Here is a 57671-nt window from a genome sequence, read left to right as displayed (position 1 = left end):
CGTGTGGCCAATGCGGAGGCGCCGATTCATGTCAGTGACTTGACCAAGCGATTGATGGAGGCGTTTGGCGTGGTGCGAGCTGGGAATCGCATCACGGCCAAGGTCCAAGAGGCGCTTGAGCACTGCGCGCGAGGCGGCAAACTCGATTGGCGAGGTGACTTTGTTTACTTGCCTGGCGATGCACAGATCGTTGCTCGCGATAGGTCCTCGTTCAACGCGACCGACAAGAAGATCGAATGGGTTGCCCCGGAGGAGATTGACGCCGCGCTGCAAGAGAGCGTGCGGCTCGGCTACTCGCTGAGCTTGGATGACGCCGTGGCAGAGGCGATTCGGCTGCTGGGCTTTGGCAGGGCCACGCAAAAGATTGCTGCCACGGTGGAGGTGCGCTTGGAGGCGTTGGTCATGGCGGGAGTGCTGGAGCGAGTGGGCAAGGTCGTGACTCTGGCGACCAGCACGATTTCAGCCTAATGTGAAAGCTTGCTTTGAGTTGGTATCCTGACTTTGTTCAAGACCGCTTCAATTTGGCCAACGCTGAATAGAGGACGAGCATCTGTCTATGCAATCGACGGACGCGCTAAACATGTCGAAAAATTCATTAAATTTCGACACATCAAGGCTTCGTGTCGATCGCTTCGACAAGTGAACTCAAACAACAGCCATCGCCTGGGGAGGCGTGCATGACCGAAGACCAATTAGAAAAAGAAACGCTGTCTTGGCTGGTAGAGGAGGGCTGGCGCCATCGCCACGGTGCCGACATTGCGCCTGAGAGCGATGCAACTGAACGTAGCGACTACCGCCAGGTCATTCTGCGCGGGCGCTTGGCTCAGGCCATTCAAAGACTCAATCCTGGCATCCCCGCAGCTGCCCAGGAGGATGCACTGCAGCAGGTTCTGAATCTGGGCATCCCGGTTCTGTTGTCCGCCAACCGAGCTTTTCACAAGTTGTTGATCGGCGGCGTGCAGGTAGCCTATCAAAAGGACGGCGAGACTCGGGGCGACTATGTGCGCCTGCTGGATTGGGCCCAGCCTGCCAACAACGAATGGTGGGCCGTCAACCAGTTCACCATCAAGGGGGCGCACCACACCCGTCGGCCGGACATCATTTTGTTCGTCAACGGCTTGCCCTTGGTGCTGATCGAGTTGAAGAATCCGGCCGATACCCAGGCAGATATCTGGAAGGCGTTTGATCAGATCCAAACCTACAAGGAACAGATCCCGGATGTGTTCCAGACCAATGAGATTTTGGTGATCTCGGACGGCAGCGAGGCCCGTATGGGCTCGCTGTCTGCCGATGCGGAGCGCTTCCAGCAATGGCGCACCATCAACGGTGTAGACCTGGACCCCTTGGGCCAATTCAACGAGTTGGAGACCTTGGTGCGAGGCGCTTTGGCGCCGGCGTTGTTGCTGGACTTCCTGCGCTACTTTGTGCTGTTTGAGGATGACGGGCGGCTGGTCAAGAAGATCGCGGGCTATCACCAGTTCCATGCGGTGCGCGCCGCCATCGAGCATGTGGTGCAGGCCTCTAGGGCCGACAGCGCTGACAACATCCGCGGCAAGGGCGGCGTGGTCTGGCATACCCAGGGCAGCGGCAAGAGCATCACCATGACCTGCTTTGCAGCGCGGGTGATGCAAGAGCCGCTGATGCAGAACCCGACCCTGGTGGTGATTACCGATCGCAACGATTTGGATGGCCAGCTGTTCGGCGTGTTCAGCCTGGCCCAGGACTTGTTGCGTGAGCAACCGGCTCAGGCCACCACCCGGCAAGAGTTGCGGGCTCTGCTGAACAACCGGCCCTCGGGTGGCATTGTGTTCGCCACCATTCAGAAGTTCATGCCAGGCGAGGATGAGGACTTCTTCCCTGAGCTTTCCGGCCGGCGCAATATCGTGGTGATCGCTGACGAAGCGCATCGCACGCAGTATGGTTTCGAGGCCAAGCTGAAGACGGTCAAGTTGAAGGGCAAGTCGGGAGACTCTGCGGCAGCGAGTGGCACTCTCACGCATGCCGAAGGCGATGCCGTTGCACCAGCCTTGATGGCGGCCGATAGCGAGGCGGCCTACCGGACCAAATACCAAGTGGGCTATGCCCAGCACCTGCGTGACGCGTTGCCGCATGCCACTTTTGTGGCCTTCACGGGCACGCCGGTGTCAGCGACGGACCGGGACACCCGCGCGGTGTTTGGCGACTACATCCATGTCTACGACATGCAGCAGGCCAAGGAAGATGGCGCCACCGTGGCCATTTACTACGAGAGCCGGCTGGCCAAGCTGCGCCTCAAGGAATCGGAGCTGCCCAGCATTGACGACGAGGTCGATGAACTGGCGGAGGACGAGGAAGAGAGCACGCAGTCCAAGCTCAAAAGTCGTTGGGCAGCGCTGGAGCGCATCGTCGGCGCGGAGCCCCGTGTGGCGAGTGTGGCCGCCGATTTGGTGACGCACTTCGAGGCGAGGGACGCCGCGCAAAGCGGCAAGGCCATGATCGTCACCATGAGCCGTGATATCTGCGTGCATCTCTATAACGAGATCATCCGGCTGCGACCCGACTGGCATAACGATGACCCCGAGCAGGGGGCGATCAAAATCGTGATGACGGGATCAGCCAGCGACAAAGCCTTGTTGCGCCCACACATCTACAGCAGCCAGGTCAAGAAGCGTTTGGAAAAACGGTTCAAGGACCCGGCCGACCCCTTGAAGTTGGTGATCGTGCGCGATATGTGGCTGACCGGCTTCGACGCGCCCTGTGTGCACACCATGTATGTGGACAAGCCCATGAAGGGCCACAACCTGATGCAGGCCATCGCCCGGGTGAACCGGGTCTTCAAAGATAAACAGGGCGGCCTGGTGGTGGACTACATCGGTATCGGCAATGAGCTGAAGGTGGCGATGAAGGAGTACACCGCCAGCCATGGCCGCGGCCGGCCCACTGTGGACGCGCACGAAGCCTTTGCCGTGCTGGCAGAGAAACTGGACGTGCTGCGCGCCATGCTGCATGGCTATGACTGGAGCGGTTTCTTGACGGGCGGGCACAAGACGCTTGCAGGGGCGGCCAACCATGTCTTGGGCTTGAAGGCTGAAGGCAACCGGGACGGCAAGAAGCGCTTTGCTGACCATGCGCTGGCCATGAGCAAGGCCTTCACCTTGTGCTGCACGCTGGATGAAGCCAAGGCCGTGCGAGAGGAGGTGGCCTTCTTGCAAGCCGTGAAGGTCATCCTGACCAAGCGCGAGATCTCGCAGCAGAAGAAGACCGACGAGCAGCGCGAGCTGGCCATCCGTCAGATCATCAGCAACGCTGTGGTGTCTGATCAGGTGGTCGACATCTTCGACGCAGTGGGACTTGAGAAGCCCAATATCGGCTTGTTGGATGATGAGTTCTTGGCGCAGGTGAAGAGCCTGCCGGAGCGCAATCTGGCCGTCGAGTTGTTGGAGCGCTTGCTGGAGGGCGAGATCAAGGCCAAGTTCGCCAGCAATGTGGTGCAGCAGAAGAAGTTCTCGGAACTGCTGGGTGGCGTGATCAGCCGTTATCAAAACCGGTCTATCGAAACGGCTCAGGTGATGGAAGAGCTGATCGAGATGGCCAAGAAGTTCCGCGAAGCCGCGGGGCGCGGCGAGCGCCTGGGGTTGACGGAAGACGAAGTACGTTTCTACGACGCCTTGGCCAATAACGAATCGGCAGTGCGGGAGCTCAGCGACGAGATCCTGAAGAAGATCGCACATGAGCTCACCGAGAACTTGCGCAAGAACCTGGGCGTGGATTGGTCGCAGCGCGAGAGCGTGCGGGCCAGCTTAAGGCTCATGGTCAAGCGCATCTTGCGCAAGTACAAGTACCCGCCGGACCTGCAAGAAGATGCCGTGGACTTGGTCTTGAAGCAGGCGGAGGCGTTGGGGGAAAGTTGGAGCTGATTTCGGATACCAGCCATCCATGAGGTGGTCAGTGCGTTCTCCCGGCCTGCCTGGACTGCAAGTCAGCTCGCAGTTGTGGTGCTCGATTCAGACTTAAGTACTTGTTTGTCTAAGTTCTGAGCTTGCTTCTGCCGCCCAATGTGCTTTGCGCTGTTTCGGCCAGGATCTGAGAGCTTCTCCTCTTCTTGTTCGCCCAAATACTTGGCTAGCCTTTGGGCTGCGGCCACGTAGCTATATTCGATCGACAACCAGCGACCAAAGGCCAGTAGCGAAATTGCGAGAATCCCGAAGCAAATTCGTTGTGAATTGACGTTGTTTGATACTTGTACGCTCGCGTCCTCGCTGATGAAGAACTGGCACAGCGAGTGCGCTTCATGGCTCGTGAACCCTGTTTTTTCAGAGAGATTGCTCTTCTCGTTGGAGCAATCTTCGCGGGTCAGGATGTTGGATTTGGTTGCACCCAAAGGACTTGCTTTAGTTGTGCTCAACCAGAACCATTGTGATGATTGTTTTGATTGCATCAGCGCGGAACTGGGCAACATCGCTGCGCCCGCAAGTCCTCCAGCAGCAAGTATCGGCGCGGCTAGTCCAGCTAGGGTGAGCCAGGCTTTTCCAGGAGCCTTCCCGTGACGCAGGCTAGGTCTGTCAATATCAAACCAAAAACCACACGCACGGACTTCGGAAAGGGCAACGTTGTTTGCTGAGCACCAGGAGATGAGGGCCTTCGCGTTCTTGGTCGTGCGGGGATAGATGGCAGTCATGAATTGAAACCATGAAAGCTTGTCCAAATCATCCATCAGGGATTGAATTTCAGGGTCCTGTACGTTCTGGCTTCCGCGGACCTTGACCCACAATCTGGCCAAGATTGGATGTGCTGACTTTGCACGCGCGCATACCCAGATTAAAAGCGCCGCAGTTGCAATGGCCCCCATTGATAGTCCGAGTAAGGACATGGTGGACAAAATATCTCGGACCGAGCTGGTAACTGTTGTGATCTCCATTCAATCTCCTTATGCAATGTGGAGAGAGAATTTTTGTGCGCTGCTAGCTCAAGGGGTGAGCCAGTACAGGTGAAAGTGACCTTTCTGCCAATGAACTAGGCGGCAAGCGTTGAGTTGCAGTGGTTACATCGACCGAAAAAACTTTTGGAGGGGACAGGTCAGGCTAGGCAAATGCTTGTCGGGCTTGATAGAGGTTCGTGCGTCAGCGGAGCAAATCAGCCAGTCGCGGCAGCTCTGTTTATGAGGGGGCGGGCGATGTCAATGGCGATGGCGGGCAACCTGTTTGATTGATCGCGGGCTCGCGTGTCACGAACGACTGCGTTGGCGCGTAGATCTGTGTAGTGGGAGATTGCCCGTTGCCCTCTGAGCATTCCCTGGTTGCGGAGCTGCCGCAGTTGCCGTTTTTGGATTGAAATTTGTCTTTTATAAAAGACAAATTTAGAAAAATGTCATAGGATGTCTTTTATGAAAGACGTAATTCGATTGCCGAGTGACTTGGGGCGCGCCATCATGCTGGAGCGAAAAGCTCGCAAGATGAAGGCAACCGACATTGCCCTGCGCGCGGGTCGAGCGCGCGATGTGCTCTATCGGCTGGAGCAAGGCGAGGATGTCACCGTCAGTTCGCTAATGGCCATTCTGGGGGCCATGGGACTGAGCATTCGTCTTGAGCGAGCGGGCATGCCCACGCTCGAGGAAGTTCAGCGGCGATTTGGTTCAGTCGATGAGGACGACGATGATGCAGCCCCTCCCTGAAAAAATTAAGCAATTGGAGGTCGAGATTGCCGGTGCCGTGCGCGGTCAACTTCTCAAGCATTCGATCTACGAGTTCCGCTATCTCGACAGCGCCTTGGAAGGACAGCCGGCCCTTGGGCTGTTGATGCCACCCAGCACACCGACTTACCGGGACGGTGACCTGTTTGCCGTGATGGATCAGCATCTGCCGGAGGGAGATTTGTTCATGCGCCTGCGTGCGCTGTTTCCCAAGCAGCCGCTGACGCCTATGCATTTGTTGGCGCTGGTGGGATCCAACGGCATTGGTCGACTTGGCTACCGATTGCCAGATAGACAACCAGCGGCTCAGGCAACGGTGATGGACCGCAAGGCTTTGCTGAATACAACTTACACCCCTGAGGTGTTTGATGAGCTTGTGCGGGCCTACCTCAGCACGGGAGCCGGTATTGCCGGAATGCAGCCCAAGATCATGGTGCCGGATCGACCGACGATTCCAATCCCTACGCTGATTGTCAAGACGGCATCGAACTCTTACCCTGGCTTGGCTGCTAACGAGTTTTTGTGCCTGACAGCGGCTTCGAAGGCGGGCATCCTGACGCCGGGATTCGACTTGTCGTATGACGGGCAGATGCTGGTACTGGATCGCTTTGATGTTGAGCCCGACGGCTCGCGCCTAGGCTTTGAGGACGTGGCAGCTTTAATGGGTCTGCGCGTCCGTGACGTTCTATCTGATCGGAAGTACCGGGGTAGCTATGAAACGGTCGCAGAACTACTCAAGTACCTTCAACTGAGCAGCGACAACCTTCGGCGCTTCTTCGAGCAAGTCGCGTTCACGGTGATGGTGCGCAATGGTGATGGGCATCTGAAGAACTTTGGCTTGCTCTACCGCTCTTCAGGTGAGGCTTGGCTGGCGCCCATGTTCGATGTGGTCACCACTTCAATCTATCGCTATCAACAGTACATGGGTGGACCGGATCTGGAAGATCGCACGCTTGCCCTCAAGCTCTTTGCGGGACGGGGGCAAACCAAGGCCTATCCGACCACGCAGGATTTGCAGAAGTTTGGAAGAGATGTCTGCGGGGTCACTCGCCCTGAGCAGGTGCTTCAGCGAATCGCTGAGGCGATGTCGCAAACGCTGCACGAGGCGGAGTCTGACGAACGTATACCGAAGGCTGTGTTAGCCGAAATGCGAAGTGCTTGGGAGGGCGGGTTGGCGTATGGCAGTCAGTCAAGGGTTTAGCTCTTCCACAAGGTGACCAATTTGGTTCTTCGGGTCTCCTTCTAGCTTTGGCCAAGGCAGCGCAAGGCTCCAGATGCTGCTTGCGCTATCGAAGGGACCAGCGCGCAGAGCGCCGCTCGGCCAAGGGCGAAGTGCGTCGTTGCCTTGCGGTGTTGGCGGCGCGGGCTGGGCGGGTCAGCTCGCGTGCCAGCAGTTCGAGTGCCTCGCGTTTTTCTGGCATGTAGTCGTGCCCGTCGTAGTGCCGAGCCTGGATCCCGGTTAGCCCGTGTGATTGAACATGTCCGCGAATCTCGCGACTGACGCGATTCGCTGCAAGCAGCGTCTCAACGCCAGAACGTACACGCTTGAGTTGGAACCGTGCGATCTCGTTGCCGACAACCTGCATCGCCCAACCTGACAGGGTCGTGCCGGAGATGGGCTTGACGCCCTCCGTCGTTGAAAAAGCGTGTTCACCAACGCGTTCGAGCGCATTCATGTCACGCGCCGCCAATTTGGTGAGTGGGACGGTATGCCTGCGCGGGCCTTGGCCTGGGCGTCCCTTGATGTCGAAAAGGGTGAAGGAGTTGTCGTGAACATCGGCCCAGCGCAGGCGTGCTAGTTGTTCAATGCGTTGTCCGCCGGTCAGCAGGTGGAGTCGTAGGCAATGGCCTGATAGGCCAGGTAGCGACTCGATCAAGCGCCAGTAGATGCGGAGCTCTTCGGTGGTCAGAGGTCTCTTGTCTGCGGAATCGAAGCGAGCGTCGCGCCGCGTGTGGGCAACCGGATTACTCAGGACCTCATAGGCTTTGAAGGCGGCTGGAATTGATGCTGTCACCCGCACGTCCAAAGCGCATTGATAGGCAGCACGTAGGTAGGTGCGCACCTTGTTGGAGGTGCGGCCCTTTTCCATTTCGACGAGCCGGCGCAAGATATCGACCACTTGGTCTTGGGTTAGCTCGTTCGCGGGTGCTCGCGCAAGTTCCGGCCACGGCGTGACAACATGGAGATTAAATATGCCCTTCGCCTCGCGAGCGCTGATGCGGCCTTTGCTCTGCTGCAGCTTCACGTAGTCGTCCAGAAGTGCGCTCAGGGAATGACGCTCACGTTCGCGCACTGCCTCGGCGGCTTTTGTCTCCGCGAGTTCCCGTTCCATGATGACGCGTGCCTTGGCCTCACGCTCCGCGATTTGAGCGCCGCGTAGGCCGCCGTCTTCTCGATTCTGTGCATGCCTGATCGCCAGCTCTCGGCAACGCTCGCGTGCCGCCGCGACACTGAAGCCTCGTGCTGAGGGTTCGAGCTTCTTCGGAGGAGAAGTCGAGTCGTAGACACCGATGGCCTCGCGGAAGGTGCGCCCACCATGCGAGTAGCGCCAGTAGAACTGCACCGCCTTGTTCGAAAGCATTCGCGCCTGCAGCGATCCGCCTCCCGGCAACTGTTCCAAGGTGACGTAGGTTCCGGGCGGTGCGTACTTGAGAAGTGGGGGGATTTCTGCTGATCTAGCTTGCCTCATGGCATGTACCTCGATGCTCAACGGAGGGGGCGAAAATGCTTTCGATTCCCTCTGGTGCCAGTGTGGACACTTTTGTTCCAAATCGAGCTGGTGCCAGTCTGGTGCCAGTCTTGGGCGGAATGCTATGAGATTTCGTGGAATGCCTCAAGACCTAAGTCTTTGATTTATATGGACCTCGCTGTCCCGCAAAGTTGCAGAAAATCCCGAAAAAAAGTCTCATAATCCTTTGGTCGCAGGTTCAAGTCCTGCACGGCCTACCAAATTTCCCAATCCAATCGGTGGCACACAGCAATGTGATGACTCGTTTGACGTAGGAACTACTTGCTCCCAATTGAACGTGGACAAGCTTTTGGCGGGATTGCCGTGATATGGCTGTCCTCGTTTTGAGAACACTTTCTTGTGAATCTTTGTGCTCACTGGGTCCTGGGCCAAGGTCTCAAGTGGACTGAGCCCAATTCCTTGATCGTCGCCAAGGGCGCTGTCTTCCAGCGATCAGACTAGGGCCGGCCACGCGCCGAGGCTTAGTCATCCAAGCTGCTAGTGCTTTTGTTTCTGCGTGGCCAGAGGCAGCGCATGGCAAGGGTCGTACAGCATTTTGGCGCTCGCCTCGACCCATAACTTCAGGCCTACAGTGGGCAGATGCAGGCGAGGTTTGGGCGTGTTCCTTGAGGCGGGCGAATTGCAAGCTACGGAGGGTAGGACACAAGTATCGTGAAGAGTGCTGTGGTTTTGCCCCATAAAACCTCCAAGGCAAGGACTGGGCTTGCCACAATGGCCTTGCGACTCATGATTTCTCGAATGGCTTGACGAGCATGAAAAAAGGACGTGCGATGGCAGTTTGGCGCGGGCATTTCCTTCTACTCCTCGGTGGCTGGCTGCTTTGTGGCGCCTTTTCGTATGCCGAGGTCACCACGCCAAGGTTCAAAGACGTGTTCAAGGTGGGAGGGCAGCCTACCATCAGTTCCATCCAGGACCGGGACGGTTTTATCTGGATGGGTTCTCTGTCCAATGGTGCCGTTAGGTTTGACGGGCAGAGTGTTCGCATGTTTCGCGAGGGGCCGGGCGGGCTGAGTAGCAATTACGTGGCCCAGGTGTTCGAGGATTCCCAGGGGCTGATCTGGCTTGGCACGGATGCTGGGCTCAATTTGTATGACAAACGCAGCGGCAAGTTTCAGGTCTTTTTGCATGACCCGGCCCGCCCGGACAGTTTGGTCAACAACCAGTTTTCCTTTGGAGGGCCGCAGATTGTTGAAGACAAGAATGGTGATGTCTGGTTCGGCACTGCAGGCGGCTTGAGCCGCTTTAACCGGGCCACTCAGCGCTTCACCAACTACCGGCACGATGCCGAGGATTCTGGGAGTTTGGCTGGCCCAGCGGTTTGGGGTTTGGCGGTAGATGCCGATGGGCGCAGCCTTTGGCTTGCCTACAAGGACAAGGGCTTGGATAAGCTAGACATCGCCAGCGGCCGTGTTCAGCATTTTGTGCACGACAGGCGAGATCCGAATTCCCTGCCGGTGGACGATATTTTGGCCATCACAAGCACCGGCCCCGATGTTTTGTGGTTGAGCTCGGAGTCCAACGGTCTGGTTCGTTTCGACCTTCGCACTCAGCGATTCAAACACTTCCCGATTCAAGAAAAGGTGGCCGGCGGCATTCCAAAGCTCAAGGTCTACTACTGGAAAGCTTTGAAGGACGGCCGCTTGGTGGCCCTGCAGTCGACCGAGAGCGCGGGGCTGGTGATCTTCGATCCGAAGACAGAGCAAGTAGATATCTTGCCCCCACGTCCGGGGCTGCCCTATGCCTTGGGTGATGGGGCGGTGTCCATTGCGCAAGAGGACAGGGATGGCAGGCTCTGGCTGTCCAGCAGCGGCGGGGTGGTGAAGGTGAGTGACCCGCGTGCGCTCGCGCTGGAGCTCTTCAAACATGACCCGAACGACCGTCACAGCATGGTCAGCGATACGGTGATTCCGATTTTTGAAGACAGCCTAGGGCAGCTATGGGTGGGGAGCTTCGGCAGCGGTTTGGACTTGTTGGATCGATCAAGCGGCAAGTTTCAGCATTTTGTGCATTCATCCGCTGACCCCAACAGCTTGCCGCACGACTACCCCTGTGGTTTTTTTGAGGATAGCGCCGGCAACTTTTATGTATCGACCTTCAGTGGTTTGACCCTGTTTGACAAGAAAAGACATCGGGTCATCCAACACCTGACAAGCAACACCAGCTTTTACGCCCTTAGACAAGATCCTCAAGACCCTGAGCTTTTGTGGGGGAGTGGTTGGACCCAGGGTTTTTGCAGCTTCAACAAGAAGACGCTCGCCCTTGCTTGCCACCGGCACGACGACAAAGATCCGGATTCTTTGGCCAATGACACGAGCTTGCGTTTCATCATCGACCGGGATGACCCACAGTTGTTCTGGATCCCAACCTGGGGCGGTGGCTTGGACCGTTTTGACAAACGAACAGGCAAGTTCAAGCACTATCGCTCGGATCGCGGCAACTCCGACACCATCAGCTCCAACACGGTGCACGATGTTCTGGAGGACAGCCAAGGTCGCTTCTGGGTGGCAACGGGCAATGGTTTCAATCTGTTTGACAAGCACACAGGCAAGTTCAAGCGCTTGATGCGGGCCGACGGCTTCCCTGCAACGGTGGTCCACAACGTGCAAGAGGACCGGCTGGGTTTTCTGTGGCTTGCAAGCGATGAAGGGCTGATCCGTTTCGACCCGAATCGGCAGACCGTGATCAAGGTGTATACGAGCGAAGACGGTTTGCACAGCAACGAGCTGTTCAACAGCAGCGCAGCGCAGACACGGGACGGCAAGCTTTGGTACGGTGGTTTCAAGGGATTGAATGTGCTGGATCCTAGTCATCTGCCCAGCAACAGCTCGCCGCTAAAGGTCTTGCTGACCGGCTTGCGGCAAGAAGGCAAGGAGCTTGAGCAGGGCGTGGCCCTGGAGCATTTGCAAAGCCTGCATTTGCCTTTCGACAAAAGCAGTTTTGAGTTCGAATTTGCGGCGCCGAACTCGACCAATGCCAATCAGAACCGCTATGCCTATCGGCTCCTGGGTTTCGAGGATCAGTGGCAAGAGCTGGGGAATCTGCGTCAGGGCCGCTATAGCCAGCTGCCTGCGGGCGACTACGAGCTGCAGATCAAGGCCGCCAACAACGATGGCCTGTGGAATGAGTCTGCGCTGAAACTCAAGGTCACGGTCAGCACGCCTTTTTGGCAAACCTGGCCCTTCAGAGGCCTGATCTTGATGCTTGCCTTTGCCCTCGCCTATGCCTTTTTGCGTTGGCGGGTGGCGGCGGTGCGGGCGGCCAATTTGCGTCTGGAAGGTTTGGTCAAAGAACGCACCGCTCAGCTGGAAGTGGAGAAGCAGCGTGCCGATGCGGCCGCCGAGGCCAAGGGCATGTTCTTGGCCAATATGAGCCATGAGATTCGCACGCCAATGAACGCCATCATCGGCATGTCCCATCTGGCCAGCCGCACTGCATTGAGCCCGGCGCAGCGCGACTACATCCGCAAGATCCAACTCTCCAGCCAGCATTTGCTGGGAATCTTGAACGACATCTTGGACTTCTCCAAGGCCGAGTCCGGCAAGCTGGAGGTCGAACACATCCCCTTCGAGCTCGACAGCGTGATGCAGAACCTGGGCACGGTGCTGGCCGACAAGGCGGGTGAGAAAGGTCTGGAGTTTTATTGCCGTATCGCGCCGGACGTGCCTCAGCATCTGGTGGGCGACGCCCTGCGCTTGGGCCAGATCCTCATCAACTACACCAATAACGCGATCAAGTTCACCCAGTCGGGCAAGGTGGCCGTGAGCGTCAGCCGCGAACTGGGCGCAGCAGTAGAGCCTAAAAAGGTAATGCTGCGCTTCGAGGTTTCGGACACCGGTGTTGGCCTTAGCCCCGAGCAGCAGGCGCGCCTGTTCCAGAGTTTCGCGCAAGCGGATAGCTCCACCACCCGCCAGTTCGGCGGCACCGGCTTGGGCCTGGCTATCAGCAAGAGCCTGGCCGAGTTGATGGGCGGTCAGGTGGGCGTGCGCAGCAGCTTGGGTCAGGGATCGGTGTTCTGGTTCACCGCCTTGCTGGGGTTGGGCCAAGACCAGGTCTTGCGGGCGCCAAAAAGCAGCCTGTTGCGAGGCAAAGCGGTGCTGGTGGTGGATGATCACGCAGAGGCTTGCGAGATCATGCGCGAGATGCTGGAGGCCATGGGCATGACGGTCCGCTGTGCCAACTCAGGCCAGCAAGCGGTGGAGATGGTCAAGCAAGCCGCCGAGCAGGCACCGTTCGCTCTGGTGTTCATGGACTGGCAGATGCCGCAGATGAGCGGGCTGGACGCCGTGCAGGCCATACGCGATCTGCGCCTGCCGAACTGCCCTCAGTTCGTGATGGTGACGGCCTTCGGCCGCGAGGATTTGATGCGTAGCGCCGAGAGCGCCGGCCTGCCACATATTCTGCTCAAGCCGGTCAATGGCTCCCTATTGCACGATGCCATGCAGCGCGCGCTGCAGCCCGCGCATGCCGGGCCGAGTGTGGACGACAAGCCTGGCCTGCCGGTGAGCCAAGCGCTGGCATCCTTGCAGCCCTTGCGTGGCACCCGCATCTTGCTGGCTGAAGACAACGAGATGAATCAGCAAGTGGCGCAGGAACTGCTGGCGGATGCCGGTTTGGTGGTCGACATCGCCAACAACGGCGCTGAGGCCTTGCAGCGCCTGTCCCAGCAAAGCTATGCCCTGGTCCTGATGGATATGCAGATGCCGGTGATGGATGGCTTGACCGCCTCGCGTCAAATCCGCGCCCAAGCGCAGTTCGCCCAGCTCCCCATCATTGCGATGACGGCCAATGCCATGCAGGTGGATCGGGACCGCTGTGCCGAGGCCGGCATGAATGACTTCGTCAGCAAGCCTTTTGATCCCGACGAGTTGTTCCGGGTGCTGGCGCGTTGGGCGCCCCAAGTCCCTGGGCCAACAGAGCCCGTGCCGGCCGTCTTGCCCAACGCAGCCGGGGCGGACACCTTGCCGGCTGCCATCGAAGGCCTGAATCTGGCGCTGGGCCTGCAGCGCATGGGGGGAAAACCGGCGCTCTATCTGCGTCAGCTGCGTCAGTTCCAGCGCAGCCAGGCAGGTGTGGTGGATGACTTGCTCAGCGCTCGTCAAGCGGGTGACGCGGGCCTTGCCGAAAGGCTGGCCCACACGCTCAAAGGCCTGGCCGGCAATCTGGCGGCAGGCGATTTGCAGGAGGCGGCCGGTGAGCTGGAAGCGGCCTTGTCGGCGGGGCAGCCAGATGCCCTGGTGCTGCCGCTGGTGCAGAACACTCAGGCCCAGCTGGGTAAGCTTTTGCAGGCACTGGCGCAGAGCTTGCCGGAGCCTGCCGCCCAGGGAGCTGAAAAAGCCGTCGCGGAAACCATGAGCCGCCCAGAACTGCAGGCCCTGTTGACCGAGGTTCTGCAGCTTTTGGCGGCGGGAGATTCGGATGCCCTGGACTTGATGGAACGGGTCGAGCCCAACTTGCTGGCCCTGGATGGCCCAGGCTTCAAGTCCGCCATGGATGCAGCCCAGGCCTATGAGTTCGACCGCGCTGCCGAAATCGTTCGCAGCCTGCAGGCGCAGCTGATTTAATGTGACGCTTGTTTCGTGAGTTATGTAAATTCTCTATCGCGCATTTGAAAGTATTACCCAAGCCTTCAAGAAGAACTGGCGCGCGGTCTTGTCCTGGTGTAGAAGGGCCTGCTGACGCTGGCATTTTTGGTGCGGAGTCAGCTGATTTGCTTTTTCAGGCACCCTGCGGTGCAGCCTGGAGCGCGAAGATGTGCGGAAACCTATCGATGAACGAGCCGGATGTGGGCGCCACAGGCAATAGCCCTGCATCGGCAGGTGCACGCAGCGAGGGCCACGGTGTTTGGCGCGGCGGTCAAGGTGAGTCTGGCCCCGCGGCGGCCGCCCAAAACGGCGTCAGCCTGCGCGAAGAGTTGGGGCAAGCCTGCCTGATCCGCGACCAAGCCCTGGCCGCCGCGCGCCAAGTGCTGGACGGCTTCAGGCAAGGGCATGTGACCGAACTCCCGCTTGTTCGCAGCGTGATCGACACCATGCTGGGCTCGGTGCGGCGCCAACCTGCGGCCCTTGTCAATCTGGCGCGCATCAAGGTTGCGGGGGACTGCGCCTACGCCCATGCGGTTTCGGTCGGCGTGTTGATGCTGGCCCTGGCTTGTCAGCTGGGCCTGGATGATGAAACTTGCCGCGACTACGGCCTGGCGGGCATGCTGCAAGACCTGGGCATGAGCCAGATGCCGCAGGCGCTGCTCCAGCAGCCCGGCGTGCTTAGCCCGGCGCAATTTCAGCACTTGCGCGCCCATGCGACCCTGGGCCACCAGATGCTGCTGCGCTCAGGCATGGGCGAGGGACCTTGGCTGGACGCCGCTTTGCAGCATCACGAGCGCTGTGACGGTGGCGGCTATCCCCAGGGCCTGCAGGCCGAACAGATTGCCCCGGTGGCGCGCATGGGTGCCATCTGTGACGTCTACGACGCGCTCACCTCCGAACGTTCCCATCGCCCCGCCTGGACCCCTGTGCAAGCCCTGGCCGCCATGGCCGCTGCCCGTGGGCAGTTCGACCGCAGCATCTTGGCCGCCTTCATCAAGTTGGTGGGCGTTTACCCGGTCGGCACTTTGGTGCGGCTGGCTTCTCAGCGTCTGGCCTTGGTGATTGAGTCTCGGCCCGAGGCACCTCGCCAGCCTTTGCTGCAACCCTTCTTTTCCCTGCGCACAGGCAGCCGCTTGCAGGCGCAGGCTTTGGATACCTTGCTGGAACCCGAGGCCGATCGCATCCTGCATGTTGAAAGCCCCAAGACCTGGGGCTTCTCCGATCTCGACGATATGTGGCTGGCCCGGGCGGCTTGAGCCTTCAACCCATCTGCCCATCATCAGCCTGCTCGCCTGCACAATGGGGTCATGAACGCAAACCAACTGCCAGCGGGGGCGCAAGAAGGCCGCCTCAAAATCCTGGGCAAGGCCTCCTCCATCAATGTGCGCAAAGTCTTATGGCTGTGCGCCGAGCTGGGTCTGGACTATCAACACGAGGCCTGGGGTTCGGGCGAGCGGGACACCCAGGTGCCGGAGTTCATCGCGCTGAACCCGAATGCCATGGTGCCGGTGCTGCTGGACGGAGACTTTGTGCTGTGGGAGTCCAATAGCATCTGTCGCTATCTGGCCGCTCGCCAAGGCCGCAGCGATCTGCTGCCCACCGAGCCCCAGGCGCGCGCCCGGGTGGAGCAGTGGATGGACTGGCAGGCCGGTGAGCTGAACAATTCCTGGCGTTACGCCTTCATGAGCCTGGTGCGCAAGAGCCCGGCGCACACCGACCCGCAGGCCCTGGCTGCCGGCATCCAAAACTGGAATCGTCATATGCAGATGCTGGAGCAGCAACTGGCTCGCAGCACCGGCGCCTTCGTCACGGGCGATCAGTTCAACTTGGCCGATATCGTCTTGGGCCTCTCCACCCACCGCTGGTTGATGGCTCCCATCGACGCGGCTCTGCGGCCGCAGCTGCCCCGGGTGCAGGCCTACTACGAAGAGCTGAGCAAGCGGCCGGGCTTTATGGCCCATGGCCGCAACGGCCTGCCCTGAAACACCTCAAAACAAACTGTCCTGCCTCGGGCCGGGCTTCTCGTCCTTGCTCGGGCCACCCTGGCGCAGCCGCGCCAGCAAGGCGTCGGTCTCGGCGGCAATGCTTGGGTCGAAGCATTCCACCGGCGGCAGCTTGACCACCCGTTCAAATGCCTCGTCCAGCGGCGCGTTCAGCCACAGATCCCACAGCTCCGGCTCCACCGGGATGGTGCTGCGCTTGTCTTGCGCCGAGGGTGGCAGCTTGGGGTCGGGTTTGTGCAGGCGATTCAGCAGGGGGTGCTCGTCGCAGTTCATGGTCAGCATGGAGTAGCTGGGGACGATCTCACCCGTTTGTGGGTCCTGCCATTCAGACCAAAGGCCCGCCAGGGCCCAGGGCGCGCCGTCGGCGCGCTTGAGCGTCCACCAAATATTGCGGCCGGTTTCCCAGTTAGGCTCTTGAAAGCTCTGGGCCGGGATCAGGCAGCGCTGGCCGCGCGCCCAGGCCGCCCGGTAGGTGGAGCGCTGGGCCACGCCTTCGATGCGGGCATTGTTGGTGAGGATGCTGCGCGATTCTGGCCGTCGGCTGGCGGCACCCGGGGCGATCATGCCCCACTGGCCGGTCAAGGCCTCGCGTTCAAAATGCGTCTGGCTGCTTTGGCCTGCGCGTATGAAGACGCCCGTGCCAAATGGCCCCACCGGTGCCGTGGGGTAGGCCGAGGCCAGCAGGCTCGGCTTGATACTGGCGCGGAAGTAACGCTCTACCTCCTCTTTGGGTGAGGCGTTGTATAGATTGCACATGGGCGGTTTTTAGGCTCGGCTGCGGCTACGCTTCATTCTGCGCCTTCGCCCAAGTCTTTGCCCGATTGTTGCCTGCCAGGCCTGCCGTGTAGACCCGATCAAGGAATCCCATGCCGACCACTGCCCTCCCTCCCAATGCCGCTGTATCCCTGGCTGCACCCACTGCGGCCGATGCGCAGGAGTTGCTGGCCTTTGAGTTGGCCAACCGGGACTTCTTTGAGTCCATGATCAATGCGCGCCCCGCCAGCTACTACTCCCTGGAGGGTGTCAGTGCCGCCATTGCCCAGGCCGAGCACGAGGCGCGTGAGGACCAGGGCTATCAATTCCTTTTGCGCGACGGTGAGAACCGCCTGGCCGGCCGCATCAACCTCAGCCATGTGCGGCGCGCGAACTTCCATGCCGCTTCGCTGGGCTATCGCATCGGCCTGGATTTTCAGGGCCGTGGCCTGGCCAAGGCGGCGATGCGCCTGGTCTTGGTGGAGGCATTCACCCGCCTGGGCCTGGAGCGCTTGGACGCGACGGCCCGGCCCGAGAACATCGGCTCCCTGCGCGTGCTGCTCTCCGGCGGCTTCCGTCAGTTCGGTCATTCGCGCCGCAGCTTTGAGCTCAAGGGCGAGTGGTTTGATCTCTTGCACTTTGAGCGTCACGCGGTTGATTGGCGCATCGCACAAGGCAAGCTCAGCTGAGTTGAAGCAGGGCGGCCGCCTGTGCCGCCGCCACGCTGCCCTCGTCGGTGGGCACGACCCAAACCTCCACACTGCTGCCCGCCGCGTGAATCGGGCAGATGGCGTCGCCCACGGCGGCGGCATTGGCCCGCTCGTTCAACTGCACGCCCAGAAAGCCTAAGCCTTCACAAAGATCGGCCCGCAAGGCCGCGTCGTGCTCGCCGATGCCGCCGGTGAAGGCCAGCACATCCAGCCCACCCAGCACCGCGATCAGGCTACCGGCCTCGCGCCGCAGGCGGTAAGAAAACAGTCGAATCGCCTCTTGCGCGCGGGGCTCGGCGCTGGCGCGCAGGCGGCGCATATCGGCCGTCAGGCCCGACACGCCCTTGAGCCCCGAGCGGCGATACAGCAAATCCTCCAGCCGCGCCGCATCCCAGCCCTGGTAGAGCAAGTGCAGCAGCAGGCCGGGGTCTACCGCGCCGCTGCGTGTGCCCATCATCAAGCCGTCCAGGGCCGAGAAGCCCATGCTGGTGGCGATGCTGCGGCCGTCTCGGGTGGCGCAAAGGCTGGCGCCATTGCCCAGATGGGCCAACAGAGCGCGGGCGCCGCTGCGGCGCGCGCGGGCCGAGTGCTGATGCAGGCGCTGGTTCAGATAGTCGTAGGACAGGCCGTGAAAGCCGTAGCGCCGCACGCCTTGCAAGGCCGGCTCCTCGCTGGCGGGCGGCAGGGCATAACGCTGCTCCTCGATGGGTAGCTGAGCGTGGAAGGCGGTGTCGAAACAGGCGATCTGAGGCAGATCGGGCCAGGCTTGGGCGAAGCGTTCTAGGCCGGCCAGATTGTGGGGCTGGTGCAGCGGGGCCAGGGGTTCGAAGCGGCGCAGCTGGGCCAGGACCTGGGCGTCGACACGCACCGGCCCGGCATAGACGCCGCCGCCATGGACGACGCGGTGGGCCACGGCGCGCAGATTCGCGGTGTCGGCCAGCAGCTGCTGCAAGGCCTGCAGGGCGGCGTCGAAAGGTGTTTGGCCTTGACTCAGAGCCAGGGCCTGATCGTCCTGGCCGCTGCGCTTGAGGCGCGGCCTGCCGCCTGGCTCCAGGCCTTCGAAGCTGCCGCTCATATGGGGGCGTTGGGCTGCGACCCGGTACAAGCCGAACTTGAGCGAGGAGGAGCCGGCGTTGACGGCCAGGATCTGCTCTTGGCCCAGTTGCTGACCTTGCTCCAGCGTCTTCATACCAGGGGCGCGGCTTCTCTTTGCGCCATGTCCAGGGCGACCACGGCGGCCAGCGCGGCCGAGGCCATGCGGCTGGCGGGGCCGTCGGCGCGGCTGGTTAGCGCGATCGGCACCCTGGCGCCCAGCACCACGCCGCAGCTGGAGGCGCCGGCCATGTATTCCAGGAGCTTGGCCAGCATATTGCCGCTCTCCAGATCGGGCACGATCAGCACATCGGCGTCGCCCGCCACCGGCGAAGCTATGCCTTTGATGCGGGCCGCCTCCAGCGAAATCGCGTTGTCAAACGCCAGCGGGCCGTCCAGCAGGCCGCCCTTGATCTGGCCACGCTCGGCCATCTTGCACAGGGCGGCGGCGTCCAGGGTGGAGGCGATTTTTTCGGTCACCGTTTCCACGGCAGAGAGCAGGGCGATCTTGGGGCAAGCCACGCCCAGGGCCTGGGCTAACTGGATGACGTTGCGCACGATATCGGCCTTGTCCTCCAGGCCCGGCGCGATATTGATGGCCGCATCGCTCAGCAGCAAGGGCTTGGCGTAGCTGGGGATGTCGAAGCGGAACACATGCGAAACCCGCCGCCCGGTGCGCAGGGCCGGCTCTTGCAGCACGGCGCGCATCAGCTCGTCGGTATGCAAGCTGCCCTTCATCAGCATGCGGGCCTCGCCCGCCACGGCCAGGGCCACGGCGCGGGCGGCCGCCGCATGGCTGTGCGGCACGGCCTCGATGCGGCAGGCGCTCAGGTCCAGGCCGTGCTGCTTTTCGAGCGCGCGCAGCTTGGCTTCGGGGCCGACCAGAATCGGCGCGATCAGGCCGCGCCGGGCGGCCTCGAGCGCGCCCTCCAGCGACTCGATATCGCAGGGGTGGACGACGGCGCAGGGCAGGGGGGCGCCCAGCTTGAGGCTGCTGACCCAGGCCTCCAGGCGGGCGCGGGGGTCGAAGAGATGCATCTCGGGCAACTCGGGCCGGGGCCGGCTGATCTTGTGCTTGGGCGCCAGCACGGTGGCCAGGCCGCTGATCACGCTCTCGCCTTTTTGATTGAGGGCCTGGCAGTCCAGCTTGACGACGCCCGAGCCTGCCTGCTTCTCGGTCACCGTCAGCACGATGCTCAGCGTGTCACCGATATGCACCGGCCGGTGGAAGGCCAGCGTTTGCTCCAGATAAATGGTGCCGGGGCCTGGGAACTCATTGCCCAGCACCGAGCTGATCAGGGCACCGCCCCACATGCCGTGGGCAATCACGCCATGAAATCGGGTGCCCTCGGCGTACTCGGCATCCAGATGCGCGGGGTTGAGGTCGCCCGAGACGGCGGCAAAAGCCTGGATATCGGCCTGGCTGAGGCTGCGCACTAGGCGGGCCGTCTGGCCCACCGAGAGTTCGTCAAAGGTGATGTTCTGCATCATCAGGGGCTTCCTCATCTTGGGCTTTGCTTGCGCTTCAGTATCAGAGCCGCAGAAAACCGCAGAGCTGAGGCAGGTAGTCGTCGAAGTCGGACAAGCCATGGTCCGAGCCTTCCAGCAGGTGGATGGGCCCGTCTTGGTAGCGGGCCTGCATCTCGCGCCAGTCCAGCACCTCGTCGCCCTTGGCGATCACGGCCAGCAGGCGCTCCGGCGCCCGCAATTCGGCGGGCTTGAGGGCGCGCAGCTCGTCCACATATTCGGCGCGAAAGAAGAAATGCTCCTCCGGGTTCTGCCAGCAGCTTTGCTCGCCGATATAGCCGGCCAGGCTGCGGGCCGGGTCCACGGCCGGGTTCAGCAAGACCACCCGGCTCTGCGCCCAGGCCGGTCGCTGGCTCAGCACGGTGGCGTAGAAGCCGCCCAAGGAGGCGCCCATCAAGACCCGACCCTCGTCCTCGGGCCAGTCCCGCGTCAGTTCTTCGACCAGGCGAATCGCTTCGCTCGGGGAGGGCGGCAGCTGGGGGCAGAGGAAATGCAGATCGGGGCGGTTTTCGCCCACCCAGCGGGCCATGCGCTGGGCCTTGGCCGAACTGGGCGAGGAACGAAAACCGTGCAGATAAAGCAGGTGGCTGGCGCGGCCAGCCGTGGTTTCAGCGGGGTTCAGGTTTGGGCGATCAGCATTCATGGCGCCCAGTGTAGACAAGCCCTGTGACGCCTTGCCCGGCTTGCGGCCCGAGTTGATGCGACAGAGTGCAGAAAGCGGTGGGCGAACAACGTATTTATGCATTGACGCTGCCCGAGCGAAAGCGGACAGTTGCGGGCTTTGCAGCCAGGCTCGCCGCTTTTCAGGCAGGGCTCGGCCTTTCACAAACAGTCCAAGGATGGTCTGCATGATTGCTTTTTCCTCTGATGCCAAGTCGGCCGGCGCTCGCCGCCTGCTGAGCCTGTCCGCTGTCGCGGCGGCCGTGACCCTGCTGAGCGCCTGTGCCGCCACGGGTACGGCGCCCGGCGCCACGGCTTCTTCTTCTCCTGCTGCGGCCCCCGCCGCTGCGCCGGCAGCCAGCCCCGCCGCGGCAAACGCGGCTGCCAAGCCTGGCGCGCCCGCCGCCTCGGCCGCCGCCGCCCCGCGCCCGCCCGCCGACCCGACGGCGCCCAAGCCTTTTGCCGACATCATCAAGGAAGCCAAGAGCCAGGACGGCCTCTTCCCCATCTGGCGCAAGGACGAAAAAGTCTGGCTGGAAATCCCCAAGGACAAGATCGGCAAGCCTTTCATGTTCACCGTCAACGTCGCTAACGGCGTGGGTGAGCGTGGCCTCTACGCCAGCCAGATGGGCATGGAGCAGATGGTCGAGTGGCGCCGCATCGGCAACCAGATCCAGCTGGTGGCCCTGAACACGGCCTTCCGCGCCGAGGGTGGCTCCAAGCTGGCCGTCGAGCAAGCCTTCTCGCCCAGCTTGCTGGCCGCCGGCCCGGTGGCCAGCGCCGAGCACCCCGAGCGCAAGTCGGTGCTGATCGATGCCAGCATGTTCCTGAACGATCTGCCGGGTCTGTCCACCCGCTTGGAGATGGCTTACCGCATCCCCTTCGCGCCGGATCGCGCCAATTCCTACTTTGAAGCCAGCCGTGCCGACGCCAAGCTCAGCACCCTGACGGCCCGCATGCACTACGCCACCGCCCGCATCCCCGCGCCCCCGCTGGTGGCCCCGCCGGTGCCCGTGCCCACGCCGCCGCAGGCAACACCTGACCCCCGCAGCATGTTCGTGAGCTTTGTCTACAGCTTCGCGGCCCTGCCCGAGCAAGCCATGAGCCCGCGCCTGACCGACCCGCGTCTGGGCCACTTCATGGAGACCTTCACCGATCTGGGCAAGGACGCCAAGCCCAACCCGCGCGTGCACTATGTGAAGCGCTGGCGCCTGGAAAAGGCCGACCCGGCCGCTGCCCTGTCGGAGCCGGTGCAGCCCATCACCTACTGGATGGACAAGAATATTCCGCCCAAGTACCGCCCGGCGGTCGAGGCCGGCATTCTGGAATGGAACAAGGCCTTCGAGAAGATCGGTTTCAAGAACGCCGTCGTCGCCAAGCAGCAGCCCGACGATGCCAATTGGGACAATATGGACGCCGGCCACGCCTCGGTGCGCTGGTTCGTCGGTGCCGATGTGGGCTTCGCCATTGGCCCTAGCCATGCCGACCCCCGCAGCGGTGAAATCCTCGATGCCGATATCGGCATGAGCGACATCTTTGTGCGCGGCGGCCGTGCCTTCATCAGCGAGGACGTGGGCCCCGGCATGAGCGCCGGCCTGAACCAGACCCCGCTGAGCCTGGCGGCCAAGGTGAGCGGCCACGCCGGTCACGGCCATGGCGCCGATGCCTATTGCAATTACGCCCAAGAAGCCGCCACCGAGATGGACTTCGCCCTGGACGTGCTGGAAGCTCGCGGCGAGATCGCGCCCGACAGCCCCGAGGCCGATGCCTTCATCTTTGCGCGCATCAAGGATGTGATCATGCATGAGGTGGGCCACACCCTGGGCCTGAAGCACAACTTCAAGGCCTCGACCACCATCACCCAGGCGCAGCTGAAGGACAAGGCCTTTACCGAAGCCCGCGGCATCTCGGGCTCGGTGATGGACTACAACGCCTACAACATCGCCGCTCAGGGCGAGGCCCCCACCACGCTGAACAACACCCAGCTGGGCGCTTATGACTACTGGGCGATTGAGTACGCCTACAAGCCCATCTCGGTGGAAAACGAGGCGGCCGAGCTGGCCAAGATCGCCGCGCGCAGCACCGAGCCGGCCCTGGCCTATGCCGACGATGCGGACGCCGGTGGTTTCGGCCCCTACGACGGCATGGACCCCCTGGCCAATCGCTTCGACCTGGGCGACGACCCGCTGGCCTATTACAAAAAGCGCCTGAAGCTGTCCAAGGAATTGTGGGCCCGCGTGCAGGACCGCAAGCCCGAGGCCGGTGAGGACCCGCTGCGCCAGCGCCGCTCCATCGTGAGCGGCTTCAACCAGCTCTTCCGCTCGGCCGAGCTGGTGGGCAAATACGTCGGCGGCATGCATGCCTTGCGCGATCTGCCCGGCCAGACCGGCCGCGCCAGCTTCAAGCCGGTGGAGCCCGCCAAGCAACGTGAAGCCCTGCAGTTCCTGGCCTCTGGCCTGTTCAGCGTGGACAGCTTCAAGTTCCGCCCCGAGTTCCTGTCCAGCCTGACCATCGACTACAACGAGTGGGACCGTGGTGGCCCGCTGAACGTGCCGGCCGCCGTGGCCCGCGTGCAGCTGGTGGCGCTGGACCGCTTGCTGAGCGGCAACACCGCGATGCGTCTGCTGGACCTGCCCTCCTATGTGCCTGAGAACCAGCGCAAGGGTCTGATCTCGCTCTCCGAGGTCTATGCCACGCTGAACGCCTCGATCTGGAGCGAACTCAAGAGCGGCAGCGAGATCGACCGCCTGCGCCGCAATCTGCAGCGCGAGCATCTGAAGCGTCTGCAGTCCGTTCTGACCAAGGGCGGCGGCCCCGGCGTGCTGGCCGATGCCTACTCGCTGGCGCGCCTGCATGCGGTGCAGCTGCAGTCCGACCTGAAGAACGCCCTGGCCAAGGGCGGCCATTCGGTCGAGACGCGTGCCCACTTGGCCGAGAGCCTGGATACCTTGTCCACGGTGCTGCGTGCCAATATGCAGCGGATCTGATGCGCTGAGCGAATGCCTGGGCGGCCGAGTTTGGCCGCCTGGCTTCAAGCCAAGGCCGGTACGCAAGTGCCGGCCTTTTTTTCTTTTGTGTCGCACAAGTCTTTCTTGTGACGATCCTGCAAGTCTTTGACTTATTTGGCTGGAACAATCGCGGCTAGGAGTCTGCGCGGCAGAAGGCGTCGATAGCGAGAAGTGGCCCCAGCGAGACCAGTTTGTGCTGGATTTGCAGCCCCATAGCCAGGCTATGGGGCAAAAAGCCGGTGCGAAATGGGCCGCTGCGGCCACTTCGCAGCCGACGCCTCTTCTGCCGCGCAGACTCCTAGGACGATGATGACCTGAGCGGGGACTGTTGACGATGGCATTCAGCTTTGCGGCCGAGGACCGGGCCTTGATTTGCGGCTTCTTGTTTGCGCCCCAGGGCCAGGGCCGGGCCATAGAGTTGGGCGAGGCCTTGACCTGGCTGGCGCTCACGCCCGAGCAAACCCCGGGCGAGTTCATCTGGCTGCACTTCAATCTGACCGACACTGCTTCTGAAAAATGGATGCAGTCGCATCTGGAGCTGCCGCCCGAGTTCTTCGACGCCTTGCGTGAGGGCTCGCGCTCCACCCGCATCGAAGACGCCGCCGACAATCTGATCGCCGTCGTCAACGATGTGGCTTTCGAGTTTTCGTTTGATCCCTCCGAGATCGCCAGCCTCTGGGTCAATGTCAAGCCACGGGTGGCCGTCAGCGCCCGGGTTCACCCCCTGCGCTCCATCGACCGCCTGCGCCAGGCGGTGCGTGACGGTGCGAGCTTTGGCTCCTCGGTCGCCTTGCTCAACCATCTGATGCAGGACCAGGGCGATGTCTTGGTGCGTATCGTGCGTGATGCCACCTTGCAGGTCGATCGGGTCGAAGACGCCTTGCTGCAAGGCAATCTTCGCCAGAAGCGCGCCGATATGGGCCAGCTGCGCCGGGTGCTGGTGCGCCTGCAAAGGCTGTTGGCGCCCGAGCCAGGGGCCTTGTTCCGCCTGCTGCGCCAGCCGCCGCCCTGGGTCTCGCCGCACGATCTGGACGAGCTGCGTCAGAGCACCGAGGAATTCAGCCTGGTCATTCGCGACCTGGCCGCGCTGCAAGAGCGCATCAAGCTTTTGCAAGAAGAAATGGCCGCCCAGGTGGGCGAGCAAACCAATCGCAGCGTCTTCACCCTGACCGTGGTCACCGTGCTGGCTTTACCTATCAACATCATTGCCGGCATGTTGGGCATGAATGTGGGCGGCATCCCGCTTTCCGACCACCCACATGGCTTTGCCATCATCGCCCTCATCATCCTGACCTTCACCGTGGTGGCGGGCTGGCTGGCCTTCAGGAATCGGGAGTAGGGGATTGGCTTTGGGTGCCTGCGTGCAATACTTGCTGCGCGATCCCAAAGGTTTGAACAAAGGAAATTGAGACATGCACAACAGCAGCCTGCTCCCTCACGCACTCAGCATCGAGTTTCCTGAACTGGCCGAGCGCATTAAGCAGCTCAAGCAGGAAAACGCTCATTTCGCCAAACAGCTTGAAGCGCACGACGCGCTGGACAAGCAAATCAGCCAGGACGAACTCGGCGTCAAAGCGATTGAAGACCACACCCTGCATGCAATGAAGCAGCAGCGGGCGCGGCTGAAGGATGAGTTGTATCAGTTGGCCAAGGGCTGAACCAGGGGCTGGGCAGAAGGGCAGGTCTTGACCAGAGAACTGACCCTCCCCCCTATGGCTGACGGGCCGCACCCGCAAGGTAAGAGCGATGCGCTAGCACCAAGAAGATCGGGAAGGTCAGGGGCCACAGCGGGATGGCAAAACTCAGCACGACATAGATGACGGTACGGAACTTCCAGCTGGCTTGCTGTTCATGGGGCTCGGGTCGGAAGACCACGAGGACAGCGCGGAGCAAGAGCAAGACCACGATCAAGAAGGCAATCGTGGCGATCAGCGAGATGGGCGTGCTGGCGCTGAAGTTCATCGGTTCTCCTCTTATTGACTTGTCGAGTTGCCGGGCGACTTGCCTCAAGCCTCGCTGGAGATGATATCGATGCGGTGTTCCGCAATCTCGAACTCATCCGGTTCTTCCCAAACATCGCTGGCCATCTCAAAGAAGGGCTCCGGCACGAGCATGGAGAAGGTCGGGCCCTGCTCAATATTCCTGCGCATGACGCGCTCCCGCCGCACATCGCGTGAGGCTTGCAGCAAATAGACCTTCAGGTCGACACCGGCCTCTCGGGCGTGCAGGTAAAACGCCTCGCGGTCCTGTCGCTGTACCAGCCCCAGTTCAAGCACGGGCGCGATGCCGCAGGCCATCAACTCCTGCGCATGCCGCCAGATGTGATCGAGTAGGCGGGTCTTGCGCGCGATGTACCAGGGCATCAGGTCGGTGGCCGGCCGGTCCGGGCTGAAGAGCTTGGCAAACCACTCGTCCAGCGCGATATGGGGCGCCTTGATGCGAGCGGCGAGGGACTTGGCAAAGGTCGATTTGCCGGCACCGACTGGGCCTTCGACGAGGTGGAGGCTTGGCATTGGGTTGTGCTCCGAAGATTCTTGTGATTTGAGTGCAGTTGTTGGCATTGTTGCCTAGCTTCTTCAGGGGCCTTGGCCCAAGGCAAAGCCCGACAAGCTCCTAGCTAACCCTTATGAAACTACCCATTCAGGTAGCTCAAGGAAAAGCTGGCGTCCCCACCACCTCTTGGCAAGCTTGTGGCGGCGTGGCATGCATGCCTACAGTGTGTGGGCCTCTTGCCTTGCGCGCCGCATGGCCTGGCAAACCGTCTGGCCTTCTTGCCCCTTCGGAGCCTTTTGATGAATCTACGCCACCCCTCGCCACTGGCAGGCGCCTATGCCTTGGATGCTGCTGAGCCTATGGCAGTAGCGCCCGTGTCCACGCTGCAAGTCGGCCGATGCTGGTTCGGCCAAGGCACGCGCAGCCCACCCGAAGGGTTTCGGACCAGCGCTGCCCATGAAATCGCCTACGTGCTGCGCGGCCGGCTGCTGGTTCAGACCGAATCCGGCAGCTTCGAGGCGGTGGCGGGTGATACTTTGACGACCAGTCCGGCCGAACCTCACAGTTCGACGGCCTTGGAAGACAGCGAAGTGTTCTTTGTATTGCTAGACCCAAAGTAAAGTCTTCGTCCATGAGCGAGATGCCGAGCAGCAGCGCATGGATGTGGGTGGGCAAGCTTGCGCCGCCGCAGATTCAGTTGGATACGGTCAGGCGGGCGGCCTTGCTTGGGCGGCTGCAGGGCTATCGGCATATGTCTTTGGCCCTGGTGACTTCACCCCCGGGCTTTGGCAAGACCACCCTGCTGGCGCAGTGGCGTGAGGCGCTGCAAAGCTTGGCCCAGCCTATCCCGGTCGCATGGCTGTCATTGGACGAGGCGGACAGCGACCCCGGTCGCTTCTTGGCCTATGTGCTCCTGGCCCTGGAAGGCGCCGGTGTGGACCTGCAAGGCTTGTCGCAAAGAGCGCATGCCCAGGCCTTGGATGCCAACCCCGAGCGAACGCTGATGGCCCTGCTCCAGGCCCTGCAGCGGGCCGGTGTGCGCATCACTTTGATGCTGGACGACTACCACCGCGCCGAATGCCCCGCCATCGATGGCATCGTGCTGACCTTGTTGGAGCGGGCCAGTGCCTGGCTGCAACTGATCGTGGCCACGCGCACCCGGCCCCATTGGCCGCTTGCAACGCTGAAGGCGCGTGGGCTGGTTCATCAGGTCGATGCCAATGATTTGATTCTGTCCTTGTCCGAGGCCAGCCAGATCTTGGGCGAGGGCATGGACCGCACCGACTTGGCCATCGTCCATTCCCGCACCGAAGGCTGGGCCGTGGCCATTCAGCTGGCCCGGCTTTGGCTGTCGCGGGGCTCGGGCTCCTCACATGGGCTCAAGTCCTTCTCGGGGCGGGTTCAGGAAGTGGCCGAGTATTTGGCAGAGCAAATCGTCGAGAACCTGCCGGCCGACTGCCGCGAGTTCCTGCTGGAGACCTCGCTGCTGGAGCGCTTCAACGCCGAGCTGGCCGATGTGGCCCGCGGCCGCAAGGACAGCGCTGAATTGCTGGCCCGGCTGGCGCCTTACGAGGCCTTGCTGGTGCCGCTGGATGCGGGCCGCAGCTGGTTTCGCTACCACCTGATGTTGGCGGACTTTTTACGGCCCAGACTGGATGCCCGGCGGGCCGAGCAAATTCATCGCGCGGCCGCACCCTGGCTGGCCAAGCAAGCGGACTGGGTGCTAGCCGTGTCGCATGCTTTGCAAGCGCATGACACCGAGCTGGCCATCGCCTTGGTTCACGAGGCCGGGGGCTGGGAGCTGGTGCTTCGCAAGGGCATTCAGTACACCCAAGGCCTGCTGCAGCAGTTCGACGATCTCGCCCGGCGCTCAGAGCCGGAGCTGCTGTTGATGCAGGCGTATTTGCACGCCAAGCTCGGCGACGAGGCCTTGGCGATGGAGTTGCTGAGGCTTTCAGAAATCGTCATCCAGGCCCAAGACGCAGCACAGCTCAAGCGCGACCTCGTGGTGATCTCGGCCCTGGTGCATGTGTACTTTGATCAGCTCGACGACCTCGAGCGATGGCCCACTCAAAGTGCCGATGTCAACCAGCGCCTGCCCGACGACCCGCTAGGCCAGGCCACCTTGCTCTGCGTTGGCGCCGTGGCGGCTCTTGCTTGGGGTCGGATGGAGCAAGCCATGCTGGCGGCGCAAGCAGCCCGCACCCGCATGCGTTTGGTGGGCAGCACGCTGGGCGAAAACTACTGCCTGATTCATTGGGCCCAGGCCTTGAGTGCGACGGGGCAGATCCTGCTCTCAAGACAAAAAATTGACGAGGCGCTGGCGCTGGCCGATGCCAACTTCGGCACCGACAGCTCCTTGAAAGCCCTGGTGGGCTGCATCAAGGCCCAGCACCTTTATTGGCAAGGTCAGTGGACGGAGGTCTTGCCATGGCTGTCCGCCGGGCAGGAGACGCTGGAGCGGGTGGACGGCTGGCTCGACATCTTTGCGACCACGGCCGAAATCTCATGGCGAATCGCCCTGCGCCAAGAAGGTCTGCAGGCCGCGCTCTCCATGCTGGACCAGAGCGCGCAGCTGGCCAGAAGGCGCTCGCTGGCGCGGCTCTCTCGTTTGGTGCAGGCTTGGCGGGTCGATTTGCTGGCTCAATGCGGTTTGCTGACCCAAGCTCAGCAAGAAGCCAGCGCCGCCCAGCTAGAAACCCAGCTGCCGATGGCCTCACCCATCACCTCGGCCCAAGGCTTGGACTGGCGATTTCTGGAAGCGGGCACGCTGGCCCTGGCCAAATTGCAAATGGCGGCAGGTGCTGCGCAGCCGGCGCAAGTGCGTATTGAGCGAGCCCTGAGGGTGCTGGAGGCGTCCGGCCTGCAGTTGCCGGTTTGGCGCTTGAGGCTGCTGGGGCTTCTGGCCAAGCGGCGCGCGCAGGAGGGCGAGATTGCTTCGGCAGAAATTCAAGCCGCGCTGGCACCCCTGCTGCAATGGGGCTTGGGCGGCCTGTTGTTGGAGGCCGGCCCCGGTGTCTTGCCCCTCTTGCAGCAGCTTGAAGGCGGGCTGCCTCCCCTGGGGCAAGCCCTCATCACCCAGCTGCGTGGTTGGCAAGCCCACCCGCCCAAACGGCGCACCCATTTCAGCGCCAAGGAGGAGCAAGTGCTTGAGCTCCTCGTTGCGGGCCAAGCCAACAAGGCCATTGCCCGGGCCATGGATATCTCAGAGAACACGGTCAAGTTTCATCTGAAGCAGATCTTTCAAAAACTCAATGTAGACAGCCGCACGGCCGCCATCGCCGCCGCCTTGCAGCAAGGCTTTGCATCGCCTGCCGCCATGCTTGCGCGGCCCCGGCTGGATTGAGCTGATTGCCTTGAGCTGAGCGTGTCGACTGCCGGGAGGGCAGGCGCACGGCTGCCGCAGCTTTGAGCTGACCTAGATCTAGCCCCAATCAATCTACCCGGGTGGGTAGGCCTGGGCGAGCTGGGCCTGGGGCCTACCCGCCAGGCTTGTTGAGGCTTGCCATGGGCCTTTCTACATTCGCTTCGACACCTGTCCAAAGCCGTACGGAATCCAAACGGCCTTCAATCCAAGGAATCCAAAATGTCCAAGCAAATCTTTCCCGGTCAGCTCGCCTTGATCGCCACTGCGATTGCGCTGGCCCTACCAAGCATTGCCCGCGCTCAAGCGAGTCCCGAAGCAGGGGACGATAAAAAACCCGAGGTGCAAAAGCTTGAGACCGTCGTCATTCAGGCGCGTGGCCGTACCGAGACTTTGCAAAGCGTGCCCGTCTCGGTGAAGGCTTTTTCCGCCCAAGCCATCACGGACGCCGGCATCAAGAAGCCGGGCGATTTTGTCGCGCTGTCGCCCAATCTCTCGCTGGCCGAGAGCCAGTCCGTGGGCACCTCCTTCATGACGATTCGCGGGCTCTCACAGGTGCGCAACGGCGAGGCGCCGATGGCGGTGGTGGTCGACGGCGTGGCCCAGTCCGACGCCAAGCAATTCACCCAAGAGCTGTTCGACGTGCAGAGCATCGAAGTGCTGCGCGGCCCGCAAGGCGCGCTCTATGGCCGCAATGCCTCGGGCGGCGCGATTCTGATTCGCACCAAGCAGCCCACCAACGAAACCACAGGCTTTGTGCAGCTCAGCGCAGGCACAGGGGGCGAGAAGATCGCCCAGGGCGCCATCAGCGGGGCCATCGTCCCGGACAAGCTGATGTTCCGCCTCGCGGGCAACACCACCGATCGTGCGGGCTATTTCGAGGACCTGGCCACGCACAGCAAGGCCGATGCCTACAAGAACAAGACCTTGCGCGGCTTGCTGACCTGGAACGCCAGCGAAGACTTGAGCATTGATCTGCGCACCAGCTTCGTCCGCGACAACGCGGGGGGCGGCGCGTTTCAGTACCAGCCCACCCACCTCAATGCCGACTGCACGGCGGATCTGAACAATCTGTTTGACTTCTCGCGCCTGGATGCCAACCGCGTTTCGCGCACGTTTTGCAATAACAACCTGGGCATCAACACCCGTGATATGGACGAGATCACGCTCAAGGCGGACTACGCCCTGGGCTTCGCGACGCTGACCGGCATCGTCTCGCACAACAAGGTCAACGAGTACCTCTCGGTGGACCAGTTCCCCTATACCGCCTCGCGCAGCATCGCCCCAGGCTTGGACGGCACGCAAACCCAGTTCGTCGATGTGAGCAGCGATTCTTATGAGCTGCGCCTGACCTCGCCCAGCAAAAAAGGCCTGCGCTGGATGGCCGGCGTCTACGCGCTGAACACGGAGCGTTTTGTCTCGACCACCACCGGCACTGATCTCGGCCATGGCGTCGATTTCATCAGCTACGACCCCAAGCCGAACAGCAGCACGAACCCGACGGCCTCCTGGTTTGCCGATCGCAATCACAACCGGGCCTCGGCCGCTTTTGGCAATATCGACTATGACATCAGCCCCAAGCTTGAGCTGTCGCTGGCGGCTCGCTATGACAGAGACCAGCGCGAGCAGGTGGTGGACCATCGCCAGGCCGCCGGCAGCCTGCCCGCCGGCTGCAGCGCCAGCAATGTGGCGGCCTGCACCAAGCAGGCGACCTATAGCGCCATGCAGCCCAAGCTCAGCCTGCGCTACAAGTCTGACGAAGGCGCTTTGAGCTACTTCTCCATCGGCAAGGGCTTCCGCTCGGGCCAGTTCAATCAGAGCGGCGTTGGTGCCGCAGCGGCCGCCGCCACGCCGCCCGTCATGGGCGTGCAAGACCAGATTGGCGCCGAAATCACCACCTCCGCTGAAATTGGCTACAAGGCCTTGTTGGCTGAGGGCAAGGTTCAGTTGAACGCGGCTGCCTTCCGAACTCAGGTCGAGAACGCGCCTTACTTTGTCTTCATCGGCGCGGTTGGCGCCCAGGTGCTCGTGCCCTTGGACAAGCTCACGCTGACCGGTGGTGAGCTTGAACTCGTGGCCAAGCTCGCACCTGGCCTGGATGCCTACGCCGGCCTCGGCGTGACTCATAGCAGGATTGACAAATACGTTGTCAACCCGGCCCTGGTCGGCAAGCAAGCCCCTTATGTGCCCAGCATGGGTTGGAACCTCGGCGCGCAGTACCGCTTTGGCCTGCTGCCTGGCATCAATCTGAGCCTGCGGGCCGATGTGGTCAACAAGGGCAAGCAGTACTGGGACCCCGAGAACAGCACGGCGCGTGATGCCGTGACCTTGCTGAATCTGCGCTTTGCCCTTGAGGACGCAAAGAATAAATGGAGCACTGCGCTGAGCGTCAACAACGCCAGCGACAAGGCCTACAACGCCGAGTGGGTGGCGGGCGGCTTCGCCACCCCGGCCTTGCCACGCATCGTGCGCCTGGACCTTCGCTACAACTTCTGAAATTGCCAGGGAAACGACATGACGCTTCATATCGCGACCGACGTCGGCGGCACCTTCACCGACCTCGTGCTTTACGACTACGACCACAACAGCTTGCGGGGTGAGCTGCGCACGCTCAAGGTCGACACCACGCCGCCTAACTTTGAACAAGGTGTGTTGAATGCCATCGCCAAGAGCGGCGCCGATCTGTCCCAAGTGGATCTCCTGGCCCATGGTGCCACCGTCGTCATCAATGCTTTGACCGAGCGTCGAGGCGCCAAGACGGCGCTGGTGACCACACGCGGTTTCCGCGATGTGCTGGAGATTGGGCGCGGCAATCGGCCCGACCTGTTCAACCTCAATTTTGAAAAACCCGTGGCCTTTGTGGAGCGGTATCTCCGCGCCGAGGTGACGGAGCGCATCACTCATCTGGGCGAGGTGCTCAAGCCCGCAGAGCTGGGCGAACTGGCTTTGATTGCCGAGCAGTTCAAACGCGATGGCGTCGAGGCTATTGCCGTGTGCTGCCTGCACGCTTACCGCAACCCGGTGAACGAGGCCGCGATTGCCGAGGGCTTGCGACGCCTCTTGCCCGAGGTGCCGGTGGTGGCCTCGCATGAGATCAGCCGCGAGTGGCGCGAGTACGAGCGCACCAACACCACGGTGGCGAGCGCCTTTGTGTCGCCGGTGGTGCGCAAATATGTGGGCGCCCTGGAAGCGGCGCTGGCCGAACAAGGCTTTCACGGCAGCTTGTACCTGATGCAGTCCAACGGCGGCATGACCAGCAGCGCCGGGGCCGTGGCCAACCCGGTGTCCATGGTCGAGTCCGGGCCGGCCAGCGGCATGCTGGCGGCGCAGGCACTGGGGCAGCTGATTGGTGAGAGCAATCTGATCGCCTTGGACGTGGGCGGTACCACGGCCAAGTGCACGCTGATCCACAAGGGCCAGCTGCCGGTCACGACCGAATATCACATCGAGCGCACGGCCAAGCACCCCGGCTACCCGATCCAGACGGCCGTCATCGACCTGGTTGAGATCGGCCAGGGCGGTGGCTCCGTGGCCAGCGTGGACGCGGGCGGCCGCATCAAGGTCGGGCCGCAGAGCGCAGGGGCTTTGCCGGGGCCGGTCGCTTACGGGCGTGGCGGCAAGAAGCCCACCACCACCGACGCCAATCTTTTGCTCGGCCGCATCGACGCCCTGAACTTCCTAGGCGGTCAGGTGGACCCCGATCTGAACGCGGTGTCCTCGGCCTTTGCCGAAGTCGGCGCGCCCCTGGGTCTCAACGCCATCGAGACCGCCCAGGGGGTGCTGCGTCTGGCCAATGCGAATATGGTCAATGCGCTCAAGCTGGTGTCCACCAACAAGGGCTACGACCCGCGTGACTTTGCGCTGATGTGTTTTGGCGGCGGCGGCGCCTTGCACGCGATCGAGTTGGCCGAGGAGTTGCGCATTCCGCGCGTCATCATCCCTACGAATGCAGCGGTGTTTTCGGCCTGGGGCATGTTGTTGACCGACATCCGGCGCGACTACACCATGACCGCCTTGCAGGCCTTGGCCCAGGACGCCGGTGAGCCGATGACCCAGACCTTCGCGGCCATGCAAGAGAACGCGCGGGCGGACTTTGTCGCCAAGGGCATGAACGAGGCGGAGATGACCTTCAGCCACTATGCCGATCTGCGCTACCTGGGCCAGGAGCACACGGTCAAAATCCCGGTCGACTTGGCGAGCTTGGCCACGGCAGCCGGTGTGCCAGGCGGTGTGCAAGCTCTCGCCGATCGCTTTCATGCCGACCATGAAACGCGCTACACCTACCGCCTGCCCGAGGCCGGCATCGAGGTGGTGAACTTCCACCTGGTGGCCAGCGTCCATGTGGTCAAGCCCAAGCCCCAGCTGCTGGGCACGGGTTCACGCAAGGTGGAGGAGACGCGATTGGGCAGCCGCAGCGTCTTCTTCGAGCATGACGGCGAGCAGCTGGCCACCATTTACGACGGTGCGCGCCTGGAGACCGGCATGCGCCTGGTCGGCCCCGCCATCGTGCAAGACAGCTCCTCCTCCTTGGTCCTGCCGCCCAAGCACAGGCTGAGCGTCGATTCCTACGGCAACTTCATCGTCGATTTGCATTTCGCAGCACTCCAGGAGGCCGCATGAACAAGCACCCAACGAAGGCGCATGACCCCGTCACGCTGCAAGTCATCAAGGACGCGCTGACCGCGATCGGCCAGGAAATGTTCCAGGTCATGATCCGCACCAGCATGAGCCCCATCATCTATGAGACGACGGACTTCGCCGTTGGGCTCACCGATGCAAAAGGCGAGCTGATCGCCCAGGGCAATGGCGTCTCGGGCTTTCTCGCCACCCTGGACACGGCGGTACAAAGCGCCTTGATCCACCATCCGCCGCACACGCTCAAAGCGGGCGATGTGATCCTGACTAACTCTCCCTACGAAGGCGGTGGCACCCACCTGTCGGACGTCATTGTCTTGGTGCCCATCTTGTTCCAGGGCGAGTTGGTGGGCTTCTCAGCCAATAAATCGCATTGGACCGAGGTGGGCGGCAAGGATGCCGGCAGCGTCTCCACCACCTCGCGTGAGATCTTCCAAGAAGGCCTGCACCTCAAGTTCGTCAAGGTCTATGACGAAGGCCGGCTGAACCAGGCCCTGGTCGAGGTCATCCGCGCCAATGTGCGCCTGCCCGAGCAGACTCTGGGCGATTTGCATGCCGGTGTCGCGGCGGCGCGCACCGGCGAGAAGCGGGTCTTGCAGCTGTTTGAACGTTATGGCGCCGACACCGTCAATTTCGCCATGGCCGACCTCTTGAACTACGGCGAACGCCTGACGGCCAGCCAGCTGCGGGACCTGCCCAGCGGCGTGTTCGAGGCCGAGGACTTGATCGAAGAGGACGGCTTGGGCAATGGCCCCTTCAAACTCAAGGTGAAGGTCACGGTGGCGGACGGCCGCATGACGGCCGACTTCAGCGGCACCAGCCCGCAAGCCCCCGGCCCCATCAACTCGGCCCGCACGGCCTTGGTCACCGCCGTGCGCTGCGCGCTCAAGGCCATCACCGACCCTGACATCCCGGCCAACGGCGGCTGCTTTCGGCATGTGGACATTGTTTGCCCGGAGGGCACCTTGCTCACCGCGGTGAGCCCGGCGCCGGTCTCGTTGTACTACGAGTCCTTGGTGGCGGTGATCGAGCTGGTCTGGAAGGCGCTGGCCCCGGCCATGGTCGGCAAGCTGCCCGCCGGCCACTACCGTTCGGTGGGCGGGACTTTCCTCGCCGGCACCCACCCGGACAGCCAGCAGTTCTACGTCTTGGGCGAGCCCCTGGTGGGCGGCTGGGGCGCGGGTGCGGACCGTGACGGCATCAACGGCCTGTTCTGCTGCGCCAATGGCGAGACCTACAACATCCCGGTCGAACTGGCCGAGAGCCGCTACGGCGTGCGCATCGAGCAGTACGCCTTTCATAACGAACGTGGCGGCGCAGGCAAGTTCCGTGGCGGGCGCGGCGTCGTGCTGGACTACCGGCTGACCTCGGACGAGGCCTTCCTCACCGCCACCTACAGCCGCACCGCGAGCCGGCCCTGGGGCTTGATGGGCGGTTGTGAGGGCAGCTCGAATCGAGGCGAGGTGCTGCGTGCAGATGGGAGCCGGGAGCCCAGCAATATGACCACCGGCATGCCCATCAAAAAGGGCGATCTGATTCGCATCACCACGGGGCACGGTGGGGGGGTTGGTAACCCCAGGGAGCGTGCGCCCGAGGCCATTCGACGCGATCTGCGCAACGGCTACATCACGGCCGAAGAGGCGCTTGAAGACTACGGCTTTGCCGGTTGAAGCGGGAGACCGAAAGATGAGCAAACCGCTGAATCCCGCACCGGCCGAAGTCACGGTGCGCTGGCTGAACCCCGTGGGCTTTGACGCCTATGACGCGCCCATCGCTGAACTGCTGGCCCGCATCAAGCAAGCGGGCACGCGGGTCGAGATGGTGTCCTTCGACATGCCGGCCACGCCCACCCATCTGGAGTACCGCAGCTACGAGGCCTTGATGACGCAGCGCATCGTCGAATGCGCGCGGGACAGCGGCCAAACCGGCGTCGATGCGATGGTGATTGGTTGCTTTTACGACCCCGCGCTTGAGGAGGCGCGGGAGCTCTCGGGGGCCACCATCATCACCGCGCCCTGCATCGCTTCCTTGTCGGTGGCGACACAGTTGGCCAATCGCTTCTCCATCATCGTGGGCCGCCACAAATGGATAGAGCAGATGAGTGGTCGGGTTCAGCGCTATGGCTTGCAGGACAGGCTGGCCTCTTTTCGCTCTTTGGAGATGGGGGTGGACGACTTTCAGCGCGAGCACAAAAAGACCCGCGCCCGCATCATCGAAGAGGCGAAGCGCGCCGTCGAGCAAGACAAGGCGGAAGCCATTGTCTTGGGCTGCACGATTGAGTTCGGCTTCTTTGCAGAGGTGCAGGCCGAGGTCGGCGTGCCCGTCATCGATGCCGTCGTGGCTTCGTTCAAGCAGGCGGAGCATCTCGCTCAGATGAAGAAGCAATTTGATTGGCGCCCGAGCCGCGTCTGGAGTTGCGAGCCTCCGCCCGAGGAGGAAATGCAGCGCTTCGGCGTTTACCAAAGCCCGCCCGCCCTGCGCAAGTTGAGCTGCTGATTCCTAACGCTTTATCTCTCTCCCCGCATTAGCTGAAACGAAGGACATCATGACTACTTCCAAGGACAGCGGCCTCACATGGCTCGGCCTCGCTACCATCTGGTTTGGCGGCATGATCAGCGTGCCATCGCTCTTGATCGGCAGCACGCTGGTGGCGGGCCTGCCTTTCTGGGATGCCATGCTTGCCGGCTTTCTCGGCTTCAGCGTGGTCGTGGCCTTCATGAGTCTTGAGAGCGTCGCTGCGGTGGAGCAGCGCCTGGATACGGTGGAACTTGCCTCCAGCGCGTTTGGCCGCAAGGGGGCCCAGCTCGTGGTCGGCCTGGCCCTGGGCATCTCCCTGCTGGGATGGTTTGGTGTGCAAAGCGGGGTTGCCGGCAGCTCGATTGCCAAGATCAGCCAGCTGTCCTTCGGGGTCAGCATCTCGCCGGCCCTGGCCTCCTTGTTCGTGGGGCTGGCGATGATGCTGACCGCGGTGTTCGGCTTCAAGTACCTGAAGTGGCTCAACTTCATCGCCGTCCCTTGCAAGGTGTTGTTGGTCGTGTATGCGCTGCATATCGCGTTTCAGAGCCACAGCTTTGAGGTCATCAGCAAGTACCGACCCGATCCCGCCCACAAGCTGGACTTTTTGACTGCCATCGGTCTCTCCATCGGCTTCTTCTCGGTGGGAGGCGTGATTTCCCCGGACTATGCGCGCCATGCACGCACCAGGCTGGATGCAATCCTGGGCTCGGTTTTGGGCCTGCTCCCCGCCGCCATGGGTTTGGCCGCATGCGGCGCCATGCTGGCCATCATTCAGAACACCTATGACATCGTTGAAATCTACGCAAAGCTTGGCATGCCCATACTCGCGCTGTCGGTCCTCATCATTGCCACGTGGACGACCAATGTGATGAACGCCTATTCCTCCGGGCTGGCCATCAATCAAGTCCTGCACTGGCCTGCGGAGCGGCGGCAGACGGCCACGCTCATCGCCGGTGTGCTGGGTTCACTTCTCGCGGCCTCGGGCATTCTGGGCAACTTCATGGAGTTTCTGATGTTGCTGACGATGATGGTTCCGCCCATTGCCGGCGTGCTGGTCAGCGACTACTGGATTGCGCGCAGCTACACAGCCCAGGCGCCTAGCGGCTTCAATCTGAACGGCTTGGTAGCTTGGGGCGCTGGCGTGGCGTCCATGTTTCTGATCAATCATCCCTTGCGTTCGATTCTTGGCATCTGCGTGGCGGGTGGCTTGTACTTTGTGATGGTCAAGCTTCGCCCCGCAACGCAGTTGCGGGCCATGAGCTGAAGGAGTGATTGCATGACTTCGCCTGCGTATCTTGTTGCTGAACACCGGGTGGAAAACGCCGAGGCGTTTGAAGAGTACCGACGCAAGGCTGCGCCCTTGATCGAGCAATTTGGTGGCCAATACATCACGCGAGGTGGCTCCCATCGCATGCTTGGTGGTGAATGGCAGCCGACCCGGGCGGTCATCATCCGCTTCCCCGACAGGGCCGCGCTGGAGGCTTGGTATGCCTCGCCGGACTATGCGCTGCTTGTCGATTTGAGGCGGAGTGCGGGGCCGGAGGTGATCTGGGCGGTTGATGGGGTTTGAGTGCGACAGGCTCTGGTCAAGTCGACCTTGAACATCGATGCTTCGCTAGTGTTCGGCTGTGTTTGATCAGCGGCCCAGCCGGGAGTTCGCCCCGGCAGGCGACCTACTTTTTTGCTTCGCCAAAAAAGTAGGCAAAAAAGGCGACCCGAATGCCTGGCCCCTGCGGGGTCCGCTGTGGTGCTCGGATTCGCCGGCCCGCGCCCAACTCACTGCGCTACGCTCCGTTCAATCAGGGGGCGCGAGCTAGAGCTTGAAGTCGCTTCGCGACGCCCGTCGAATCCTGCGCTCCTCGCCCAGGCAACACGGGGAATGCGAACCCCACTCGGCTCGCTGCGCGTCGCCTCGATAACGATGCAGCTAACGCTGCATGCGCTCGGCGCATGCAGCCCCTCAAGCCGATGCGCAGCGAGGCGTGACGGTATTCAAATCCCGTTGAGACTGGGTGAGGAGCGGAAGCTTCGCTGGGCGTCGCGAAGCGACTTCAAGGCCTGACTTCGCGCCCCTTCCCCTTCGCTAAGGAACCAGTAGCGAACTCGGAAGTCTGGCTCAGTGCTTCTCGATCTCGGTAGGACTCCAAATGGGCTTTAACGCTTGAACTAGGCGCTATTTCGAAACCGTAGGCAGACTTCCTCAACTTGGCGGCCGCCAAGTTCAAACTGCTTTTCGCTGCCTTTGACGTGCGAGAACCCACAGCTCTTGTAGAAGTTGACCCCGCGCTCGTTCCGACCAAAAACCCACAGAGAGATTTCGACATAGCCAAGGGCGCGTAACTCCAGTAGGGCTTGAGCCATGAGCGCGCGACCGACGCCTTGACTCCAGGATTCCGGGTCGGCGTAGAGCGCCCAGATTTCGCCTTGCTCGGGAGACGATTGTTCGTCGCGCCAGTGGCCGTAGTTGATGAAGCCGACGACGTTGTCGTCTTGGAGCGCAATGAGCGTTTTGGACTCTTGCCTTTGGAGTATGTCTTCCCACCGAATCGCCCGATCCTCGAAGGAAAGTTGATCCAGGAACGCTTGGTCGAGGATGCCGGCGTAGGCCGCCTGCCAAGAGCGGATGTGGACTCTGGCGATGCCGGATGCGTGCTCAGGAGTGGCAGGAGCGATGTTCATGGCGCCCAAATTGACTTCTGTAAATCGTTAACGATGGCCGCCAAGCATTTGACCATGCACTTGGGCACTCCCAGCCCGGCCAAACCAAGGGGTCAGCATCGACACCGACATGGGTTTGCGATTTTGGATGGGTGTCCTAGATCACTTCCGGCGTTGGAAGAGGGTCAGGTCTTGCCTAGAGATTTGAGACCTGACCCCGAACCGCGTGAGACCTGATCCTGAACCTTTCGAGACGGTATCTGATTCCGAACCTCTAACCCCTGTGCGGTCTATTACTCATGGATCGTTGTACTACCGTGCCACATGTCCGCAAAGATACCGAAGCGGTCACTCTCAGGCAGTGCATCGGCAAGTATTCCCTTGAGATTGCGTACGGCAGCGTAGGAACGCTTAGCGTTTCCGAGCGTAATTTCACGTTCCAACTTGGACAAGGGAGTGTCAAATGCCGTCTTGTTAAGTCCGGCCTGAGGCAGGATTCGTTCACAAATGATTTCTTCAGGCTTTGGGTGCGCAATGTCGTTTCGAAACCGCCCCAAGTATTGCAAGGTGCACCAGGGCTCCTCAAGGGGATTCCGTTGAATGCCTAGTTCTTCGACCAATAGATCTATCTTCTCGTAAGGACGGAGGCGTTCGAATGACGACCAGTCACGTGCAGCACGAGATCCAACGGCATTGACGAGTGCTTCGATTGCGAGAGCAACCATGACCATTGATGCGAGGCACTTGTTATACCGGCCAAGCTCAGAAGCTTCAGCGTCTTCGATTTCCAACTGAGCCGCATGAAGAAGCATGTGGTGAGCGAAGAATGTGCGTTCCTCTGTCTTTCGGAACAGCGGAGAAATTGTCATGGACCAAACCTTTTCTTCTGCAGTTCGTAAGCGATTGCAGCCATTCATTTAACGGCGCGTGTGCGGAGTGGCCATTTGGTAAATCGGTACCAGCACAAGAGGGTCTGGCGCTTGCTAGCTGCCGCACTGCTCACCCACCAAACTTATCCCTCAACCCGTCCAACAACTTCTCATGAACGCCCCCAAACCCCCCATTGCTCATACACAGCAAATGGTCCCCCGCCTTAGCCACCCGCAGCACCGCTGAAACCAGCGCATCTACATCCGCGCCAACGACCGCTTGCGCGCCCATCGGCGCCAAGGCCTCCTTGGCATCCCATCCCAGCCCAGCCTGGTTGCAAAAACTCAGATCGGCTTCTTCTAGCGCCCAAGGCAGTTGCGCCTTCATGGTGCCCAGCTTCATGGTGTTGGAACGGGGCTCGAAAATCGCCAGGATGCGTTCAGCAGGCGCAATGCGGCGGCGCAGGCCGTCAATCGTGGTGCGCATGGCCGTGGGATGGTGGGCGAAATCGTCGTAAACCTTGATGCCAGCGACCTCGCCGCGTAACTCCATGCGCCGACGCACGTTTTGAAAAGTGGCCAGGGCGGCGGCGGATTGCTCAGGGCTCACGCCCACATGCTCGGCCGCGGCAATCGCGGCCAGGGCGTTGAGTTGGTTGTGCTCGCCGATCAGGCTCCATTCCACCCGCGCCACCTTGAGGCTGCCGCGCAGCACATCAAAGGCTTGTGGCTCGCCACGGGCGCGCAGGGTGCCGGACTCTTCCTTGCGGGCGCCAAAACGCTGCACCTCGCTCCAGCAGCCACGGTCCAGTACGCGTTGCAGCGCGTCCTCGCGGGCATTGGCCACGATGCGGCCGCTGGCGGGCACGGTGCGCACCAGGTGGTGGAACTGGGTCTCGATGGCGCCCAGGTCGGCAAAGATGTCGGCGTGGTCGAACTCGAGATTGTTCAGCACCGCGGTGCGCGGCCGGTAGTGCACAAACTTGCTGCGCTTGTCGAAGAAGGCGGTGTCGTATTCGTCTGCCTCGATGACGAAGGTCTTGCCCGAGCCCAGCTTGGCACTAACGCCAAAATTCTGCGGCACACCACCCACCAAAAAGCCCGGTTGCAGACCGGCATGCTCCAGGATCCAGGCCAGCATGGAGGTCGTCGTGGTCTTGCCATGGGTGCCGGCCACCGCCAGAACATGGCGGCCCTGCAGCACATGCTCGGCCAGCCATTGCGGGCCGCTGGTGTAGGGCGCACCGGCATCCAGAATCGCTTCCATCAGCGGGAACTTTTCGCCCCGCGTCACCACATTGCCGATCACAAAGACGTCGGGCTTGAGGGCCAATTGCTCGGCACCAAAGCCGGTCGTCAGCTCAATGCCCAGGGCTTGGAGCTGATCGCTCATGGGCGGGTAGACATTGGCATCGCAGCCTGTGACGCGGTGACCCGCCTCGCGGGCCAGGGCGGCCAGGCCGCCCATGAAAGTGCCGCAAATGCCGAGGATGTGAATATGCATGGGTGATACGGCCTTAGCTCTAGGTGACGATGCTTAGCGCAAGACCTTGCGAGCAGCTTCCAGGGTCTGGTTGAGGTCGGCGTCGCTGTGCGCGGCCGAGACAAAACCGGCTTCGTAGAGCGCGGGCGCCAGGTAGATGCCCTCGTCCAACATGCCGTGGAAGAAGCGGTTGAAGCGCTCTTTGTCGGTCGTCATCACGGTCTGATATTCCTGCGGCAGCGAGTCCATCAGGAAGAAGCCAAACATGCCGCCTTGCGCGTCAACGCTAAAAGGCACGCCGTTTTCCTTGGCGACTGCCGCCAGGCCGTCGACCAGGCGGCGAGTCTTGGCCGACAGGTCTTCGAAGAAACCGGGTTTTTGGATCTCGCGCAAGGTGGCCAGGCCGCAGGCGGTGGCGACCGGGTTGCCGCTCAAGGTGCCGGCTTGGTAGACCCCGCCCAGCGGGGCCAGGTGCTTCATGATGTCGCGGCTGGCGCCGAAGGCGGCCAGGGGCATGCCGCCGCCGATGACCTTGCCGAAGACGCTGATGTCGGGCTTGAAGCCGGGGATCAGGCTGGCGTAATGGCCTTGGGCGCTGTGCAGACCGACGCGGAAACCGGTCATCACCTCGTCCAGCACCAGCAGGGCGCCATGCTCGGTGCAGAGCTCGCGCAGACGCTTCATATACGCCGTCTGGGTGCGCACGAAATTCATATTGCCGGCGATCGGCTCGATGATCACGCAGGCCAGCTCCTTGCCGTGCAGGGCAAAGGCTTCTTCCAGCTGGGCCAGGTGGTTGAACTCCAGCACCAAGGTGTGCTGCGCCACTTCGGCGGGCACGCCGGCGCTGGTGGGGTGGCCAAAGGTGGCAAGACCTGAGCCTGCCTTGACCAGCAAGGCATCGGTGTGGCCGTGGTAGCAGCCCTCGAACTTGATGAATTTGCTGCGGCCGGTGGCGCCGCGCGCCAGGCGGATGGCGCTCATCGTCGCCTCGGTGCCCGAGGACACCAGGCGCACCTGCTCCATGCTGGGCACCAGCTTGAGGATCTCTTCGGCCAGCTCGATCTCGCGCTCGGTCGGCGCGCCGAAGGAGAAGCCTTCCTGCGCTGCCTCGGTCACGGCCTTCAGCACGGCGGGGTGGCCGTGGCCCAGAATCATCGGGCCCCAGGAGCCGATGTAGTCCACATAACGCTTACCGTCAGCGTCAAAGATGTAAGCGCCTTCGCCACGGGTGATGAAGCGAGGCGTGCCACCGACGGCGCGGAAAGCGCGCACAGGCGAATTAACGCCGCCAGGGATCACGCGCTGGGCGCGCTCGAACAAGACTTGGTTTTGTGAAGACATGGCAGGAACAGCGAATGGCTTGTGGCTTAGAAAAAAGGGCAGGCTTGGCCTGCCCATTCACGTTTCTTGTGGAACTGGTGAATTCGATCAGTGCATGCGACGCGGTGGGCGGCCTACAACGGGGCCGTCATCCAGGCTCAGGCCGCCAGCATCCAGCTCGGCCGCAGCGGCAGCAGCCTCGGCGGCAGCGGCTTCCTCTTCTTCCTCGTTAGGCGGCAGAGCCCAGAAGAAGCGGTCGGGAATCGCATTGCCCATGCCGGGGCGGAAGCCTGCGTCCAGGGCCTGGTCCAAGAAGGACAGGGCCTCGGCCACGGCGGAGTGGATCTCGGCGCCCACCGAGAGCAGGGCGGCCAGGGCGGCCGAGAGGGTGTCACCGGCGCCGACAAAATTGATGTCGAAACGCTCGAACTTCTCGCCCGTCACCGGGCCTTGGGGCGTCGCCAGCACATTGTCGACAAACTGGTTGGGCAGGCTGATGCCGGTCACCAGCACATGGGCGGCGCCATGCTGGGCGGCGGCCACGGCCAGCTCGCGCGGCGAGGCGGGGCGGTCGGCGTCCCAGTCGGGCAGCAGGAAATCGGTCAGGGTCTTGTGATTGCCGACCAGCACATGGGTCTGCGGCAGGATCAGCTCGCGGAAGGAGTCGAGATAGCTTTGCTGCTGCTCTTCATCCAGCCAGGCCACATTGGGCAGATAGGCGACCAGGGGCACGTCAGGATAGTCGGACAAGACCTCGGCCACCGCGCTGACGCCCTCGGCGCTGCCCAGAAAGCCGACCTTCCAGGCGGTGATGGGGATGTCTTCCAGGATCAGCCGGGCCTGCTCGGCAATGGTGTCGGTGTCCAGCGTCATGTGCTCGAACACCTCGGCGGTGTCGCGCAGCACGATGGCGGTGACGATGGGCAGGCAGTGGGCACCCATGGCGGCAATGGTGGCGACGTCGCAGCCCAGGCCGCTCGCACCGCTGGCCTCGCTGGCATTGAAGCTCATCACGCTGGCCGGGGCTTGCGCTCCCTGATCGTCTTCGCTGAGGGCCACGTCAACGGCGTTGGCCGGATGGGCTTTGGGTTCGATTTTGCTCATAAGGTGCGGCGCAAGGTCAGGGTAATTTCGCAAATCGGCTGGCCGCAGGCGGCGGAGCTCACAGCGGCCCTTCGAACACTTTGTGCGAACCTCAACAAGAGCCGCAGCATTGGCGGGTAAGTCCCGAGAATTGCTGTTGCATCCTTGTCTACTTCCACACGAAGGCCGAGGAGCCAGCGTGGCTACAATCTTTGCATTGTAGTGAGCAAAAAGATAAGCATCGTGAGCGAAGCAAGTACCTGGATGTGCCTGATCTGCGGCTGGATTTACGACGAGGCTGCAGGTGACCCAGAACATGGCATTGCCCCAGGTACCGTTTGGGCCGATGTGGACATGAACTGGACCTGCCCTGAATGTGGGGCACGTAAAGATGACTTTGAAATGGTCCGTATCTAAACAAGGGCCAAGTCCCGCGGGCAGCTGCCGCTGTTTGACTGTTGTACCTGCTGCCAGGCTCTCCCCTGATTCGTTTGGCTTTGCTGAGAAAGAGGCTAGGACGTGCAAGTTCCTGAAGGTCCCGAAAGCAGCGTGACTGCGGCAAGAGTGCTGGTCATTGATGACAGCAACACCATACGGCGTAGCGCCGAAATCTTTCTCAAGCAGGCCGGTCATGACATCGTCTTGGCCGAAGACGGCTTTGATGCGCTGGCCAAGCTCAGCGACTTTGAGCCCGATCTGGTCTTCTGCGACATCCTGATGCCGCGCCTCGACGGCTACCAGACCTGCGCCATCATCAAGCGCAACCCTCAGTTTTCCTCGGTCCCTGTGATCATGCTGTCCTCCAAGGACGGCTTGTTCGACAAGGCGCGCGGCCGCATGGTCGGCTCGCAGGACTATCTGACCAAACCCTTTACCAAAGATCAATTGCTCAAGGCCGTGCAGATGCACCGGCGTGTCGCTTGATGCCTAGCTCAGCCGACTTGAACTTGATTGCGTTCCCTGGCCTCACCGATTGAGGACGAACCATGCCTATCCAAAAAATATTGTTGGTCGATGACTCCAAGACCGAGTTGCATGTGCTCAGCGAACTGCTGGTCAAGCGCGGCTACTCGGTGCGCACCGCCGAAAACGGCGAAGAAGCCTTCAAGCGTCTGGCCGAAGAGAAGCCCGATCTCATCCTGATGGATGTGGTGATGCCCGGCCAGAACGGCTTCCAGCTCACCCGCACCATCACCCGCGATGAACGCTATGCCGATCTGCCGGTGATCATGTGCACCAGCAAGGGTCAGGAGACCGACAAGGTCTGGGGCATGCGCCAGGGCGCGCGTGATTACGTGGTGAAACCGGTCAAGGCCGAGGAGTTGTTGGCCAAGATCAAAGCCCTGGGCTGAGATGAGGCCCCTCGCCCAAGGAGTACCTTGGTCGGTCCCCCGCGGGGACGGCGATGCTTGCCGGATTGACCGGCAAGCACATCGCCAAGGCGGGCCGGCTTGGGACGGCCCGGCGCTCGGCCCGAATGCAGTCAGTTTCATGCCGAATGGTTGGTGCAAACGTGCTATGAGCAAACAAGATGAGTAACAAAGAAGCCCTGCGTGAATTGCAGCAGCGCCTGGCGCAACGCATGCAGGCCGCGCGCGAGCACCAGGCACCGGGTGCCGCCTGGTTGGCGGTGGAGTGCGGGGGGCAGGGCCTCTTGTTCTCGCTCAAGCATGCGGCCGAAATCTTCACGCCCGTGCCGCTCAAGCCGCTGCCCTATGCCAAGCCCTGGATGATGGGGGTGGCGAATCTGCGCGGCGGCCTGTTCACCGTGGTGGACCTGGCGGTTTTTCTGGGGCTGCGCGCGCCGCAGGCGCCGGGCTCGGCCGAGGCGCGTGCCGACGCGGGTCAGGCGCGCCTGGTCTCGCTCAACCCGGATATGAATTCCAACTGCGCCTTGTTGGTGGACCGCCTGGCCGGTCTGCGCAGCGAGGAGCAGCTCAAAGCTCAGCCCCTGACGGCGGCCGAGCAAGAAGGGCGGCCACGCTTTGCCGGCCAGCGCATGCTGGACGCGCAGGGGCGATCGTGGCAACAAGTGCATTTGGACGCCCTTTCAAAACATGAACAGTTTTTGCAAGTTGTGGTCTGATCCCCGGCGGGATGAGGCGGTGCAGCCCTTCTGAACCCGACGATCCAAGCCGACCCCTGCCAAGCGGGTCGGCCCAAAACGGATCGCAGGGGCGGCAGGGACGGCCGTGCCGGAACAAAAAAATGGTTCGATCTCCGGCCTGAACAGAGATCGGCGAACAATCGACATCGAGTGAAATCGAGAAGAGGGTGAGATGAGCTTCCTGGACAAGATCAAGAACCTGGGCAAGACCGAGGGCGAGGCCAATGCCTTTGGCAGCGATGCAACGAGCGCGGGCGGCAGCCCCGCCTCAACGGCCCTGAACGGCGCCCAAGGCTATGACGCGCGCGAGCTCGACAGCGACGCGGCTCACCCGGCCTCCTCCACCTCGTCCATCATCTCGGAGGCGGTGCCTACCGAGTTCACGCCGGCCGATTTCGGCACGACGACGACCAGTTTCAACACCACCACCACCAGCGCTGCCGAGACTCAGGCCCCGCCCGCCGCTGCGCCCGCCGTTTCGGCCAAGCGCCACCAAACCCTGCTCACGGCCCTGGTGGCCTTGGGCCTCTTGGGCACGGCCGCCACGGTCAGCCTGACGATTCTGAACAGCTCGCGCAGCGCGGCCCAGGTGCGTGCCACCGGTCAGGCCTTGATGCAGTCGCAGCGCATGGCCAAGTCGGTGACCTCCGCCTTGGTGGGCAAACCCGAGGCTTTTACCGAATTGCGCGAGAGCGTCAGCACCATGGCCAGCGTGGTCCGGGACCTGCGCTCGGGTGAGGGCGATCTGGCCAAGGCGCCGCGCTCGGCCCAGGCCAGCTTGGACGCGATTCTGCCGGTGGTGGAGCGCGCCGAAGCCAACGGCAAGGTGGTGAAGTCACAGGAAAAGGCCTTGACCGAAGTCGGCCAGGCTCTGCGCGCCATCAACAAGCAATCGGGTGATCTGCTGGAAAGCGCCGAGTCCGTCTCGGCCGAAGCCTTGCAGCAAGGTGCCTCCACCGCCGAAATCTCCGCCGCCGGCCAGCTGGTGATGTTGACCCAGCGCATCGGCAAGAGCGCCAATGAATTCCAGACCCAGGAGGGCGTCAGCCCCGAGGCGGTGTTCCTGCTGGGTAAGGACTTGAACTCCTTCAAGCTGATCACCGAAGCCCTGATCAGCGGCAACCCCGAGCTGCATCTGAACGGCGTGCGCGACGCCGGTCTGAAGGCCCGCCTGGTCACCTTGCTCAAGCAGTACGAGCTGACCCGCAGCCAAGCCTCGGTGATCCTGGGTAATTTGCAGGGCCTGGTGTCGGCGCGTGAGGCGCAGACCAGCATCTTGGCCGATGCCGAGCCGCTGCGCAAAGGCCTGGAGCAGGTCGCGCAAGAACTTGAGTCGGCCGGTGGCGTCAACCTGCCCCTGGTGGTGGTGATGTTGGCCTCGCTGGCCGCCCTGGTGGCCGGCGCCTTGGGCTTCTTGCGTTTGTACGTGGCCGACCAGGCTCAGCGCGCGGCCATGGCCGAGGCGCAAAAGCAAGAGGCCGAGGCGCAGGAGCGCGAAGCCAAGCGTGTCAACGACGCCAACCAGGCCGCGATTTTGCGTTTGATGAATGAGCTGCAGACGGTGGCCGAGGGCGACCTGACCCAGCAAGCGACGGTGACGGAAGACATCACCGGCGCGATCGCCGACTCGGTCAACTACACGGTGGAAGAGCTGCGCAATCTGGTCAGCCAGGTGCAGGCCACGGCCGCGCGGGTGACCGACACCACCGGCCAGGTGGACCAGACCTCCACCGATCTGCTGGCCGCCTCCAAAGAGCAGCTGCACGAGATCCGCTCCACCGGCGAGGCCGTGCTGCAGATGGCGGGCCGAATCAACGAGGTGTCTACCCAGGCGCAGGCCACGGCCCAGGTGGCGCGTCAGTCGCGTGAGGCGGCTGAGTCCGGTCTGCAGGCCATGCAGAACAATATCAGCGGCATGAATTCCATCCGCGACCACATCCAGGAAACCTCCAAGCGCATCAAGCGTCTGGGTGAGTCCTCGCAGGAAATTGGTGAGATCACCGAGCTGATTTCCGACATTACCGAGCAAACCAATGTGCTGGCGCTGAACGCAGCTATCCAGGCGGCCTCGGCCGGTGAAGCCGGTCGCGGCTTCTCGGTGGTGGCCGAAGAAGTGCAGCGCCTGGCCGAACGCTCGGGCGATGCGACCCGCCGAATCGCCGCCCTGGTCAAGACCATTCAGACCGACACCCACGACGCCGTGGCCGCCATGGAACGCTCCACCTTGGGCGTGGTCCAGGGTACCCGTCTGTCTGACGCGGCCGGTAAGGCGCTGGAAGAGATCGACACCGTGTCGCGTCGCCTAGACGATTTGATCGCCCAGATTTCGACTCAGGCGCTCAGCGAAGCGCGCTCCGCCAACGAGGTGGCCGAGAACATTCAACACATTTTTGCCGTGACCGAGCAGACCAGTGAGGGCACCCGTTCGACCGCCCAGATGGTGCATGAGTTGTCCCGTTCCGCTGATGCCTTGAAGGCCTCGGTGGCCCGCTTCAAGGTCGCCTGAGGCAAGAGGCAGTGATGGAACTCTTGTCCTCAAACCCACGCCAGTCCCGGCCCGCGCCGGGTGGTCGAGACGCGCCGGAGTTTCGCGATTCGCAGATGCCGCGCGACGCTCAGGATTCCGAACTCCCGGCCGACCTGAGCCCGCTGGCCTGGGTGCAGGAGGAGTTGCGCCGCTCGCTGGAGACGGTGCACAAATCGCTGCGCCGCCATCTGCGCGATGGCGAGACCCGGCTGTCCAATTTCACTGCATTGGCGGGCGGAGCGGCCGAAGGCCAGGCACAATCGCCCCTGCTGGCGGCGGCTGCCCAGCTGCACCAGGTGGCGGGTGTTTTGTCCCTGGTGGGCCTGCCCGCCGGCGCCACGGTTTTGCGCGCGGCCGAGCAGGCGGTGTCGAATCTGGCCCAGCACCCGGCCAATATCGATCTGCCCAAGGTCGAGATCATCGAGCGGGCCGACTTCGCCCTGCTGTCGCTGATTTCTCGCCTCTTGGCCGGCACGCCGGCCTCGGCCCTGAGCCTCTTCCCCAGCTTCCGCGAGTTGCAGGCCTTGAACGGCGCGGAGCGCATCCACCCCGCCGATCTCTGGACTTTTGACTGGCGCTGGCGCGAGCTGCCCGAGGACGTCAGCGCGCAGGCGCAGTCGCCGGCCGCCCTGCGCGGCCCCTTCGAGGCCACCTTGCTCAAGCAGATGCGTGAGCCCAGCGAGACCATGGCACGGGCCTATGCCGCCAAGCTTAGCGATCTGTGTGCGGCCCTGGCCGCCGATCTGGTTGGCGCGCCGCGTAGCCGCACGCTGTGGCAGTTGGCGGCCGCCATGTTTGAGGCCCAGGCCCAAGGCCTGCTGGTGGCCGACCCCTTTGTGAAGCGCCTGGGCTCGCGCCTGCTGGCGCAGCTGCGCGCGGTGGACAAGGGCGATGCGGCGGTCAACGAGCGCCTGGCGCACGACCTGCTGTTCTTCTGCGCCCAAAGCGCCTTGCCCGGCCCCAACGAGAGCGCACCCCGCCTGCTGGTGGTGCGCGCCAACTTCAATCTGCCCGATCAGCCCCCCGGCGATTACGAGGACGAAACCCTGGGTCGCATCGACCCGGCCTGGGTGACCCAAGGCCGGCGCCGCGTCAGCGCGGCCAAGGAATCCTGGGGCACGGTGGCCGAGGGCGAGACCCATCGCCTGGCCGGCCTGGACGAGCAATTCGCCAGCCTGGCCGACTCCTTGCAGCGCCTGTTCCCGGGCGGCGCCGTGCTGGGCGAGATGCTGCAGCGCGCCGTCGTCAGCACCCTGCGTTCGGGCAAACCGCCGCCGGCCCCGCTGGCGATGGAAGTTGCCACCAGCTTGCTCTATGTGGAAGCCGCGCTGGACGACCAGGCTTTTGATCAGCCCGAGCAGGCCCAGCGCGTCAAGCGCCTGGCCAGCCGCATCGAGTCCGTCGCCCGTGGCGGCACGCCCGAGCCGCTGGAAGCCTGGATGGAGGATCTGTACCGCCGCGTCTCCGACCGCCAGACCCTGGGCAGCGTGGTGCATGAGCTGCGTGCCAATCTGGCCGAGGTCGAGCGCCTGGCCGATGAGTATTTCCGCGACCCGAGCAAGCGCGAGCGCCTGATCCCGGTGCCGGGCCAGCTCTCCGCCATGCGCGGCGTGCTGACCGTCTTGGGCCTGGGCCATGCCGCGCAAGCCTGTCTGCGCATGCGCGACGAGGTCGATCGCCTGGCCAATACCGAGGTCGATGTCGAGCGCGCCGCACCGCGTGAACTCTTCGACCGCCTGGCGAATAATCTGGGCGCCCTGGGCTTCATGATCGATATGTTGGGCGTGCAGCCCGCCTTGGCCAAGCGCATGTTTGTGTTTGACGAGGCCAGCGGTCGACTGAGCCCGCTGATGGGCCGCAACCATGCCGAGGCCGCCGCCGATATGGCGCCGCTGGCCACAGCCGCCGCGCCCGCGATCAGCCCGGTCCCTGCACACGCACACGCACACGCACCTGCGCCCGCAGCCGCACCCGTCTTGCCGCCCATGCCCGCGCGTCCTGCGCAGGCGGCACAGGCGCCGGCGTCCTTCGACCCGGAGATGCGCGAAATCTTCCTGGAAGAAGCCAGCGAGGTCTTGGCCAATGCCCGCGAGGCCCTGGCCAAGCTGCGCAGCGAAGGCCAGAGCCGCGAGCAACTGACCGTGCTGCGCCGCGCCTTCCACACCCTCAAGGGCAGCTCCCGCATGGTGGGCTTGGAGGACTTTGGCGAAGGCGCCTGGGCTTGCGAGCAGCTGTACAACGTGCGCCTGAGCGATGCCTTGCCGCCCCCCGGCAACGATCATCTGCTGGACTTCAGCGCCGAGGCCCTGGACTATCTGGGCCAATGGTGCGAGGAGATCGCCGCTCAGGGTGAGGGCGCGGCTGAGCCCGTGCCCGTGCCCGTGCCCGTGCATTACTCCGGCCCGCTGCGCCATGCTGCCGACGCCCTGCGTCTGCAGGGCTTGCGCGTGTCTCTGCTCGAACAGGCGGAGCCCGCGGTTCATGCGCCGGCCGAGTCCTCACCGGAGCTCACACCCGAGCCCGCAGCCGAGCCCAGCCCGGCGCCGCTTCTGCAAGCCCCGGACTTGCCGGTGCTGGAAGAGCTGGCGGCTGTGGAGGCTGTCCCCGAGCCCTCAGCCGAATCTGTCGCTGAAGCTGAACCAGCGCCTGTTTCTAGCCCTGAGCCCAGCCCCGTGCCGGTCGAAGCCGGCCCGCCGGATCTGGGTCTGACCGAGCCCCGCATCTTTGAGCCGGCCGCAACGCTTGCCGAGGCTGCCCCCGAGCCGAGTGCTGTGCCGCAAGAGCGTGCTGCCTTCCAGGCCACCGAGCTGAGCCCACCGCTGGAGTTTGCGCTGACGCAGCAGGTCGAGTTCCCGGCCACCAGCCATATCGCCTTCCCGCCCACCGAGATGGCGGAGCGCTTGGTTCTGGATCTGCCGCCCGAGGCCACGCCGGTGCCGGCCGAGCCCGCACAGCCGCCCGAGCCCACGGACGCCGAGGTGCAGGCCGAGTTCCTCGCCTTGCTGGAGCCCGAACAGGCCCAGGCCATGGCGGCCGTCTTGCATCTGGCCGAGCCCACGTCGGCACCGGCGCTGAGCTTGGACGAGGACGAGCAGCCCTTTGTGCTGCAACTGCCCGATGAGGTCCTGGCGGCCTCGAATACGCCGCCAGCTGGAGCCGACTTTGAGCTGCCCGAGTTTGAACTGCGGCTGGATCTGGGCGAGGAACTGCCGCCCGTCCCGGCCGAGCCGCCGACGCCCGAGCGCGACTATCTCTCCGACGCCGATCTGCCCACCCTGACCGAAAGCACCAGCCTGAGCGAGGCCCTGGCCTTGAGCCAAGGGCAGGGGCTGCCGGTTTTGACGGAGGAGCTGACGCCGGACCTGGCGCCAACCCTGACGGATGCCGCGGCCGAGGAAGTCCCGACGCTGGAGGCCCTGCCCGAGGTGTCGGAGAGCGATATCGACTTGCTGGCCTCGCTGGACGGTTTGCTCGACGCCGTGCCGACCGAGCCGCCGGTGGCCGCACCTCCCGAGTTGATGGAGGCGCTGGCCGCGTCGGAAGAGCTGGCGCCGCTGGCCGAGCCTGAGCCCGAGCCCGAGCATTTGGCCGAAATGCCGCATGAAGCTGAGGCCGAAGCCACGGCCGAGCTTGGCGCCGACGCTGAGGCGGAGATCGCCGCCGCCCCGACGCCCAGCCATGCCCCGGTGCTGGAGTTGGTGCGCAACACGCCGCCGCCCGAAGTGCTGCAGGAGCAAGAGCTGCGCGCCGCCGAGACCGAGGAAGAGAGCGTCAAGGTCATTGGCCCAATCCGGGTCAGCATCACCTTGTTCAATATCTTCTTGAACGAGGCCGATGAGCTGTCGCGTCGCCTGGGCACCAGCCTGGCCGAGTGGGCGGTGGAACTGGCCGGCACCGTGCCCGCCAATTGCGAGCCACTGGCCCATGCCCTGGCGGGCAATGCGGCGGCCGTGCAGTTCGAGGACTTGTCCACCCTGGCGCGTGCGCTGGAGCATGCCCTGGGCCGCGCCCAGCGCACCCGGCATTACAGCGAGGCCGAGGCGCAGATGTTTGTGCAGGCGGCGGACGAGATCCGCCATCTGCTGCATCAGTTCGCCGCTGGCTTCCTGCGCCCGCACGATCCGGCCACCCTGGCCTTGCTGCAGGCTTACCAGCCCGAGGCCGACCCCGAGCTGGACCTGGATTCGCGCCGCCTGGATCTGGAAGAGGAACTGCCCCATAAGCCCAGCCTCGCCCCCATTCCCGCGGCCCTGGACGACGAGGTGGAGCCGGGCTTGCCCGACGCCATTGACCCCGAACTCTTCCCCATCTTCGCGGATGAAGCCCAGGAGCTGCTGAGCGAGTTGCATGCCGCCTTGCGCAGCTGGCTCTCGCAAGCGCATGAGCGCAGCGCCGGTGCGGCCTGCATGCGTGCTCTGCACACCTTCAAGGGCGGTGCTCGTTTGAGCGGTGCCATGCAGCTCGGCGAGCAGGCCCATGTGCTGGAAAGCGCGGTCGAGCGCGCCCTGGCCCAGGCCGATGGGCACGAGATGCCGGCCCTGGAAGAATTGCTGGCTCTGCAGGCCGGTGCTGACGCCTTGGCCGCCAGTTTTGAAGCATTGCGGGCGGCCCAGCAAGCCCCGCAGACCGCGGCGGCGCTGCCGGAGCTGACCGAGCCGGCTCAGCCGGCTGCAGAGGGTTTGGCGCCTGCGCTTGGTCAGGCCCTGCCGCAAGCCGTGGCTACGCCTGGCGCTGGCATCGATTGGTCGCGTTTTGTCGAGACCGGTCAGGACACAGGCTTTGGCAGCGAGGCCGGTGCTGGCTTGCAAGCCATGGTGCGGGTGCGCGGTAGTTTGCTCGAACGCATGGCGGCTCAGGCCGGTGAGGTGAGTATTCGCCGCACCCGGCTGGAGTCCGAGCTGGCCCAGATGAAGGGCGCCTTGCTGGATCTGGACGATAACTTGGACCGCCTGCGCGCTCAGCTGCGCGAGCTGGAGCTGCAAGCCGAAGCCCAGATGGGCTCGCAGCAGGAGCAGCTGCAGCGTGCGGCCGAGCATTTCGATCCCCTGGAGTTTGACCGTTACACCCGCTTCCAAGAGCTGACCCGCATGCTGGCCGAGTCGGTCGGTGACGTGGCGACGGTGCAGCGCTCTTTGCAGCGCAATGTGCAGTTAGGCGAAGACGAGCTGGCCGCGCAGTCGCGCCTGACGCGCGAGCTGCAGGACGATTTGCTGCGCACCCGCATGGTGGAGTTCGACAGCCTGTCCGAGCGCATGCACCGGGTGGTGCGCCAGGCGGCGCGCGACACCGGCAAGCAGGCCGAGCTGAGCATCGTCGGCGGCCAAACCGAGTTGGATCGCAGCGTGCTGGAACGCATGGCTGGCGCTTTTGAGCATTTGCTGCGCAATAGCGTGGGCCATGGCATCGAGGCGCCCGAAGCCCGCGTTGCCGCGGGCAAGCCGGCGCAAGGCCAGCTGCGCCTGAGCCTGCAGCAAGAGGGCAATGAGGTCTTGCTGAACTTCAGCGACGACGGTGCCGGCCTGGACCTGCCTCGCATTCGCGAGCGCGCCATCGAGCTGGGCCTGATGCCGGCCGAGGCCGTCAAGGCCCTGGCCGACGCGGAGCTGATGCAGCTGATCTTCCGCCCCGGCTTCTCCACCGCCACCGAGGTGACCGAAACCTCGGGCCGCGGCGTGGGCATGGACGTGGTGCGGGCCGAGGTGGCCACCTTGGGCGGCACGATTGAAACCTCGTCCAGCACCGGCCAGGGCAGCAGCTTCACCCTGCGCCTGCCCCTGACCACGGCGCTGACCCAGGTCGTGCTGCTGCGCTGCGGCGAGCAATCGGTGGCCGTACCGGCCAGCTTGATGGACTCGGTGCAGCGCCTGCCTAACGATCAATTGGAGCAGGCTTATGCCAAGGGCACGCTGAACCAAGCCGGCCAGGAGTTGCCTTTCTACTGGCTGGGCGGTCTGCTCGGCCAGCAGGGCCGTGGCATTGCCCATGGCAAGACGGCCTCCATCGTCTACATGCGCAATAGCCAGCAACGCCTGGCCCTGCATGTGGACGAGGTCCTGGGCAATCAGGAAGTGGTGGTCAAGAATCTGGGCCCGCAGCTCAGCCGCGTGCCCGGCTTGGCCGGTATCAGCCTGCTGGCGTCCGGCGACGTGGCCTTGATCTACAACCCGCATGCCCTGGCCAGCTGGTATGGCATCGCCGCTCAGCAACGCCTGCGCGATCTGCATGCGCAGGCCCAGCAGGAGCTGGCCGGCGCACACCTGGGCGCGGCCGAAGTGGCGGCCGAGGACGAGCTGCAGCTGGCGCCCTTGATCCTGGTGGTGGACGACTCCCTGACCGTGCGCCGCGTCACCCAGCGCCTGCTGGAGCGCGAAGGCTACCGGGTGCAGCTGGCCAAGGATGGCCTGGATGCGATGGAACGCCTGGCCGAGGAAGAGCTGCCAGCCCTGGTGCTCAGCGATATCGAGATGCCGCGCATGGACGGCTTCGATCTGGTGCGCAATATGCGCGGTGACGCGCGTCTGGCGGGTCTGCCCGTCATCATGATCACCTCGCGCATCGCACAAAAGCACCGCGACTATGCGCAGGAGTTGGGGGTTGATCACTATCTGGGCAAGCCCTATGACGAAGATCAGCTGCTGAAACTGATTGATGGTTACACTTCGACACACATTCCCGACGGAGGGTCGGGGGCGTAGTTCCAACACCGAATCAGCGCAAGACTCCCCACCCTGTTCGTGCAGGGCAGGGAGTTAGCAGTCGTGTTGATCGGAGGCTGGGGCATAGGGGTGTAAGGGGCCAGAAGAGCCCTGAACACCGAGGAAATATGCTGAGGCCCCGTACATGGGGCGATCTAAGCCATGTCCGAAGTCGTTGATCATCTCGCCGAGATGACGGGGTTTCGCGATCGCGATGTGATGGACGTCACCCTGGTGTCGGCCTTGCGCGATCTGCTGGAACCGCTGTCGGTGGCGATCTTCCGTTGCGTCGGAGAGCCCGGTCAGGAGCGTTGGCTGACGCGCGCCCGGCTCGCCTTGGAAGACGCGGTGGCCACGGCCGACCCGCTCTGGGCCGACCCCGCCACTCTGCCCCTGGCCCAAGAGCACCCGGCCCGGCTGGACTGCATGCGCAGCCGCAGCGTGCAGCAACAGCGGGTGGGCGAGGTCTGGCTCTCGCTCTTCCCCATCGCCACCGATCGTGAGGTGGTGGGCGTGGTGGAAATCCATTCGACCCTCAAGCTCAGCCCCGCCCTGCAACGCATGGTGGGCAGCGTGCTGCGGATTTATCACAACTTCCAGGGCTTGCTGGAATACAGCGAACGCGACACCTTGACGGGCTTGCTCAATCGCAAGACCTTTGAGGAAAGCTTCTTGAAGGCCGTCAGCGAGCTGCCGGCGCGCAGCGATGTGCCGCCGAGCGATGACGGCCGCCGCCACGAAGGCACGCGGCCCCAGTACTACCTGGGCGTGATCGATATTGACCATTTCAAAAGCGTCAACGACCGCTTTGGACATTTGATCGGCGACGAAGTCTTGCTGCTGCTCTCGCGCCTGATGCGCAGCAGCTTCCGCTTCCACGATCTGCTCTACCGCTTTGGCGGCGAGGAGTTTGTGGCCTTGATGCGCTGCGAAGATCAGCTCGATGCGGCCCAGGCCTTCGAGCGCCTGCGCCTCAATACCGAGCATTACCTGTTCCCCCAGGTGGGCCATATCACGGTCAGCATAGGCTTCACCCAGGTGCGGGCGGAGGACTCACCCGCCTCGGCCTTTGACCGCGCCGACAAGGCCGTCTATCACGCCAAGGAATCGGGCCGCAACCAGGTGCACAACTATGCCGATCTGGTCAGCAGCGGCCAGATGCAGGAGCAGGCCCAGGTCAGCGCGGTGGAGTTGTTCTAAGGCTTCTTCGCGTATCGTTTTGTTTCGCTGAGCCCGTCCGGGCTCAGCACGACTTGAAACTGCCTTAGTCTGTCGTCATGTGCTGCCACTGTGCAGCGAGGATGAGGGGCAAGCAGCGTGGCGATCAAGTACAGCAAATTCAGCAAGTCTGGCCAAGGGCGTTTGCTCCTGGCCCTGGGTCTGGCCGCGCTGCTGGGCTTGAGTGCTTGCAAGAGCACGCCGGTGGATCTGAGCCGCGTGCCCACCCAGGCGCAAAGCCAGGACGAAGTCGCGGCCGAGAGCGTCTGGGCCAAGGAGGCCGTGGCCGCCGGGGTGCAGGTGCTGGACATGGACTGGCGCGATCAGGCGCGCGACCGTGCGGTGCCGGTGCGCTTGTACTGGCCCAAGAATGCGCAGCAGGGCCGGGCCGTGCCCTTGGTGCTGTTCTCCCACGGCATCGGCAGCTCGCGGCGCGGCTATAGCTATCTGGGTGCCTATCTGGCGAGCCAGGGCTATGCCAGCCTGCATGTGCAGCATGTGGGCAGCGACCGCCAGCTCTGGTTGGGCAACCCGCTGCAACTGGTGGATCGCCTGCAGACGGCAGCGCGTGAGCAAGAGGCGCTGGCGCGGGTGGCCGACGTCAAGTTCGCGCTGGACCAGCTTTTGCAAAGCGAGCGGGGCGGCTTGATCGACGCCCAGCGCATCGCCGCCGCCGGCCATTCCTACGGCGCCAACACCACCTTGCTGCTGGCTGGCGCCCAGGTGCAGCGCGAGGGCCATGCCCTGGACTTGCGCGAGCCCCGCATCAAGGCCGCCATCCTGATCTCGGCCCCGCCTTTTTATGGTGAGGCCGACAAGGCCAGCATCACCGGCGGCATCCGCATCCCCACCCTGCACATCACCGCCACCGAAGATGTGATCCGCATCCCCGGCTACTACTCCACGGCGCAAGACCGCCTGGCCTTGTTCGAGTTCACCGGCAGCC

40 protein-coding genes (2 of these 40 running past the window's edge) are annotated in these 57671 nt (G+C 63.0%); 27 read left to right on the top strand and 13 right to left on the bottom strand.

What is annotated here, in order from left to right; genetic code table 11:
* Together DBR47_RS12000 and DBR47_RS11995 are read left to right on the top strand one after the other, a co-directional pair.
* Positions 1–468 carry the end of a DUF3320 domain-containing protein gene (locus tag DBR47_RS12000; protein ID WP_124450286.1) on the top strand. It extends 4317 nt beyond the left edge of the window, so the window shows 468 of its 4785 coding nt (coding positions 4318–4785); its start codon lies off the left edge, out of view; its stop codon occupies positions 466–468.
* A gap of 209 nt (positions 469–677) precedes the next feature.
* The gene (locus tag DBR47_RS11995) at positions 678–3896 is read left to right on the top strand and encodes a type I restriction endonuclease subunit R (protein WP_124450284.1); all 3219 of its coding nucleotides are present in this window, start codon (positions 678–680) and stop codon (positions 3894–3896) included.
* Between the two features lie 62 nt (positions 3897–3958).
* On the opposite strand, the gene DBR47_RS11990 is transcribed toward DBR47_RS11995, so the two are convergent.
* Positions 3959–4897, bottom strand: coding sequence for a DUF6216 family protein (locus DBR47_RS11990; RefSeq protein WP_124450282.1), 939 nt, complete (start codon positions 4895–4897; stop codon positions 3959–3961).
* A gap of 465 nt (positions 4898–5362) precedes the next feature.
* Between DBR47_RS11990 and DBR47_RS11985 the strand changes: the two genes are divergently transcribed.
* Positions 5363–5650 carry a helix-turn-helix transcriptional regulator gene (locus DBR47_RS11985; RefSeq protein WP_231512273.1) on the top strand — a complete coding sequence of 96 codons (288 nt, stop codon included), beginning with the start codon at positions 5363–5365 and terminating at the stop codon, positions 5648–5650.
* Complete coding sequence (locus tag DBR47_RS11980) at positions 5634–6869, top strand: type II toxin-antitoxin system HipA family toxin (RefSeq protein ID WP_231512272.1); 1236 nt, start codon at positions 5634–5636, stop codon at positions 6867–6869. The genes DBR47_RS11985 and DBR47_RS11980 overlap by 17 nt, the downstream gene beginning before the upstream one ends.
* 85 nt (positions 6870–6954) lie before the next feature.
* On the opposite strand, the gene DBR47_RS11975 is transcribed toward DBR47_RS11980, so the two are convergent.
* Positions 6955–8289, bottom strand: a complete 1335-nt coding sequence (locus DBR47_RS11975; RefSeq protein WP_124450276.1) for an integrase family protein — start codon at positions 8287–8289, stop codon at positions 6955–6957.
* A gap of 899 nt (positions 8290–9188) precedes the next feature.
* On the opposite strand from DBR47_RS11975, the gene DBR47_RS11970 reads away from it, so the two are divergent.
* The 3 genes from DBR47_RS11970 (at position 9189) to DBR47_RS11960 (ending at position 15982) form a co-directional block, all read left to right on the top strand.
* A complete protein-coding gene (locus tag DBR47_RS11970) occupies positions 9189–13979 on the top strand; it encodes a response regulator (protein WP_197047026.1) in 4791 nt (1596 codons plus the stop codon).
* A gap of 206 nt (positions 13980–14185) precedes the next feature.
* The gene (locus DBR47_RS11965; RefSeq protein ID WP_197047025.1) at positions 14186–15256 is read left to right on the top strand and encodes an HD-GYP domain-containing protein; all 1071 of its coding nucleotides are present in this window, start codon (positions 14186–14188) and stop codon (positions 15254–15256) included.
* A 51-nt stretch (positions 15257–15307) separates the two neighbouring features.
* Positions 15308–15982 carry a glutathione S-transferase family protein gene (locus DBR47_RS11960; RefSeq protein ID WP_124450270.1) on the top strand — a complete coding sequence of 225 codons (675 nt, stop codon included), beginning with the start codon at positions 15308–15310 and terminating at the stop codon, positions 15980–15982.
* 6 nt (positions 15983–15988) lie between these two features.
* Here the strand turns inward: DBR47_RS11960 and DBR47_RS11955 are convergent, their stop codons facing one another.
* Entirely contained in the window at positions 15989–16759 is a 771-nt protein-coding gene (locus DBR47_RS11955; RefSeq protein ID WP_124450268.1) for an SOS response-associated peptidase, read from the bottom strand.
* A 110-nt stretch (positions 16760–16869) separates the two neighbouring features.
* On the opposite strand from DBR47_RS11955, the gene DBR47_RS11950 reads away from it, so the two are divergent.
* A complete protein-coding gene (locus DBR47_RS11950) occupies positions 16870–17445 on the top strand; it encodes a GNAT family N-acetyltransferase (protein WP_124450266.1) in 576 nt (191 codons plus the stop codon).
* Here DBR47_RS11950 and DBR47_RS11945 read toward each other — a convergent pair.
* The 3 genes from DBR47_RS11945 to DBR47_RS11935 are packed head-to-tail and all read right to left on the bottom strand — an operon-like array spanning position 17438 to position 20728.
* Positions 17438–18655, bottom strand: a complete 1218-nt coding sequence (locus tag DBR47_RS11945; protein WP_124450264.1) for an acetate/propionate family kinase — start codon at positions 18653–18655, stop codon at positions 17438–17440. The genes DBR47_RS11950 and DBR47_RS11945 overlap by 8 nt on opposite strands.
* Positions 18652–20064, bottom strand: a complete 1413-nt coding sequence (locus tag DBR47_RS11940; protein ID WP_124450262.1) for a bifunctional enoyl-CoA hydratase/phosphate acetyltransferase — start codon at positions 20062–20064, stop codon at positions 18652–18654. Before DBR47_RS11940 ends, DBR47_RS11945 begins: the two co-directional genes overlap by 4 nt.
* A gap of 25 nt (positions 20065–20089) precedes the next feature.
* Positions 20090–20728 (bottom strand): YqiA/YcfP family alpha/beta fold hydrolase, encoded by a 639-nt coding sequence (locus DBR47_RS11935; protein ID WP_124450260.1) that lies wholly within the window; start codon positions 20726–20728, stop codon positions 20090–20092.
* A 205-nt stretch (positions 20729–20933) separates the two neighbouring features.
* Between DBR47_RS11935 and DBR47_RS11930 the strand changes: the two genes are divergently transcribed.
* The 3 genes from DBR47_RS11930 (at position 20934) to DBR47_RS11920 (ending at position 25411) form a co-directional block, all read left to right on the top strand.
* On the top strand, positions 20934–23732 hold the full coding sequence (locus tag DBR47_RS11930; protein WP_197047024.1) for a zinc-dependent metalloprotease: 2799 nt from the start codon (positions 20934–20936) through the stop codon (positions 23730–23732).
* Between the two features lie 355 nt (positions 23733–24087).
* Positions 24088–25092, top strand: coding sequence for a transporter (locus DBR47_RS11925; protein ID WP_124450257.1), 1005 nt, complete (start codon positions 24088–24090; stop codon positions 25090–25092).
* 73 nt (positions 25093–25165) lie between these two features.
* Positions 25166–25411, top strand: a complete 246-nt coding sequence (locus DBR47_RS11920) for a YdcH family protein (RefSeq protein WP_124450255.1) — start codon at positions 25166–25168, stop codon at positions 25409–25411.
* A 52-nt stretch (positions 25412–25463) separates the two neighbouring features.
* On the opposite strand, the gene DBR47_RS11915 is transcribed toward DBR47_RS11920, so the two are convergent.
* Entirely contained in the window at positions 25464–25715 is a 252-nt protein-coding gene (locus tag DBR47_RS11915) for a hypothetical protein (protein ID WP_124450253.1), read from the bottom strand.
* 44 nt (positions 25716–25759) lie between these two features.
* Positions 25760–26266, bottom strand: coding sequence for an ATP-binding protein (locus DBR47_RS11910; protein ID WP_124450251.1), 507 nt, complete (start codon positions 26264–26266; stop codon positions 25760–25762).
* A 279-nt stretch (positions 26267–26545) separates the two neighbouring features.
* Between DBR47_RS11910 and DBR47_RS11905 the strand changes: the two genes are divergently transcribed.
* The 8 genes from DBR47_RS11905 to DBR47_RS11870 all read left to right on the top strand — a co-directional run bounded on the left by DBR47_RS11905 (position 26546) and on the right by DBR47_RS11870 (position 38332).
* Positions 26546–26866, top strand: coding sequence for a cupin domain-containing protein (locus tag DBR47_RS11905; RefSeq protein WP_124450249.1), 321 nt, complete (start codon positions 26546–26548; stop codon positions 26864–26866).
* A gap of 11 nt (positions 26867–26877) precedes the next feature.
* Positions 26878–29592, top strand: coding sequence for a LuxR C-terminal-related transcriptional regulator (locus tag DBR47_RS11900; protein WP_197047023.1), 2715 nt, complete (start codon positions 26878–26880; stop codon positions 29590–29592).
* A gap of 240 nt (positions 29593–29832) precedes the next feature.
* Positions 29833–32106, top strand: a complete 2274-nt coding sequence (locus DBR47_RS11895; RefSeq protein WP_124450248.1) for a TonB-dependent receptor — start codon at positions 29833–29835, stop codon at positions 32104–32106.
* 18 nt (positions 32107–32124) lie between these two features.
* Positions 32125–34230 carry a hydantoinase/oxoprolinase family protein gene (locus tag DBR47_RS11890; protein ID WP_124450246.1) on the top strand — a complete coding sequence of 702 codons (2106 nt, stop codon included), beginning with the start codon at positions 32125–32127 and terminating at the stop codon, positions 34228–34230.
* Positions 34227–35915, top strand: a complete 1689-nt coding sequence (locus tag DBR47_RS11885; protein WP_124450245.1) for a hydantoinase B/oxoprolinase family protein — start codon at positions 34227–34229, stop codon at positions 35913–35915. The genes DBR47_RS11890 and DBR47_RS11885 overlap by 4 nt, the downstream gene beginning before the upstream one ends.
* A 16-nt stretch (positions 35916–35931) precedes the next feature.
* Positions 35932–36741: an aspartate/glutamate racemase family protein gene (locus DBR47_RS11880; protein WP_124450243.1), complete on the top strand. Its 810-nt coding sequence runs from the start codon at positions 35932–35934 to the stop codon at positions 36739–36741.
* A 49-nt stretch (positions 36742–36790) separates the two neighbouring features.
* Positions 36791–38026 (top strand): cytosine permease, encoded by a 1236-nt coding sequence (locus DBR47_RS11875; RefSeq protein WP_124450241.1) that lies wholly within the window; start codon positions 36791–36793, stop codon positions 38024–38026.
* Positions 38027–38038: 12 nt separating this feature from the next.
* Positions 38039–38332 (top strand): DUF1330 domain-containing protein, encoded by a 294-nt coding sequence (locus DBR47_RS11870; protein ID WP_124450239.1) that lies wholly within the window; start codon positions 38039–38041, stop codon positions 38330–38332.
* A gap of 596 nt (positions 38333–38928) precedes the next feature.
* On the opposite strand, the gene DBR47_RS11865 is transcribed toward DBR47_RS11870, so the two are convergent.
* The 5 genes from DBR47_RS11865 to DBR47_RS11845 all read right to left on the bottom strand — a co-directional run bounded on the left by DBR47_RS11865 (position 38929) and on the right by DBR47_RS11845 (position 44199).
* Positions 38929–39441 (bottom strand): GNAT family N-acetyltransferase, encoded by a 513-nt coding sequence (locus DBR47_RS11865; protein WP_124450237.1) that lies wholly within the window; start codon positions 39439–39441, stop codon positions 38929–38931.
* A gap of 272 nt (positions 39442–39713) precedes the next feature.
* Positions 39714–40289: a hypothetical protein gene (locus DBR47_RS11860; protein WP_124450235.1), complete on the bottom strand. Its 576-nt coding sequence runs from the start codon at positions 40287–40289 to the stop codon at positions 39714–39716.
* 130 nt (positions 40290–40419) lie between these two features.
* Positions 40420–41793 carry a UDP-N-acetylmuramate:L-alanyl-gamma-D-glutamyl-meso-diaminopimelate ligase gene (mpl, locus tag DBR47_RS11855; protein ID WP_124450233.1) on the bottom strand — a complete coding sequence of 458 codons (1374 nt, stop codon included), beginning with the start codon at positions 41791–41793 and terminating at the stop codon, positions 40420–40422.
* Positions 41794–41826: 33 nt separating this feature from the next.
* Positions 41827–43116, bottom strand: a complete 1290-nt coding sequence (gene hemL / locus DBR47_RS11850; protein WP_124450231.1) for a glutamate-1-semialdehyde 2,1-aminomutase — start codon at positions 43114–43116, stop codon at positions 41827–41829.
* A gap of 87 nt (positions 43117–43203) precedes the next feature.
* Complete coding sequence (locus DBR47_RS11845; protein WP_370454908.1) at positions 43204–44199, bottom strand: hydroxymethylpyrimidine/phosphomethylpyrimidine kinase; 996 nt, start codon at positions 44197–44199, stop codon at positions 43204–43206.
* Positions 44200–44442: 243 nt separating this feature from the next.
* Here DBR47_RS11845 and DBR47_RS11840 point away from each other — a divergent pair, with 243 nt between their 5' ends.
* The 8 genes from DBR47_RS11840 to DBR47_RS11805 form a co-directional block, all read left to right on the top strand.
* Positions 44443–44595, top strand: a complete 153-nt coding sequence (locus DBR47_RS11840) for a rubredoxin (RefSeq protein WP_124450315.1) — start codon at positions 44443–44445, stop codon at positions 44593–44595.
* 102 nt (positions 44596–44697) lie between these two features.
* Positions 44698–45102, top strand: a complete 405-nt coding sequence (locus DBR47_RS11835) for a PleD family two-component system response regulator (protein ID WP_305037015.1) — start codon at positions 44698–44700, stop codon at positions 45100–45102.
* 62 nt (positions 45103–45164) lie between these two features.
* Positions 45165–45530: a PleD family two-component system response regulator gene (locus DBR47_RS11830; RefSeq protein WP_124450229.1), complete on the top strand. Its 366-nt coding sequence runs from the start codon at positions 45165–45167 to the stop codon at positions 45528–45530.
* 179 nt (positions 45531–45709) lie between these two features.
* Complete coding sequence (locus DBR47_RS11825) at positions 45710–46264, top strand: chemotaxis protein CheW (RefSeq protein ID WP_124450227.1); 555 nt, start codon at positions 45710–45712, stop codon at positions 46262–46264.
* Between the two features lie 193 nt (positions 46265–46457).
* Positions 46458–48791, top strand: a complete 2334-nt coding sequence (locus DBR47_RS11820; RefSeq protein ID WP_124450225.1) for a methyl-accepting chemotaxis protein — start codon at positions 46458–46460, stop codon at positions 48789–48791.
* Positions 48792–48805: 14 nt separating this feature from the next.
* Complete coding sequence (locus DBR47_RS11815) at positions 48806–55507, top strand: Hpt domain-containing protein (RefSeq protein WP_124450223.1); 6702 nt, start codon at positions 48806–48808, stop codon at positions 55505–55507.
* A gap of 162 nt (positions 55508–55669) precedes the next feature.
* Positions 55670–56707, top strand: coding sequence for a GGDEF domain-containing protein (locus tag DBR47_RS11810; RefSeq protein ID WP_124450221.1), 1038 nt, complete (start codon positions 55670–55672; stop codon positions 56705–56707).
* A 117-nt stretch (positions 56708–56824) separates the two neighbouring features.
* Positions 56825–57671 carry the 5' portion of a hypothetical protein gene (locus DBR47_RS11805; RefSeq protein ID WP_197047022.1) on the top strand. The gene runs 305 nt beyond the window's last position, so only the first 847 of its 1152 coding nucleotides appear in the window; it begins with the start codon at positions 56825–56827; the stop codon falls past the right edge of the window.

The sequence above is a fragment of the Paucibacter sp. KBW04 genome, from assembly GCF_003852425.1.
Taxonomy (GTDB): domain Bacteria; phylum Pseudomonadota; class Gammaproteobacteria; order Burkholderiales; family Burkholderiaceae_C; genus Paucibacter_A.
This window is presented reverse-complemented; position numbering and strand designations above follow the sequence as displayed.

What these genes read in the sequence shown, in the direction of transcription:
- DBR47_RS11995 (WP_124450284.1), top strand. Translation starts at nt 678, where the DNA reads ATGACCGAAGACCAATTAGAAAAAGAAACGCTGTCTTGGCTGGTAGAG.
- DBR47_RS11990 (WP_124450282.1), bottom strand. Translation starts at nt 4,897, where the DNA reads ATGGAGATCACAACAGTTACCAGCTCGGTCCGAGATATTTTGTCCACC.
- DBR47_RS11985 (WP_231512273.1), top strand. Translation starts at nt 5,363, where the DNA reads ATGAAAGACGTAATTCGATTGCCGAGTGACTTGGGGCGCGCCATCATG.
- DBR47_RS11980 (WP_231512272.1), top strand. Translation starts at nt 5,634, where the DNA reads ATGCAGCCCCTCCCTGAAAAAATTAAGCAATTGGAGGTCGAGATTGCC.
- DBR47_RS11970 (WP_197047026.1), top strand. Translation starts at nt 9,189, where the DNA reads ATGGCAGTTTGGCGCGGGCATTTCCTTCTACTCCTCGGTGGCTGGCTG.
- DBR47_RS11965 (WP_197047025.1), top strand. Translation starts at nt 14,186, where the DNA reads ATGAACGAGCCGGATGTGGGCGCCACAGGCAATAGCCCTGCATCGGCA.
- DBR47_RS11960 (WP_124450270.1), top strand. Translation starts at nt 15,308, where the DNA reads ATGAACGCAAACCAACTGCCAGCGGGGGCGCAAGAAGGCCGCCTCAAA.
- DBR47_RS11955 (WP_124450268.1), bottom strand. Translation starts at nt 16,759, where the DNA reads ATGTGCAATCTATACAACGCCTCACCCAAAGAGGAGGTAGAGCGTTAC.
- DBR47_RS11950 (WP_124450266.1), top strand. Translation starts at nt 16,870, where the DNA reads ATGCCGACCACTGCCCTCCCTCCCAATGCCGCTGTATCCCTGGCTGCA.
- DBR47_RS11945 (WP_124450264.1), bottom strand. Translation starts at nt 18,655, where the DNA reads ATGAAGACGCTGGAGCAAGGTCAGCAACTGGGCCAAGAGCAGATCCTG.
- DBR47_RS11940 (WP_124450262.1), bottom strand. Translation starts at nt 20,064, where the DNA reads ATGAGGAAGCCCCTGATGATGCAGAACATCACCTTTGACGAACTCTCG.
- DBR47_RS11935 (WP_124450260.1), bottom strand. Translation starts at nt 20,728, where the DNA reads ATGAATGCTGATCGCCCAAACCTGAACCCCGCTGAAACCACGGCTGGC.
- DBR47_RS11930 (WP_197047024.1), top strand. Translation starts at nt 20,934, where the DNA reads ATGATTGCTTTTTCCTCTGATGCCAAGTCGGCCGGCGCTCGCCGCCTG.
- DBR47_RS11925 (WP_124450257.1), top strand. Translation starts at nt 24,088, where the DNA reads ATGGCATTCAGCTTTGCGGCCGAGGACCGGGCCTTGATTTGCGGCTTC.
- DBR47_RS11920 (WP_124450255.1), top strand. Translation starts at nt 25,166, where the DNA reads ATGCACAACAGCAGCCTGCTCCCTCACGCACTCAGCATCGAGTTTCCT.
- DBR47_RS11915 (WP_124450253.1), bottom strand. Translation starts at nt 25,715, where the DNA reads ATGAACTTCAGCGCCAGCACGCCCATCTCGCTGATCGCCACGATTGCC.
- DBR47_RS11910 (WP_124450251.1), bottom strand. Translation starts at nt 26,266, where the DNA reads ATGCCAAGCCTCCACCTCGTCGAAGGCCCAGTCGGTGCCGGCAAATCG.
- DBR47_RS11905 (WP_124450249.1), top strand. Translation starts at nt 26,546, where the DNA reads ATGAATCTACGCCACCCCTCGCCACTGGCAGGCGCCTATGCCTTGGAT.
- DBR47_RS11900 (WP_197047023.1), top strand. Translation starts at nt 26,878, where the DNA reads ATGAGCGAGATGCCGAGCAGCAGCGCATGGATGTGGGTGGGCAAGCTT.
- DBR47_RS11895 (WP_124450248.1), top strand. Translation starts at nt 29,833, where the DNA reads ATGTCCAAGCAAATCTTTCCCGGTCAGCTCGCCTTGATCGCCACTGCG.
- DBR47_RS11890 (WP_124450246.1), top strand. Translation starts at nt 32,125, where the DNA reads ATGACGCTTCATATCGCGACCGACGTCGGCGGCACCTTCACCGACCTC.
- DBR47_RS11885 (WP_124450245.1), top strand. Translation starts at nt 34,227, where the DNA reads ATGAACAAGCACCCAACGAAGGCGCATGACCCCGTCACGCTGCAAGTC.
- DBR47_RS11880 (WP_124450243.1), top strand. Translation starts at nt 35,932, where the DNA reads ATGAGCAAACCGCTGAATCCCGCACCGGCCGAAGTCACGGTGCGCTGG.
- DBR47_RS11875 (WP_124450241.1), top strand. Translation starts at nt 36,791, where the DNA reads ATGACTACTTCCAAGGACAGCGGCCTCACATGGCTCGGCCTCGCTACC.
- DBR47_RS11870 (WP_124450239.1), top strand. Translation starts at nt 38,039, where the DNA reads ATGACTTCGCCTGCGTATCTTGTTGCTGAACACCGGGTGGAAAACGCC.
- DBR47_RS11865 (WP_124450237.1), bottom strand. Translation starts at nt 39,441, where the DNA reads ATGAACATCGCTCCTGCCACTCCTGAGCACGCATCCGGCATCGCCAGA.
- DBR47_RS11860 (WP_124450235.1), bottom strand. Translation starts at nt 40,289, where the DNA reads ATGACAATTTCTCCGCTGTTCCGAAAGACAGAGGAACGCACATTCTTC.
- mpl (WP_124450233.1), bottom strand. Translation starts at nt 41,793, where the DNA reads ATGCATATTCACATCCTCGGCATTTGCGGCACTTTCATGGGCGGCCTG.
- hemL (WP_124450231.1), bottom strand. Translation starts at nt 43,116, where the DNA reads ATGTCTTCACAAAACCAAGTCTTGTTCGAGCGCGCCCAGCGCGTGATC.
- DBR47_RS11845 (WP_370454908.1), bottom strand. Translation starts at nt 44,199, where the DNA reads ATGAGCAAAATCGAACCCAAAGCCCATCCGGCCAACGCCGTTGACGTG.
- DBR47_RS11840 (WP_124450315.1), top strand. Translation starts at nt 44,443, where the DNA reads ATGTGCCTGATCTGCGGCTGGATTTACGACGAGGCTGCAGGTGACCCA.
- DBR47_RS11830 (WP_124450229.1), top strand. Translation starts at nt 45,165, where the DNA reads ATGCCTATCCAAAAAATATTGTTGGTCGATGACTCCAAGACCGAGTTG.
- DBR47_RS11825 (WP_124450227.1), top strand. Translation starts at nt 45,710, where the DNA reads ATGAGTAACAAAGAAGCCCTGCGTGAATTGCAGCAGCGCCTGGCGCAA.
- DBR47_RS11820 (WP_124450225.1), top strand. Translation starts at nt 46,458, where the DNA reads ATGAGCTTCCTGGACAAGATCAAGAACCTGGGCAAGACCGAGGGCGAG.
- DBR47_RS11815 (WP_124450223.1), top strand. Translation starts at nt 48,806, where the DNA reads ATGGAACTCTTGTCCTCAAACCCACGCCAGTCCCGGCCCGCGCCGGGT.
- DBR47_RS11810 (WP_124450221.1), top strand. Translation starts at nt 55,670, where the DNA reads ATGTCCGAAGTCGTTGATCATCTCGCCGAGATGACGGGGTTTCGCGAT.